This is a genomic window from Tepidimonas fonticaldi (genome assembly GCF_007556755.1).
Classification (GTDB): domain Bacteria; phylum Pseudomonadota; class Gammaproteobacteria; order Burkholderiales; family Burkholderiaceae_C; genus Tepidimonas; species Tepidimonas fonticaldi.
Genome location: NZ_VJOO01000021.1, coordinates 1 through 55,704, shown reverse-complemented (window position 1 = coordinate 55,704; position 55,704 = coordinate 1). Strand labels below are relative to the sequence as shown.

Genomic DNA, 55,704 nt, shown 5'->3' with positions numbered 1-55,704 from the left:
AAGAACTCCTGGCGCAGACGATCAACGTGGCGGTGGAAACCGGACTCATCAAGCCGCAGGAACTCAAGCGCGTGGTGGTGGACACCACCGTACAACCCAAGGCGGTGGCCCATCCGACCGACAGCCGCTTGCTCGAGACCGCGCGCACCAAGCTGGTGGAGGCGGCCAAGGCCGCCGGCATCGCCTTGAAGCAGACCTTTGCCAAGGAAGGCAAGGAGCTGGCCCGCAAGGCAGGACGCTATGCGCACGCGCGGCAGTTCGCGCGCATGCACCGCGCCATCAAGCGCCAGCGCACGATCGTGGCCAGACTGCAGCGGGAGATCGAGCGCAAGGCCGCTCGCCTGGGGCAGGCCATCCAGAACACCTTGGCCGACGCGTTGAGCAAGGCTGCCCGCCTCGTGGCGCAGACGGCCAACCGCAAGACCGCCGACGGGACTCGAAAGCTCTACGCCTGGCACGCCCCGGAGGTGGAGTGCATCAACAAGGGCAAGGCCCGATGCCCTTACGAGTTCGGCGTCAAGGTCGGCATTGCCAGCACCCTGAAGCACAGCCTGATCGTCGGCGCCCGGGCCTTCCATGGCAACCCCTACGACGGGCACACGCTGCGGGCGCAGCTGGAGCAGGCCACGATCCTGATGCAGGACAGCGGCATCAAGCCCAGCACGGCCTATGCCGACTTGGGCTACCGCGGGGTGGAGGCCGACATTGCGGATGTGCGCCTGGTGCACCGCGGCAAGATCAAGCGCCTCACGCAGCAGGAGCGCAAGCTGCTCAAGCGCCGCCAGGCCATCGAGCCGGTCATCGGGCACTTGAAGCAGGATCACCGCATGGACAGGTGCCACCTCAAGGGCGAGCAGGGTGACCGGCTGCACGCGGTGCTGTGCGCGGCGGGCTACAACATCCGCTGGCTGCTGCGCATGATCGCCAACAAGGGCGTGCCCTTCTTGAGGCGAGCTTTTTTGCGCCTCATTGCGGCCGTGCGCCTCATCGGCCGGTGGCTCGCCCAGCGGCGGCCAACCGAGTCCAGTGGCGCCAACCCTGCCCAGCTGCGGCTAAGGGCGGCGTGAAAATGAATTTTTCAGGGACGACTACCTCACCATCCACAGCGCCATCCACGCGGCACGCCACGATGCGCAGTGCGTGCTGCATACGCACACGCTCAACGGCGTGGCGGTTTCGGCGCAAAAACAGGGGGTGCTGCCGCTGCCGCAGCAGTCGATCTTCGTGTTGGCCAGTCTGGCCTGCCGCGACTACGAAGGCGTGGCGCTGCGCGAAGACGAAAAGGCCCGGCAGGTGACGCGCGGCCAGGGCGCGGGGGCGCTGACGTGGCCGGGCTTGTTGCGCCGGCTGGATCGGATCAATCCGGGCTATCGGCAATAAGCATATCCTCGCTGCGCCCCGCCGCAGCCACCACCCGCCCGTCCGCCCCCACCAGGCGGCTGAGCCCCCCGTAGCGCGTGTCGCCTTCCGCGCCGCAGGCGTTGGCGTAGGCGATGACCACGCGCGACTCGGCGGCCAAGCGCGGCAGCGTCAGGCACGGCGCGTCGTCGTACGGCAGCATGTTGGCGGTGGGGGCCAGGATTAGCCGCGCGCCCTGCCGTGCCAGCGCCCGCACCGCCGCGGGCTGCTCCACATCAAAGCAGATCAACAGGCCGATGCGCCAGCCGCCCCACTCGAACGGCGCGGCCACGGCCTCGCCCGCCGTGAAGCGCGCCCGGTCCCCCGCGCCGAACAGGTGCACCTTGCGGTGCACGGCCAGCCGCTGGCCATCGGGGCCGATGGCCTGCACGGCGTTGTAGGGCTTGCCACCATCGGCGTGGCGCTCGGGCCAGCCGTAGGCGATCCCCAGGCTATGACGCTGGGCGATGGCGGCCACCGCCTGCGCCAACGGCCCGTCGGCGGGTTCGGCCAGCGCGGCCAGCTGCTCAGGGGCGATCAGGTAGCCGGTCAGCGCCATCTCGGGCGTCACGAGCCACTGCGCACCCTGCGCCGCCGCGTGCGCCGCCGCCTCGTCCAGCCGGCGCAGCGCCGCGGCCACGTCGCAGGCAGCCGGGTGCGGGGTTTGCCAGAGGGCGATGCGCATTGGGCGGCCCTCAATCCGGCAGCGCCACCGGGCCGATGTGGGGGTACCAGTCGCCGGGGCCGGGGTTGTCCGGGTGGCTGGCGCCCCCCAGATGGCGCACGATGCCCCACACGGCGTTGAGCGCCGTCTGCACCGCGCCCTCCACCCACGCCGGGGTGAACGAGATGTCGTCGCCGGCCAGGAAGATGCCGCGCTCGCGCTCCGGCAGCGCGTCCTGCACGAAGTGGCCGTACATGCGGTGGTTGTAGCGGTAGTGGCCCGGCAGCGCGCCCTTGAAGGCGCCGAGGAAGTAGGGGTCGGCCTCCCACGAGATGGTGATCGGGTCGCCGATGATGTGGCTGGCGATGTCCACGTCGGGATAAACCTTGCGCAGCGCGTCCAGCGCCAGTTGCACGCGCTTGGAGGCATCGTAGGGCAGCATCTTGAGCGCGTCGCTCATCCATGCGTAGGACAGGCAGATCACCCCGGGCTGGTCCGGCCCGTTGTCGAACAGGTAGGTGCCGCGCGTGAGGCGGTCGGTCAGCGTCATGCCCATCACCGGCCAGCCGTTGGCGCGCAGGTCGTTCCAAAACGGCCGGTCCACCATCACGAAGGTCTTGGACGACTGCATGTAGCGCGTGCGGTCCAGCGCCATCCACAGTTTTTGCGCGAACAGCGACTCCTCGCAGGCGATCTGCGTCGTGAGCAGCCAGCTCTGGCACGTGACCAAGACCGCGTCGTAGCGGCGCGTCGTGCCCCAGGTGTCGGTCACTTCCAGCTGGCCGTTGCCCCCACGCTGGATGGCGCGCACTCCCGGGCGCGGTGCCCCGTGGTGCAGGCGGGCCAGCGTGGTGCCCTGCGGCCAGTGCTCGATGCGCGCCGGCGCGTGCTGCCAAAGGCCCATGGGCACCTGTTGCACACCGCCGACGATGTAGTGTTGGTTTTCGTCGCAACCGGTGAGCACGACGCGCAGGATTTCGAGCATGGAGTTGGGAAAGTCCGAATCCCACCCCCCAGTGCCAAAGCCCACCTGCCCGAACACCTCGCGGTGGTGAAAGCTCAGGCGCTGGAAGGCGCCGGACTGCGCGACGAAGTCGTAAAACGTGCGGTCGTCCCAGCGCGGCACCAGCGCGTTCCACAGTGCCTTGACGCGCTCGACGTCGCGCTGGCGCATGGCCGTCTGCAGCTCGGTGAAGCCCGCGCCCTCCTCCAGCGCGTCGCTCCAGGCCTGCGCCACCTCGCGGAACAGCGGCGGCAGATCGTCCAGCGTGCGCGCCCAGTGGGTCTGCCCCTCCAGGTCGATGACGGTGCAGTTGGCCGCCGGCGTCAGCGGGTTGGGGAACGGGCGGCTGCGCAGGCCCAGCGTGCGGACGTAGTGGTAAAAGCCCGTGGACGACAGCGGAAAGCGCATGCCGCCCAGTTCCGCAATCGCCCCGCTGCCGCCTTCGAACGGCTGCGAGCGCAGCCGCCCGCCCATGCGCGACGCCTCGTACACCACGGGCTTCAAGCCCAGCTTCATCAGCTCGTAGGCTGCCGTCAGCCCGGCCATGCCGGCCCCGACGATGGCCACCTCGGTGCCGCGGCGGCTGGCGGGCAGCGTGCCGAGCCCCGCCGGGTGCGCCAGCCACTCGTCGTAGGCGAACGGAAAGTCCGGCCCGAACATGGTGATCGGCGCATCGGCGGGGCGACGCGCGGGGGGTGTCAAGGTGGCGGTCATGCGGGTCTCCTGGAACGCTGTGCGAAGGATGGACGGGAACGGGGCTGGAACGGCCCAAGGCTCAGCGCAGCAGGCTGGCGACCAGCGCCGCCGCGGTGCCCCACATCAGCAGCGCCACCAACCCGTCCAGCGCGCGCCAGACGTGCAGCGAGTTCAGCCGCCGACCGAGCCAGAACGCCGCGCCGCCCAGCAGCAGGAACCACAGCACCGAGCCGGCTGCCGCGCCCAGCCCGAACACCGGCTGCTGCGGCCCCCAGGCCAGCGACGCGGTGCCGATCAGCACCGCCGTGTCCAGCCATGCGTGCGGGTTGAGCCACGAGAACGCCAGCGCCTGCAGCACGGCCTGGCGGCGCGTGACCGGCGCCGCAGCCCCCGGCTGCGCGGGCGCCGCGGCCCCGGCCCCGGCCCCGGCCAGCGCGGCGGCCGGCGGCTGCCAGAAACGCCGCGCCGCCTGCCAGCCGTACACCAGCAGGAACAGCACGCCCGCGCCGATCAGCGCGCCATGCAGCTTGTCCGACAGCCCACCGAGCTGGGCGAGCCCCGCCACGCCCAGCGTGATCAGCACGATGTCGGCCAGCGCGCAGGTCAGCACCGTCAGCCACAGGTGCTGGCGCTGCAGGCCGGTGCGGATGACGTGCGCATTCTGCGGGCCGATGGCCATGATGAGCGACAGGCTCATCACCAGACCGGCGGTGAAGCCCGGGGCGGCCAGCCCCGGCAGGGTGGCGGTGAAGGTGGTCATCGTGCGTGTTCCCGATCGTCGTCCATGTTCGTGGTGCCCCGCCGTCACCTGGCGGCCGGGCTGGCATGCACGCAGTGTCGCCGCAGCCGCCGAAGGTTTAAACGGTTTTGACGATAATTCGAGCGCATCAAGTTTGGCTAAACTGGCGCCATGCTGGACGCCCGTCAACTGCAAGCCCTGGCCGCCGTGGTCGAGCACGGCAGCTTCACCGCCGCCGCGCAGGCGCTGGCGCTGACGGTGGCCGCGGTGTCGCTGCGCGTCAAGGCACTGGAGGCGCAGCTCGGCCAGCGGCTGGTGGTGCGCGGCAAGACGGTGCGCGCCACGCCGGCCGGGCAGGCGCTGCTGGCGCACGTCAAGCAGGTGCAGCTGATGGAGGCCGACCTGCTGGAGCGGCTGGCCGGCGGCGCCGGGCAGCGCTGGCAGAGCGTGCCGGTGGCGATCAACGCCGACTCGGCGGCGGCGTGGTTTCTGCCCGGGGTGGCGCCGCTGCTGGCGCGCCAGCGGCTGCTGCTGGACCTGACCATCGACGACCAGGACCACACGCACGAGCTGCTGAAGAACGGCAGCGTGATCGGCTGCGTGACCACGCGCGCCGACGCCATGCGCGGCTGCGTGGCCGAGCCGCTGGGCGTGATGCGCTACCGCTGCGTGGCCACGCCGGCGCTGGCTGCGCGCGCGCGCACGCCGCAGGGGCGCGTGACGCCGCACCGGCTGCTGGCGCTGCCGGCGGTGATCTTCAACCGCAAGGACGCGCTGCAGGACGTCTGGCTGGCGCAGCACTTCGGGCTGCGCGGCGCGCGCTACCCGCGCCACTTCATGCCTGCGGTGGACGCCTTCGAGCGCGCCATCGAGCTGGGGCTGGGCTGGGGCATGGTGCCGGACATGCACCTGCAGGCGCGCGCCGGGCGGACGGAGCTGGCCGAGGTGCTGCCCGGCGCGGTGGTGGACGTGGCGCTGTACTGGCAACACTGGGAGCGCGAGCCGCCCACCGCGCAGCGGCTGACGCGCGCGATCCGCGACGCGGCGCGCGCGGCGCTGCAGCCGATGCCGGCGGCGTAGCAGCGGCGCCGCCGCGTGCAAGCCCCCGACCGCGGCCCGCTGCGGGCCTGCTCGTACGACCCGCTGACCGGCTACTTCCGCGACGGCTGCTGCCACACCGGCCCGCACGACGTCGGCCGCCACGTCGTCTGTGCCAAGGTGACGGCGGAGTTCCTGGCGTTTTCGCTGCAGCGCGGCAACGATCTGGTCACGCCACGGCCGCAGTGGCGCTTCGCGGGCCTGAAGCCCGGCGACCGCTGGTGCCTGTGCGCGCTGCGCTGGAAGGAGGCGCTGGAGGCAGGCGTAGCCCCGCCGGTGATCCTGGAGGCCACGCACGAGGCGGCGCTGCACGTGGTGCGCCTGGCGGACCTGCAGGCGCACGCCTGGCACCCCGCCAGCACCTGACGGTGGCCCCACCGGCGCGCCGGGCGGCGCGGTAGCATCGCGCCGATGGACACCCGCCCCACCCCGCCCGAGGCGCCGCCCGCCGGCGACGGCGCCATCCGCCGTCCGGGCCTGCTCGGCTCCTGGCCGGAGATGACCTACGCCGGCGTGCTGAGCTTCATGCGCCGCACCTACACGAGGGCGCTGGACGGCGCCGACGTCGTCGTCAGCGGCATCCCACTGGATCTGGCCACCACCTACCGGCCCGGGGCGCGGCTCGGGCCGGCGGCGATCCGCGCCGCCAGCGTCCAGCTCGCGGAGCTCAAGCCCTTCCCGTGGGGGTTCGACCCGTTCGAGACGCTGGCGGTGATCGACGCCGGCGACTGCTGGCTGGACGCGCACCGGCCGCACACCATCCCCGGCGCGATCCGCGACCACGCGCGGCGCATCCTGGCCAGCGGCGCGCGCATGCTGACCTTCGGCGGCGACCATTACGTGACCTACCCGCTGCTGCAGGCCCACGCCGAGCGCTTCGGCGCACCGCTGGCGCTGGTCCACTTCGACGCCCACTGCGACACTTGGCCGGACGACGCGCCGGACTCGCTCAACCACGGCACGATGTTCTACAAGGCCGTGCGCGAAGGGCTGATCGACCCGGCGCACTCGGTGCAGATCGGCATCCGCACCTGGAACGACGACTTCATGGGCCTGCACGTGCTGGACGCGCCGACGGTGCATGCGCGCGGCGCCGACTGGGCGCTGCAGCGGATCCTGGCCATCGTCGGGCCGCGGCCGGCCTACGTGACGTTCGACATCGACTGCCTGGACCCGGCCTTCGCGCCCGGCACCGGCACGCCGGTGGCCGGGGGACTCACCAGCGCGCAGGCGCTGCAGATCGTGCGGGGCCTCGTGCCGCTGAACCTGATTGGCATGGACGTGGTGGAGGTCAGCCCCCCGTACGACCACGCCGACCTGACGGCGCTGGCCGCCGCCCACGTGGCCTGCGACCTGCTGTGCGTGCTGGCGGCGCAGCGGGGAGCGCGGCGTTGACGGTATTGACGGTACTGAGGGCGCACCCCGGGATCCTACAATCCCCCCCATGCAAACCGTCAAGACCGAGTTGCTCGGCGCGCTGGCGACCGAGCTGGAGGCGTTGCTCCCCGGCGCATCGGCGCGCGCCGTCTTCGAGCAACCCAAGGCCGCCGCCCATGGCGACCTGGCCATCACGGCCGCCCTGCAACTGGCCAAGCCGCTGGGCACCAACCCGCGCGCCGTCGCGCAGACCCTGGTGGAGCGCCTGCAGGCCCAGCCCGCGTTCGAGCGCTGGGTGGCCGCGCTGGAGATCGCCGGCCCCGGCTTCATCAACCTGCGCCTGAAACCCGCCGCCAAGCAATCGGTGGTGCGCGAGGTGCTCGCGGCGGGCGAGCGCTACGGGCACCGCCCACCCAACGGGCAGCGGCTGATGGTGGAGTTCGTCTCGGCCAACCCGACGGGGCCGCTGCACGTGGGCCACGGCCGGCAGGCCGCCCTGGGCGATGCCATCTGCAACCTGTTCCAGACCCAGGGCTGGCAGGTGCACCGCGAGTTCTACTACAACGATGCCGGGGTGCAGATCGAGACGCTGGCGCGCTCGGTGCAGTTGCGCGCCAAGGGCATCCGCCCCGGCGATCCGCAGTGGCCCGAAGCCGCCTACAACGGCGACTACATTCAAGACATCGCCGACGATTTTCTGGCGCGCAAGACCGTCCAGGCCGACGACCGGGCTTTCACCGCCAGCGGCGACGTGGAAGACCTGGACGGCATCCGCCAGTTTGCGGTCGCCTACCTGCGGCACGAGCAGGACCTGGACCTGCAGGCCTTCCAGGTGCGCTTCGACCAGTACTACCTGGAGTCCAGCCTGTACAGCAGCGGCCGCGTGGCGCAGACCGTGCAGCGCCTGATCGACGCCGGCAAGACCTACGAACGCGACGGCGCGCTGTGGCTGCGCACCACCGACTACGGTGACGACAAGGACCGCGTGATGCGCAAGTCCGACGGCACGTACACCTACTTCGTGCCGGACGTGGCCTACCACATCACCAAGTGGGAGCGCGGCTTCACCAAGGTCATCAACATCCAGGGCACCGACCACCACGGCACCATCGCCCGCGTGCGCGCCGGCCTGCAGGCTGCGGGCGTCGGCATTCCGCCCGGCTACCCCGACTATGTGCTGCACACCATGGTGCGCGTCATGCGCGGCGGGCAGGAGGTCAAGATCAGCAAGCGCGCCGGCAGCTACGTCACGCTGCGCGACCTGATCGAGTGGACCAGCAAGGACGCGGTGCGCTTCTTCCTGCTCAGCCGCAAGCCCGACACCGAGTACACCTTCGACGTCGATCTGGCCATCCAGCAAAACAACGACAACCCGGTGTATTACGTGCAGTACGCCCATGCGCGCATCTGCTCGGTGCTGGCGCAGTGGCGCGGCCAGGGGGGCGACCCGGCCGCACTGGTCGAGGCCGACCTGGCGCCGCTGGACACCCCGGCCGCCCAGGCGCTGATGCTGCAACTGGGCCGCTACCCCGAGGTGCTGACGGCCGCCGCCGCCGACTTCGCACCGCACGACATCACCTTCTACCTGCGCGAGCTGGCCGCCGCCTACCACAGCTACTACGACGCCGAGCGCATCCTGGTCGATGACGAGGCCGTCAAGCGCGCCCGGCTGGCGCTGGTGGCCGCCACGGCGCAGGTGCTGCGCAGCGGGCTGCGCGTGCTGGGCGTGGATGCGCCCGAGTCGATGTAAGCTCGCCGCCCATCCCCTTGGAGTCCGCGCCCATGGCGTCCCTCACCGCTTTCTCGCGCCATCCTTCCGCCGGCCAGCGGGGCGGCACGTTGTTGGGCTTCGTGCTGGGGCTGGTGATCGGTATCGGCATCGCCCTGGCGGTGGCCGTGTACGTCACCAAAGTGCCCATCCCCCTGGTGGACCGCGAAATCCAGCGCAAACCCACCCACCCCGAGACCGAGGCCGAGCGGCTCAAGAGCTGGAACCCGAACGCCGGCCTGTCGTCGGCCAAGCCCTCGGGCCGCGGCGAAGCGGCCGGCACCGCCACCGACGCGCCCCCCGCGGCCGAGGCCCCGCAGGACGAGGCCCCCGGCGGCAATGCCAAGGCCGAAACGGGCAAGGGCGAGGCTGCCAAGGGCGAGTCTGGGCGCGACCCGATCGCGGACCTGATCCGGCAGCGGGCCGGCACGCCCCAGCCGGCGGCGGGCGAGTCTGACGCCACGGCGGCCGCGGCCGATCCCTTCAACTACTTCGTGCAGGCCGGGGCCTTCCGCAACGCGGAGGAGGCCGAGGCCCAGCGCGCGCGCCTGGCGCTGCTCGGTTTCGACGCCAAGGTCAGCGAGCGCGAGCAGGCCGGCCAGCGCATTTACCGCGTGCGGCTGGGGCCGTTTGGCAACAAGGTGGAAGCCGAGGTGATGCAGGAGCGCTTGCGCGCCAAGCAGATCGACACCGCCCTGGTGCGCGTGCAGCGCTGACGCGCCCAGGAACTGCCGCCGCGCGCGCCCATCCAACGGTCATCGCAACACCCGTCACCGTCAGACGCCCATGCAACGCCGTCACTTCCACGCCACCCTGCTCGGCCTTGGTGCCGCCGCCACCCTGCCCGCCGCCTTCGCCCAAGCCCAGGACGGCCTGCGCGAAGGCACCGACTACCGGCGCCTGAACAAGCCGGCCCCGGTGGACACCGGCCCCGGTCAGGTCGAGGTGCTGGAGTTCTTTGCCTACAGCTGCATCCATTGCTTCCGCTTTGAGCCGCTGATGACCGCCTGGATGCGCAAGCTGCCCAAGGAAATCGTCATGCGCCGGGTGCCGGTCGGCTTCAACGCCGCGTTCGAGCCGATGCAGCGGCTGTATTTCACGCTCGAGGCCATGGGCCGCCTGGGCGATCTGCACGAGAAGGCCTTCAAAGCCATCCACGAGGAGCGCGAGCGCTTCAACTCGCTCGACGCCGTGGCGGCCTGGGCCGCCAAACAGGGGCTGGACCGGCAGGCGTTCACACAAACCTACCAGTCCTTTGGCGTGAGCGGCAAGGTCAAGCGCGCCCTGCAGCTGCAAGATGCGTACGAGGTCGAGGCCACCCCGTCGCTGGGCATTGCGGGCCGTTTCATCGTGCCGGGTCAGGCGGCCCGCACGCTGGTCGTGGCCGATGCCTTGATCGCGCGCGTGCGCCAAGCGTAAACCGCCCGCCACCGCGGGGGGCGGGGCCAGTCGTGGCACAATCGGTGCACCGCAAGGAGCAAATTCCGTGCCTGCCGCATCCCCACCGCCGCGCCCCTGGGCTGCCCCTGTCGCCACCCTGATCGCCGCCGCCCTGCTCGGCCTGGGGGCGCCGGTGCATGCCGAGCGCGCCGACCGCAGCGCCCCCATGAACGTGGAGGCGGATGCGCTGCGCTACGACGACGCCCGCCAGGTCAGCGTCTTTACCGGCCGGGTGGTCATCACCAAGGGCACGATCCGCATCCGCGGCCACCAGGTCGAGGTGCGCCAGAACGATCAGGGGCAACAGTTCGGCATCGCGCTGGGCGACGCCTCGCAGCGCGCCTTTTACCGCCAAAAGCGCGACGGGCTGGACGAGTACATCGAAGGCGAGGCCGAGCGCATCGAATACGACGGGCAGGCCGACCGCGTGACCTTCCGCGGCCGTGCCGAGCTGCGCCGCTACCGCGGCGCGGTGCTGAACGACCGCACCAGCGGCGCCGTCATCGTGTACGACAACCGCAACGACACCTTCACCGTGGACGGCGATCGCGGGCAGTCCACCCCCGACAACCCGGGCGGCCGGGTGCGCGCGCTGCTGACGCCGCGCGGCGCCGACCCCGCGACCACCCAGCCCGCACCGGACACCCCCGCCCCCACCCTGACCCCGAGCGACCGCCTGGAGCGCCGCCCGTGACCGCGACGCCCGCCACCTGCCTGCGTGCCGAGGGCCTGCACAAGCGCTACGGCCGCCGCACCGTCGTGCATGACGTGTCGCTGCAGGTGCACAGCGGCGAGGTGGTGGGGCTGCTGGGGCCCAACGGAGCGGGCAAGACGACGTCGTTTTACATGATCGTCGGCCTGGTGCGGGCCGACGCAGGGCGGCTGTGGATCGACGAACAGCGGGTGGAGCACCTGCCCATCCACCGCCGTGCGCGGCTGGGCTTGGGCTATCTGCCGCAGGAAGCGTCGATCTTTCGCAAGCTGACGGTCGAACAGAACATCCGCGCCGTGCTGGAGCTGCAACACGACGAGGCAGGCCGCCCCCTGCCGGAGCCCGTGCTGCGCGCGCGCCTGGACGCCCTGCTGGAAGAACTGCACGTCGATCATCTGCGCGGCGCGCCCGCCCCCGCGCTGTCGGGCGGTGAGCGGCGACGCGTCGAGATCGCGCGCGCCCTGGCCGCGCAACCGCGCTTCATCCTGCTGGACGAGCCCTTTGCCGGCATCGACCCGATCGCGGTCATCGAAATCCAGCGCATCATCGGTTTTCTGAAAGCGCGCGGCATTGGGGTGCTGATCACCGACCACAACGTGCGCGAGACGCTCGGCATTTGCGACCAGGCGTACATCATCAGCGAAGGGCGGGTGCTCGCCCGCGGCACACCCGCCGAGATCGTGGACAACGCCGATGTGCGCCGGGTTTACCTGGGCGAACACTTCCGACTGTAGCGCGCATGAAGCCCGGCCTCGCGCTGCGCGTCTCGCAGCACCTGACCCTGACGCCCCAGTTGCAGCAGTCGATCCGGCTGCTGCAGCTCTCCACCCTGGAGATGGCGCAGGAAGTCGAGCAGATGCTGGCCGACAACCCCTTTCTCGAGCGCGCGGACGACGAGGACGCGACGACCGACGGTGCGGGGGAGCGGGCGGCGCAGGCCGGGGCGGATGGCGACACCGAAGATGGGGCGGACGATCCGGCCCTGACCACCCCCGCCCACGGCGGCGACGAGCCGGCCGTGCCCGACACGGTGGCGTTGCTGGAGAGCGCCACCCCCGCGGCGCCCGACGACTGGCCCACGCCGGCGGACGCGGATGCGGGCACCGGGGGCGCCGACGACGCCTTCGTCCCGGACGACACCGACTGGTCGTGGGACGGACCGGGGGTCGATCGGGATGGCCGCCAGGCGGACGAGGAACACGGCAGCGCCGCCGAGCTGGCGCGCAGCACCGAGCGCCTGCAAGACCACCTGCACCGGCAGGCCCTCGCCCTGCATCTGGACGACGACGAGCGCGCGGCGCTGTATTTTTTGATCGAGTCGCTGGACGACGACGGCTACCTGAGCGACTCGCTCGAGGACCTGACGGCGGCGCTGTGGCGGCATGTGCAGGCGGCCGACCCGACGGCCGGCGAAGCACGGCAGGAGGAAGTCGCCTCGCTGATGCGGCGCGCGCTCGGCTGGTTGCAGGCGATGGAACCCGCAGGCGTGGGCGCGCGCCATCTGGCCGAATGCCTGCGCCTGCAGATCCTGGAGCAGCCCAACACGCCCGAGGCGCGCGCCGCGCTGGCCCTGTGCGAGCAGCCCATCGAATGGATCGCCCGGCGCGACATGCGTCGGCTGGCCCAGGCGACGGGCTTGGACGACGCGGCCCTGCGCGCGGGATTGGCGCTGCTGACCCGCCTGGAGCCCAAGCCCGGCCGGCGCTTCGCCGACGCGGAGCGACAAATCATCGTGCCCGACGTCATCGTCACCGTGCAGGGGGCGCAGTTCGACGTGCAGCTCAACCCCGCCGTGCTGCCACGGCTGCGCGTGTCGGACCTGTATGCGCAGGCCTTGCGGGGCCTGCGCGGCGGCGACCTGCAACAGCGGCTGCAGGAGGCCCGCTGGTTCATCAAAAACCTGCAGCAGCGCTTCGACACCATCTTGCGCGTGGCACGCGCCATCGTCGAGCGGCAGCGCAGCTTCTTCCTGCACGGCGAGGTGGGCATGCGGCCGCTGGTGCTGCGCGACATTGCCGACGAACTCGGCCTGCACGAGTCCACCATCAGCCGCGTCACCACGGCCAAGTACATGGCCACCCCATTTGGCACCTTCGAGCTGAAGTACTTTTTCGGCTCCAGCCTGGGCACGGACGCCGGCGGCAACGCGTCCAGCACGGCCGTGCGTGCCCTCATCAAGCAAATGATCGCCGCCGAGGATCCGCGCAAGCCGCTGAGCGACAGCCAGCTCGCGGATTTGCTCAAGGAGCAGGGCATCGAGTGCGCGCGGCGCACCGTCGCCAAATACCGCGAGGCCCTGCGCATCCCCACCGCCAGCCTGCGCAAAACCCTGTAACCCCATGCCCGTATTCGATCTGTTTCTGCCCTGCGCCGGCGGCAGCGCTCCGTTCTTGGCCGACGAGGTCGCCCGCTTGACCGGCCAGGCCACCGACGCCCTGCACGTGGGCCGCACGGGCGTCGGCCTGCGCGGCGACTGGGACACGGTGCTGCGCCTCAACCTGCACAGCCGCATCGCCCAGCGCGTGCTGGTGCGCCTGTGGGAGGGCCCCTACCGCCACGAGGACGACCTGTACGCCGCCGCTTCCGACGTGCCGTGGGAGGCGTGGTTCACCCCCGCGCGCACCATCAAAGTCGAGGTGACCGCCCAGCGCAGCCCGCTGCGCAGCCTCAACTTCGCCGCCTTGCGCGTCAAGGACGCCGTCTGCGACCGGCTGCGCGCGCGCTGCGGTGCGCGGCCCAGCGTGGACACCGCGCACCCGGATGTGCGTCTGTACGCCCACCTGACCGCCGATCGGCTGACCCTGGCGCTGGACACCAGCGGCGAGCCGTTGTTCAAACGCGGCTGGCGCACCGACAAAGGCGACGCCCCCCTCAAGGAAACGCTGGCCGCGGCCATGATTGCCGCCACCGGCTGGACCGGCGCCGACGCCAACGGCGAGCCGGTGCCGCTGTTCGACCCCTGTTGCGGCAGCGGCACGCTGGTCATCGAGGCCGCGCAGATCGCGCTGCGGCAGGCCCCGGGGCGGCAACGGCGCTTTGCGTTCGAGCGGCTGCTGCCCCACGATGCCGCCCGCTGGGCGGCGCTGCGCGAGCAGGCGCGCGCACACGAGCGCCCCTGGCCCGCCGGTCATCCGCCGCTGGCCTACGGCAGCGATGTGGCGTTTCGCATGGTCGATTTTGCGCGCCGCAACGCCGAGCGCGCCGGCGTCGGGGCGGCGGTGGAGTTCCGCGGGGGCGACGCTCTGCAGCGCCTGCCACCCACGGCCCGCCCCGGGGTGCTGCTGCTCAACCCGCCGTATGGCGAACGCATCGAGGCCGCGGGGGTCGCGGGCGGGCTGGGTGCCGACGTGTTCTACGAGCGGCTGGCCGCCCATTGGAAAACGCATTTTGGCGGCTGGACCGCCTGGGTGCTGACCCCCGACCGGGACCTGCCCCGCCGCCTACGGCTGCAGGCCAGCCGGCGCGTGCCGCTCTTCAACGGCCCCATCGAATGCCGGCTGCTGCGCTTCGAGCTCCAAACCAGAAATGACAACAGTGATAGTTAGTCCACCCGTCGGCTTTCGAGTGGCTTTTTTACGACTTTGTGTTGGATTCGCTGTCAGCTTGTGGTAAATTTCGTCTTGAGCCGTTCGCGCGGCTCCCCGCTTTTCCTCCCTGAGCGGGTGCCTTTGTGTGTGACAGCAAAAGGCTTGCAACCCCGGCCCTTTAGGTCGGGGTTCTTTTTTTGCGGGCGCCGCGCCCCGCCGCTCAGACCCGCTCCAGCACCAGCGCGATGCCCTGCCCGACGCCGATGCACATCGTGCACAGCGCGTAGCGCCCGCCGCTGCGGTGCAGCTGGTTGACGGCGGTCGTCACCAGCCGCGCGCCGCTGGCGCCGAGCGGATGGCCGAGCGCAATCGCGCCGCCGTTGGGGTTGACGCGCGCGTCGTCGTCCGGCAGGCCCAGCAGCCGCAGCACCGCCAGCGCCTGGGCGGCGAACGCCTCGTTCAACTCGATCACGTCCATCTGCTCGAGCGCAAGGCCCGCGCGCGCCAGCACCTTGCGCGTGGCCGGCGCCGGGCCGATGCCCATGATGCGCGGCGGCACGCCCGCCACCGCCATGCCGACCACGCGCGCGCGCGGGGTCAGGCCGTGGCGCGCCGCGGCGGCTTCGCTGGCCACGATCAGCGCGCAGGCGCCGTCGTTGACGCCGCTGGCGTTGCCGGCGGTGACGGTGCCGTCGAGCCGCACCACGCCCTTGAGCTTGGCCAGCGCCTCCAGCGTCGTCTCGCGCGGGTGCTCGTCGTGCGCCACCACGGTCGGCTCGCCCTTGCGGGAAGGGATCGTCACCGGCACGATCTCCTGCGCCAGCACGCCGGCCTGTTGCGCCGCCAGCGCTTTGCGCTGCGACGCCAGCGCAAAGCGGTCCTGGTCCTCGCGCGCGATGCCGAACTCCGCGGCGACGTTCTCCGCCGTCTCCGGCATCGAGTCGGTGCCGTGCAGCGCCTGCATGCGCGGGTTGACGAAGCGCCAGCCGATCGTCGTGTCATAGACCGCGTTGGTGCGGGCGAACGCCGTTTCGGCCTTCGGCATCACGAACGGCGCACGGCTCATGCTCTCGACGCCGCCGGCGATCATCAGCTCGGCCTCGCCGGCGCGGATGGCGCGCGCGGCGCTGCCGACCGCATCCAGCCCGGAGCCGCACAGCCGGTTGACGGTGGCGCCGGGCACCTCCACCGGCAGCCCGGCGAGCAGCGCGGCCATGCGCGCGACGTTGCGGTTGTCCTCGCCAGCCTGGTTGGCGCAGCCGAGGATCACGTCGTCCAGCGCGCCCCAGTCCGCGTGCGGGTGGCGCGCCATCAGCGCCTCGATCGGCTTGGCGGCCAGGTCGTCAGTGCGCACGCTGGACAGGGCGCCGCCGTAGCGGCCGATGGGGGTGCGGATGGCGTCGCAGATGAAGGCGTGGGTCATGGCGAGGGTCCGGAGAGGGGTTCGGGGAGGGAAACGGGGCGGGGCGCGCCTCTTGGCGCACGCCCGCAGTAGAAGAGGCTCAGGCGCGCTTGGCCACCAGCGTCAGGATCTCGTAGCTGGCCACCAGCTCGCCGTGCTGGTTGGTGACCTCCACGTCCCACGCCACCACGCCCTGGCCGCGGCCCTGGGCGTCGGTCTTGGCGCGGTCGATCTTGCGCTTGCAGGTCAGGCGCGCCTGAATGGTGTCGCCGATGGCCACCGGCTTGACGAAGCGCAGCGTCTCCAGCCCGTAGTTGGCCAGCACCGGCCCCGGCGCGGGCGACACGAACAGGCCCGCCGCCGCCGACAGCACGAAGTAGCCGTGCGCGATGCGACGGCCGAAGGGCGAGTCCTTGGCGGCGATCTCGTCGAAGTGCATGTAGAAGTAGTCGCCGGAGATGCCGCCGAAGGCGACGATGTCGGCCTCGGTGACGGTGCGGCGGTGCGTCAGCAGGCTCTCGCCGATGCGCAGATCCTCGAAGTGGCGGCGGAACGGGTGCACCTCGGTCTCGAGGCGCGCGCCGCCGCGCACGTATTCGCCGGTGACGGCCGTCAGCATGGTCGGCGAACCCTGCACCGCGGCGCGCTGCAGGTAGTGCTTGACGGCGCGCAGGCCGCCCAGCTCCTCGCCGCCACCGGCGCGGCCCGGGCCGCCGTGCTTCAGCGGCGGCAACGGCGAGCCGTGGCCGGTGGATTCGGCCGCCGCCTCGCGGTCCAGCACCAGCAGCCGGCCGTGCCACGCGGCCGCCACCGGAATCGCGCGCGCGGCCACCTGCGGGTCGCGCGTCACGAGCGTGGCCACCAGGCTGCCGCGCCCGCGCGCGGCCAGGGCCAGCGCCTCGTCCAGGTCGTCGTACGGCAGCAGGGTGCTGACCGGGCCGAACGCCTCCACCTCGTGCACGGCGGCGTGGCCGTGCGGGTCGCGCGCCAGCAGCAGCGTCGGCGCGCAGAACGCCCCTTGCGCGGTGCCGTCGCCCAGCGGCGCGAAGTCCGGCCCGCCGTCCCACACCACCTCGGCGCCGGCGCGCAGCAGCGCCACGCGCTCGGCCACGTCGCGCTGCTGCGCGTGCGAGGCGAGCGCCCCCATCCGCACGCCCTCCAGCGCCGGGTCACCCACCACCACCTTGGCCAGCCGCGCGCGCAGCCGCTCGGCCACCGCGTCCAGGTGGCGGCGCGGCACCATCGCGCGGCGGATCGCGGTGCACTTCTGGCCGGCCTTGACGGTCATCTCGCGCACCACCTCCTTGACGTAGAGGTCGAACTCCTCGTCGTCCGGCGTGACGTCGGGGGCGAGGATGGCGCTGTTGAGTGAGTCGGCCTCGGCGTTGAACGGGATCGACTGGCGCACGAGGTTGGGGTGCGCGCGCAGCTTGGCCGCGGTGTCGGCGCTGCCGGTGAAGGTGACCACGTCCTGCCCCTCCAGCCGGTCCAGCAGGTCGCCGGTGCCGCCGATGACGAGCTGCAGGCTGCCATCGGGCAGCAGGTTGCTCTCGACGATCAGGCGCACCAGCGCCTCGGTCAGGTAGCTGGTGGCGGTGGCGGGCTTGCCGATGCACGGCAGGCCGGCCAGGAAGGTCGGCGCGAACTTCTCCAGCAGCCCCCAGACGGGGAAGTTGAAGGCGTTGATGTGCACCGCGACGCCCGCGCGCGGCACCAGGATGTGCGTACCGGCAAAGTGCCCCTGCTTGCCGAGCGGCACCACCGGCCCCTCGTGCAGCAGGTTGCCGCTCGGCAGTTCGTTGCTGCCGAGGCTGGCGTAGGCGAACAGCGTGCCGATGCCGCCCTCGATGTCGATCCAGCCGTCCTGGCGCGTGGCGCCGGTGTGGGCGGAGACGGCGTACAGCGCCTCCTTGCGCTCCATCAAGTACTTGGCCAGCGCCTTCAGGCGCGCGGCGCGCTGTTGGAAGTCCAGCCGCAGCAGCGCCGCCTGCGCCCGGCGCGCGTGCGCCAGCGCCTCGGCAAAGTCGATCGGCTCGGCGTGCGTGGCCGCCACCGGGCGTCCGTTGACGGCACTGCGCAGCGTCTGCGCAGGGGTCTGGCCAAACCAGCGGCCGGCGATGTAGCTCTGCAGGGCGGGAATGTCGTTCATCGGGATCGTGCTCTCACTCGAAAACAGAAAGATTCGGGGCAGCGCGCCACACCGGGCCCGGCACGGGGGCAGCGGGCCGGACGTCAGGCGGCGGCGGTGGACGGGGTAGCCGGCTCGGCAGCCCGGTGGCCGCCCAGCCCCAGGTAGGTGTCGATGATGCGGCGGTCGTGCAGCAGATCTTCGGCCGATCCGTGCAACGCAATGGCACCCATCTCCAACACGTAGCCGCGGTCGGCGATCTGCAGCGCGGCGCGCGCGTTTTGCTCGATCAGCAGCACCGACACGCCGACCTCTCGCAGCCGCGCCACGGTCTGCAGCACCTCGCGCACGATCAGCGGCGCCAGGCCCAGCGACGGCTCGTCCAGCATCAGCAGGCGCGGCTTGGCCATCAGCGCGCGGCCGATCGCCAGCATCTGGCGCTCGCCGCCGGACAAGGTGGCCGCCATCTGCGTGCGGCGCTCGCGCAGGCGCGGGAAGATGGCGTACACCTCCTCCATGCGCTCGCGCTGCGTGCGGTCGCCACGCCGCCAGCGCGCAAAGCCGCCCAGCAGCAGGTTGTCCTCCACCGACATCTCGCCAAACAGCTCGCGCTTTTCGGGCACCAGGGCCACCTGGCGTGCCACCATGCGCTCCACGCTCGGCCGGGGCACCACCTCGCCCGCCACCGCCAGCGTACCGCGCGAGGGCAGCAGACCCATCGCGGCGTTGAGCAGCGTGGTCTTGCCCGCGCCATTGGGGCCGATGACGGTGACGATTTCGCCTTCGTGCACGTCCAGATCGACCTGGTGCAGCGCCTCCACCGCACCGTAGGCGACGCTGAAGCCGCGCAGTTGCAGCAGTGGGACCGCGGCGCTCATGCGGCACCTCCCGAGCCCAGATCGTCACCCAGGTAGGCCTGTAGCACGCGCGGGTCGCGTTGCACTTCGGCCGGCGTGCCGTGCGCGATCACGGTGCCGAAGTCCAGCACCGTGATGCGGTCGGCCAGGTTCATCACGAATTCCATGTCGTGCTCCACGATCAGGATGCCCAGCCCCTCGCGGCGCAGCTGGTCGAGCAGCGCCGCGAGCGCCTGCTTTTCGCGGTGGCGCAGGCCTGCCGCCGGCTCATCGAGCAGCAGCAGCGCCGGATGTGCGGCCAGCGCACGGGCAATCTCGACGATGCGCTGCTGCCCCAGCGCCAGCGCGCCCGCCGGGCTGTGGGCGTGCTCGACCAGGCCGCAGCGCTCGATTTGGCGCAGGGCGTCGGCCTGCAGCGCCGCTTCCTCGTGGCGCTCCAGGCGCAGCATGCTGGCCAGCCAGCCCCCGCGCCCACGCAGGTGCGCGCCCAGCATCACGTTGTCCAGCACGCTGCGTTGCGCAAGCAGTCGCACGTGCTGGAAGGTACGGCCCAGGCCGCGCGCGGCAAAGTCGCGCGCCGGGCGGCCGGTCATGGGCTCGCCCAACAGTCGCACCTCGCCCTCGGTGGGGTCGTCCACGCCCGAGACCATATTGAAAAAGGTGCTCTTGCCGGCGCCATTGGGACCGATAAGCGCATGCACCTCGCCAGCGCGCACCTGCAGCGACACCTGGGCATTGGCCACCAGACCGCCAAAGCGCTTGGTGACGTCGCGCGCCTCGAGCAGCACGGTGCCGGGTGGCGGCAGCGGGCGCTGCGGCAGGGGCGCGGGTGCCGGCAGCGTGCGCGGCGTCGACACCACCCCGGCGCGGCGCGCCCAGCCTGCCAGCGTCGGCCACAGCCCATCGGCGTAGCGCTGCAGCACCCACATCATCAGCAGGCCAAAGACGATGATCTCGAAGTTGCCGCTCATGCCGAACAGCTTGGGCAGCCAGTCCTGCAGCTGCTCCTTCAGCAGCGCGATCAGGGTCGCGCCCAGCACCGCCCCCCACAGGTGGCCCGCCCCCCCCACCACCGCCATGAACAGGTATTCGATGCCGATGTTGATGTTGAACGGCGTGGGGTTGACGAAACGCTGCAGGTGTGCGTACAGCCAGCCCGACAGCGCCGCCAGCAGCGCGGCCAGCACGAACACGCGGGTGCGCTGCTGTGCCGTATCTACCCCCATCGACTCCGCCATCACGCGGCCGCTTTTCAGGGCACGGATGGCACGGCCCTGGCGCGAGTCGAGCAGGTTGTGCAGCGCCCACAGTGCCAGCAACAGCACAGCCCAGATGAGCAGGCCGAGCGCGCGCGGGTCGGACAGCGTCCAGCCCAGCAGCGACAGCGGCGGCACGCCGGTCAGGCCAGTGTGGCCGCCCAGGAACGACAGGTTGCCGAACAAAAAGTACAGGCTCAAGCCCCAGGCGATGGTAGCCAGCGGCAGGTAATGCCCGCCCAGGCGCAGCGTGACCGCGCCCAGCCCCCACGCCACCAAAAAGGTGATGGCCAGGCCCAACACCAACCCCGCCCAAGGCAGCAGCGCCGGGGGCAGGCCCTGCAGCGCGGCGGCGACCTCGGGCGCGGTACACACCCAGGCCGTGGCATAGGCACCCAGCCCCACGAACGCCGCCTGCCCAAATGAGGTCATACCGCCGATGCCGGTCATCAGCACCAGCCCCAGCGCCACCAGCGCATGCAACCCAATGTAGTTGAGCAGCGTCACCGTGAAGTCCGGCAGCCACCCCCAGGCCAGGGCCAGCAGCGCCACCGCCGCCAGCGTCAACTGCCGGTGCGTCAGGCGCGCGCGCGTCGGCGGCGCGCTGGTGTTGGCCGCCGCAGCCGCGTTGCGCATCGGCTCACTCATTCCTCGTCCTCCACGTGGTGGCTGCGCAGCGAGCGCCACAGCAGCACGGGGATGATCAACGTAAACACCAGCACCTCCTTGAAGGCACTGGCCCAGAAGGACGCAAACGCCTCCAGCTGCCCCACCAGCAGCGCGCCCAGCAGCGCCACCGGGTAGCTGGACAGCCCGCCGATGATGGCGGCCACGAAGCCTTTGAGGCCGATCAGAAAGCCCGTGTCATAGTAGATTGTGGTGATGGGCGCGATCAGCAGGCCGCAGACGGCGCCGATGAACGCCGCCAGTGCAAAACTGACGTCGCCGGAGAGCTCGGTGGGGATGCCCATCAGCCGCGCACCGACACGGTTGATGGCGGTGGCGCGCAGCGCCTTGCCCAGCACGGTGCGCTCGAAAAAGGCGAACATGGCCAGCACCAGTACCCCGGTGGCCGCCAGCACCACCAGCGACTGGCCGCTCACCGGCAACCCGCCCCAGTCGAAGCGCGCCTCGGAAAACGGCGGGGTGCGCGCGCCCTCGGCACCAAAGAACCACAGGCCCAGCCCCATCAGCACGCCGTGCAGCGCCACCGAGACGATCAGCAGCACCAGCACGGTGGCGTGCGACAACGGGCGAAACGCCAGCCGGTAGATCAGCGGCCCCAGCGGCGTGACCACCAGCACCACCACCAGCGCCTGCGCCAGCAGGTCTTGCGGCTGCCACCACACGGCCAACGCGGCCAGCGCGGGCGCGGCCACGCACCACAGCGCGGTCGACCACCAATCGACCAGGCCGCCGCGCAGCTGGCGCCAGCCTTCCAGCGCCAACGTCGCCACCGCCAGCGCCAACAGCAGCCACAGCGTAGCCGGCACGCCCCCGGCTTGCAGCACGGCCATGGTCAGCGCACCGTACGCCACCAGCTCGCCTTGCGGCACGAAGATCACGCGCGTCACCGAGAACACCAACACCAGCGCCAGCGCCATCAGCGCGTAGATGGCGCCGTTGATCAGGCCATCCTGCGCCAGAAACAGTGCGATTTGCCCATCCATGCGAAACCCTTGGGCGGCGCCGACGGCCGCCGGGTGAGGAACCGGCACGCCGCCACGTCGGCGGCGCTGCCAGCAACCGAAGTCACGACCAGCACGCGGAGTTCACCCGCGTGCACGGTGTCATGGCGCGTACTTCCAGGTGCCGTTTTCGATCTTGACCATCACGCGCGCGCGCTGGTCCAGTCCCAGGTGGTCGGTGGGCGACATGTTGAAGATGCCATGCGCGCCCGCCACGTTCTTCACGTTTTCCAGCGCATCGCGCAGGGCGACGCGAAATTCGACGGTGCCCGGCTTGGCCTTCTTCAGCGCCTCGGGCGCCGCGGCCGCCAGCAGCATGCCCGCATCCCAAGCGTGGCCGCCGAAGGTGGCCACCGACCCCTTGCCGTGTGCCGCCTCGTACGCTTGTACATAGGCCAGAGCGGATTTCTTCACCGGGTGGTTGTTGGGTAGCTGCTCGGCCACCAGCATCGGCCCGGCGGGCAGGAAGGTGCCCTCGCAATCACGCCCGCACACGCGCAGGAAGTCGTTGTTGGCCACACCGTGCGTTTGGTAGATCTTGCCGGTGTAGCCGCGCTCTTTCAGCGTCTTTTGCGGCAGCGCCGCCGGCGTGCCGGAGCCCGCGATCAGCACCGCGTCGGGGCGTGCCGAGACGATCTTGAGCACCTGCCCGGTGACCGAGGTGTCGGTGCGGTTGTAGCGTTCGTTGGCCACGATCTGCAGCCGCTTCAGGCCAGCGGCCTTGGTGAATTCCTGGAACCAGCCCTCGCCGTAGGCGTCGGCAAAGCCGATGAAGGCGACGTTGCGTACCCCGTTGTCGGCCATGTGGGTGGCGATCGCCAGCGCCATCATGATGTCGTCCTGGGGCGTCTTGAACACCCAGCGCTTCTTGGCATCCACCGGCTCGACGATGCGCGCCGAGGCGGCCATGGAGATCATGGGCACCTGTGCCTGGACCACGACGTCGATCATGGCCAGCGAGTTGGGCGTGGTGGTGGAGCCGATGACGATGTCGACCTTGTTTTCGCTGATCAGCTTGCGCGTGTTGGTGACGGCCGCGGTGGTGTCGCTGGCGTCGTCGAGCACGATGTAGTTGACCTTCTCGCCGCCGATGGTCTTGGGCATGAGGGCGATGGTGTTCTTCTCCGGGATGCCGAGCGAGGCCGCGGGTCCGGTGGCCGAGACGGTGACGCCGACCGTGATGTCGGCCCAGGCGGCGCCGGTCAGGCCGGCGACGGCGACCAAAGCGAGCAAGCGTTTGCGCAGGGTCATGAAAAGTCTCCTCGGGTGGGTGGGGAAATTGGCCGGCGGTGCGGGCCTGTCAGCGGTTGCTCGTTGTAACATGCACTATCGTGCATGTCAACGCTCGTCGAAACTCAGCACCAGGCGCTCGGTCACCGGGTGCGATTGGCAGGTGAGCACGAAGCCGCGTGCCACCTCGTCGTCGGTCAGGCCAAAGTTGCGCTCCATCGTCACGCGGCCTTCCAGCACCTTGGCGCGGCAGGTGCTGCACACCCCGCCCTTGCAGGAGTAGGGCAGGTCCAACCCAGCCTCCAGCGCCGCATCCAGCACCGCTTCGCCGGCGCCGATGGGCACCTCGTGCTGCTTGCCGTCCAGCACCACGATGGCCTGGGCGGCGGCCTGCGCCGGCCGGCGCTCGCCCGCGGCATCGACGTCGGCCTGTACTTTGGCAGCCTGCGCGGCACCGGTGGTGAAGCGCTCGGTGCGGATGCGCTGAGCGGGCACGCCCGCGGCCAGCAGCGCCTGCTCGGTGGCCTGGATCATGGCCTCCGGCCCGCAGATGAACACCTCGTCCATGCTGGCCGGCGGCAGCAGCGCGTCCATGATGGCGCGCACCTTGGCCTCGTCCAGCCGGCCCTGCAGCAGGTCCACCTCCTGCGCCTGGCGCGACAGCACATGGATCATGGTGAAGCGGTCCGGGTAGCGGTCTTTGAGGTCTTGCAGCGCCTCGTTGAACATGATGGTCGCCGTGCGCCGGTTGCCGTAGACCAGGGTGAACTTGGACTCGGGCTGCTCCTCGAGCGTGCTGGCGGCGATGGACAGGATGGGCGTGATGCCCGAGCCGGCGGCAAAGCCCACGCGGTGCAGGGCGCGCGGGCGCTGGACCGTGAAGCGCCCTTCGGGCGGCATCACCTCCAGCCGCTGGCCGGGCCGCAGCGCGGTGGACGCCCAGTTGGAAAAGCGCCCGCCCTGGACGGGCCGGATGCCGATCTCCAGCTCGCCCTGGCACTCCAGGCGCGAGCGCGGGCTGCAGATGGAGTAGTTGCGGCGCAGCTCCTGCCCGTCCAGGCGGGTGCGCAGGGTCAGGTACTGCCCGGGCTCGAAGCGGAAGGTGTCGCGCAGCGGGCCCGGGATGTCGAAGGTGACGGCCACGGAGCCGGCGGCCTCGGGGCTGACGCGCTTGACGGTGAGTTCGTGGAAATGGGGAACGCTCATGGAACCCTCGACGGTCGGTGGGTGATCAATGGGGCTTGAAGTGGTCGAACGGCTCGCGGCAGTCCAGGCACTGCCACAGCGCTTTGCAGGCGGTGGAGCCGAAGTGCGACACCTCGCGGGTGTGGGTGGAGCCGCAGCGCGGGCAGGCGACCGGCTCGGGCGCGCGCGGCACGAAGCGCACGATGCGCTCGCCGGGGCCGGTGCCCTCGGCGCTGCAGCGGCCCGGCGGGGCGATGCCGTAGGCGCGCAGCTTGTCGCGCGCCGCCTCGGTCATCCAGTCCGTGGTCCAGGCGGGGGCGAGCTGCGTGGTCACGCGGACCGGCACGCCCAGCCGCTGCAGGGTGGCGCGCACGTCGTCCTCGATCTGCCCCATGGCCGGGCAGCCGCTGTAGGTGGGCGTGATGACCACCTCGACCAGCGCCGGATCGTCGGTGGCCGGGCGCACATCGCGCAGGATGCCCATCTCCGCCAGGGTGACGACGGGGATTTCCGGGTCCGTCAGGCCGTCGAGGGCGGCGCGCACGCGCGCAATCGACTCGGCGGTCACGGGCAGGGCGGCGGCGGTGGACATGGCCGGGGCCGGACTCACCAAACCGCGCCGGGGTGGGCCCGCGCGACCGACTGCATCTCGCCGAGCAGGTAGCTCAGGTGCTCGGAGTGCAGGCCGTTCTTGCCCTGGGGCACATACCCCTGATCGGACGGGACGCGCAGCGTGGCCTCTTGCAGGGTGGCAGAGACCGTGGCGCGCCAGACGTCGCGCAGACCGGCCACGTCCACGCCGATGCCGGCCTCCACCGCCGCGCGCTCGAAGTCGCTTGCCGTCCAGAACTCCTGCGTGTACGGCATCAGGTGGTCGAAGGCGGCTTGCATGCGCGCGTGCGAGGTGTCGGTGCCGTCGCCCAGCCGCACCACCCAGTCGCTGGCATGGCGCAGGTGGTAGCGCGCCTCCTTGAGCGACTTGGCGGCTATCGCGGCCAGCGGCTCGTGGCGGCTGCCCTGCAGCGCGTCCCACAGCGGCACCATCAGCGCGCTGTACAGGAAGTTGCGCGCCAGCGTCACGCCCCAGTCCATGTCGCCCTGCGCATAGCCGACGCGCGCCAGGCTGGCCGGCAGCTCCAGCAGCACGTAGTTGCGGAACTGGTGCGCGTCGCGGAAGTAGGCCAGCGTGTCCTCGGTGACATCGCCCCCCTGCAGGCGGGCGACCTCCTGGTACAGCAGGCGGGCCTGGCCGATCAGGTCCAGCGTCTGGTTGGCCAGCGCCAGATCCTCCTCCAGCACCGGCCCGACGCCGCACCACTGGCTGTTGCGTTGGCCCAGCACCAGGGCGTTGTCGCCCAGGTGCAGCAGATAGTCGACCAGCACGGTCGTGTCGGTGGCCACGGCGTCCATCACATGTGCCCCACTTCTTCGGGGATCTCGTAGAAGGTCGGGTGGCGGTAGATCTTGTCGGCCGAGGGCTCGAAGAACTCGCCCTTGTCCGAGGGCCGGCTGGCGACGATCGCCGCCGAGGGCACGACCCAGATGCTGACGCCTTCCTGGCGGCGGGTGTAGATGTCGCGCGCCATCTGCAGCGCGTGCTCGGCGTCGGCGGCGTGCAGGCTGCCGCAGTGCTTGTGCTCCAGGCCTTGCTTGCTGCGCACGAAGACTTCCCACAGCGGCCAGTCTTTGAGGGCCGGGGTGGCTTTGGCGGACGCGTCCGCGCCCGCGGGGGTGACGGATTGGCTCATCGGGGGACTCCTTGTGTCGCTCGGGTCGATGACGGGCTGGCGGCGCTCAGGCGGCGGCCTTCAGATCGCGCTCGCGGCGCTTGCGGGCGTGGGCCAGGGCGCCTTCGCGCACCCAGGCACCGTCCTCGTGCGCCTTGACGCGGGTGGCCAGGCGCTCCTTGTTGCAGGGGCCGTGGCCGTTGACGGTCTGCCAGAACTCTTCCCAGTCGATCTCGCCGAAGTCGTAGTGGCCGCGCTCGGGGTTCCACTTCAGCTTCGGGTCGGGCAACGTCACGCCCAGCACCTCGGCCTGCGGCACGGTAGCGTCGACGAACTTCTGGCGCAGCTCGTCGTTGCTGATGCGCTTGATGCCCCAGCGCATGCTCTGCTCGCTGTGCACGCTGGCGCTGTCGGGCGGGCCGAACATCGCCAGGCACTTCCACCACCAGCGGTCGACGGCGTCCTGCACCATGCGGCGCTGCGCCTCGGTGCCGCGCATCATGGTCAGCAGCAGCTCGTAGCCCTGGCGCTGGTGGAAGCTTTCTTCCTTACAGATGCGGATCATCGCGCGCGCGTACGGCCCGTAGCTGCAGCGGCACAGCGGGATCTGGTTCATGATCGCCGCGCCGTCCACCAGCCAGCCGATGACGCCGACGTCGGCCCAGTTCAGCGTCGGGTAGTTGAAGATGGAGCTGTACTTGGCGCGGCCCGTGAGCAGCTGCTCGATCAGCTCGGCGCGGCTGACGCCCAGCGTCTCGGCCGCCGAGTACAGGTACAGGCCGTGGCCGCCCTCGTCCTGCACCTTGGCCAGCAGGATGGCCTTGCGCTTGAGGCTGGGCGCGCGGGTGATCCAGTTGCCCTCCGGCAGCATGCCGACCACCTCGCTGTGCGCGTGCTGGCTGATCTGGCGCACCAGGGTCTTGCGGTAGGCCTCGGGCATCCAGTCCTGCGGCTCGATGCGGCCGTCGGCGTCGATGCGCGCCTGGAAGGCGTCCAGCTTGTCGGCCGGCTCGTCCGGCTGGATCGGCTGGACCTTGCCGGCGGGGTCGGGGATGCTCAGCGCTTGGGTGTACATGGTGGGTCTCCGGTGGCTCGGAAGGGGCGGTGGCGTCAGGCGGTGCGGGGGCGGTCGTCCTGCACCCGCTTGGCCTTGCCGGTCTGGGTGCGCGGCAGCGCGTCGGCGTCCAGCACCGTGACGCGGGTGCTGACGCCGATGAAGGTCTTGATGCGGTGCTGCAGCTCGCGGCCGATCGCGGCGCGCTCGGCGTCGGACAGGCGCCCGCTCAGGTGGCGCTGCAGCTCGCAGCGCACCTCCAGCTGATCCAGATGGCCGTCGCGCGTGAGCACCAGCAGGTAGTTGCCCGACAGCTGCGCGACGCGCAGGATCTGCTCCTCGATCTGCGTCGGAAACACGTTGACCCCGCGCAGGATCAGCATGTCGTCGGTGCGGCCGGTGATGCGGCCCATGCGGCGGAAGGCCCGCGACGTGGGCGGCAGCAGCCGCGTGCGGTCGCGCGTGCGGTAGCGGATGATGGGCATCGCCTCCTTGGACAGCGAGGTGAAGACCAGCTCGCCCTCCTCGCCGTCGGGCAGGACTTCGCCGGTGTCGGGGTCGATGATCTCGGGGTAGAAGTGGTCCTCCCAGATCACTGGGCCGTCCTTTGTCTCGATGCACTCGTTGGCCACGCCCGGCCCCATCACCTCGGACAGGCCGTAGATGTCCACCGCATCCAGCCCCAGCTTGCGCTCGATTTCGGCGCGCATGCCCTCGCCCCACGGCTCGGCGCCAAAGATGCCGACCTTCAGCGGAATCTGATCCGGCGCGATGCCCAGCCGCTCGAACTCCTCGGCGATCACCAGGGAGTACGACGGCGTGACCATGATGATGTCGGGCTTGAAGTCCATGATGAGCTGGACTTGACGCTCGGTTTGCCCGCCGGACATCGGAATCACGGTGCAGCCCAGGCGCTCGGCGCCGTAGTGGGCGCCCAGCCCGCCGGTGAACAGCCCGTAGCCGTAGGCCACGTGCACGATGTCGCCGGCACGGCCGCCGGCGGCGCGGATGGAGCGCGCCACCAGATTGGCCCAGGTGTCGATGTCGCGCTGGGTGTAGCCCACCACGGTGGGCTTGCCCGTGGTGCCCGACGAGGCATGCACACGCGCCACGCGCTCGCGCGGCACGGCAAACATCCCGAACGGGTAGTTGTCGCGCAGGTCGGCCTTGGTGGTGAACGGAAACTTGGCCAGGTCCGCCAGCGTCTTCAGGTCGTCCGGGTGCACCCCGGCGGAGTCGAACTTGGCGCGGTAGTGCGGCACGTTGTCGTAGGCGTGGCGCACGCTCCACTTCAGGCGCTCGAGCTGCAGCGCCGCCACCTCGTCACGGCTGGCGGTCTCGATCGGCTCCAGATCGCCGGGGCGCGGGGCTTTGACGGGCATCGGGGTCTCCAGGGGGGGAAATCTCGGGAAAAGGCCGCGCCGCATCAGCGCGATCGGGATGCGGCACCGTCGGCCGCCTGGGCCAGCCCGGCGATCACCTCGCCGCTGAGCCGGTAGCTTTTGCCGCGGAACAGGGCCACGGTGCGCCCGCCCCGCACGCGCACGGTGATGTCGTACACCCCCGTGCGGCCCGCCAGCGAGCGTTCGACGGCCTCGGCCTCCAGCACGTCGCCCTCGCGCGCCGGCGCCAGAAAGTCGATGTGGCAGGCCGACGCCACCGTGTTGTGGTTGTAGCTGTTGCAGGCGTAGGCAAAGGCGCTGTCGGCCAGCGTGAAGATCAGGCCGCCGTGGCAGATGGCGTGGCCGTTGACCATGTCGCGCCGCACGGGCATGGACAGCACGGCCCGCCCCGGCGCGATGGCGTCCAGGCGCATGCCCAGCGCCTGGGTGGCGTGGTCGCGGGACCACATGGCGGCCCCGACCGCTTCGGCCAGGGCCTGCGGGTCGGTGGGGGGAGGGGCGGCGTCGGCGGTCATCGTGATACAAAAATCGTAATGCGCGTTTGCGATTCAGTATCAATGAAAGCCGGCCCGATGCGCATCAGGGTTTACCCGAAACCCTGCGGCCCTCAAAACCCTGCGGCGCTCACCGCAGTGGGGTCACGCCCTCAGGCCAGACGCGGCGTGCCCAGGGAGCACTCGTCATCCATGGGCTCGAAGCGCTGCCACAGCCAGTTGGCCGCGCCCGGCACGTGGCCGTCGGCCAGGTGCAGCCGCTCGTCCAGGTGCTGCTCGGCCGGGGCGAGCAGCAGCCGGTACAGGCGCCGGCAGACGTGGCGCGCGCGCTCGCCCGGCCAGTCGCGCGGCAGCAGTTCCTCGGGCAACTGCGGGTCGCGCAGCAGCAGGCGCCGCCAGTCGTGGATGAGCAGCGTGCGCCCCAGAAACGCCGGCGCGGGCGCGGGGGGGCCGTGCGCCTCCAGCTCCGCCACCAGCGGGGCATACCGCGCCACGAAGGCCGCATAGTCGCCCGCCAGCGCCTCCAGATTCCACGCCTGCCGCACCAGGTCGCGGTCGGGGGCGGTGCCGCGCAGCGGCAGGCGCTCGGCGCGCAGGGGCAACAGGTCGGCGCGGCGTTCGCCCAGCCCGTCGGCCTGCAAGGCCTCGAAGGTCGCGCCCACGTCCGCACTGGGGTGGACGAAGATGCCCCCCGGCAGCTCGCCATAGCCCTGCCAGAACAGCGACCGGCGCAGGCGCTCGCGGTCGCGCGGCGACAGCGCACCCGTGACCAGCAACAGCCGCCAGTGCAGATCCCAGCGCGGGGCGCGCGCGGCATAGATCTGGCGCGAGGCTTCCTCGAAGCGGGCGCGCCCGGCGGCGGTGAGCATGTAGTCGGTGCGCCGGCCGCAGGCCTGGTTGACCAGCCAGCCGTCCTGCACCAGCCGGTAGACGGCCGTGCGCACCAGGCGCTCGTTGATGCCCAGCGGCTCCAGCAATTGGATCAGGCTGCCCAGCCACAAGCGCGCGCCGCGCGGCAGCACCGCGTCGCCAAAGACCGAGATGATCAGCGAGCCCGCGTGAACGCGGTCCAGGCGGGCGAAGGACTCGATGCGCGCCTGCAGCGCATCGGGGACGGGCAAAGCGGGCGCGGCCGGCGCCGCCGCGGAACGGGAGCGGGACATGCCCGCGATGGTAGCGCCGGCCCGCGGGCGTCAGGCGTCGACGCGCAGCGCCCCTTCGGCGCGGCCCTTGCCGGCACGCGCCGGCGGCTTGCACAGGCCGCACACATAGTGGCGGGCGTTGACGTAGGGGTCGGCGACGAAGTGCCCGCCGCAGCAGGTGCAGCGCGTGCGCACCAGCATGCCCGCGTCCATGAACCGGCTCAGCCGCCAGGCGCGGGTGAAGCTCAGCAGCGGCTCGATGCCGCAGACCTGCATCTGCTCCTCGTACAGGCGGTAGGCCTTCATGATGGCGTCGATGTCCTCCAGCGCCACGGTCTTGAGCAGCGACTGGCGGATGTTCTCGAACAGCGAGGCGTGGATGTTGGGCTGCCAGGCCAAAAACCAGTCCGTGGAAAACGGCAGCTGCCCCTTGCTCGGCGAGCGGCCGGTGACCTCCTTGTACAGCCGCAGCAGCTTCTCGTACGACAGGTTGGTCTCGCTCTCCAGCACCTGCAGGCGCGCGCCCAGACCGATGAGGGCGACGGCGCGCTCGATGTCGCGGCTTTCGTGGACGATGCTGCGGGCGGGCGACTTGCGGACGGCGGTGGTCATGGCGGGACTCCGGACGGGCAAGGGGGTCAAGGGCGTGAGCGGGCGGCGGTCAGACGTTGGCGAGGCGGCCGGCCATCAGGATGCTGGCGTGCAGGCGCTGTGCGGCCTCGCCCACCGAGCGCTGGGGGGCGTGGCTGCTGGTCAGCAGCTTCCAGACCATGTCGTCGTCCGCCTGGAAGCGGCACAGCAGCGTGTTGTGGCTGGCCAGCTTGACGATCTGCGCCGGCGACAGGGCGGCGAGCAGATCAGCCGATTCCTCGCTCAAGCCCAGGCGGAAGGTGGCCTCGGCCTTGTCGGCGCGGATCAGGCGCTGCGCGAGCATCAGGTAGGTCAGATTGGCCTCGCGGATCTCAGCCAGCAGTTGCTCGCGGTCGGTCTCGTTCAGGGCGGCGGTGGCGGTCATGGCAGCACTCCTTTTCGTCGGTTGGCGCGCCCCGGGCCAGGGGGTTTAACACAGCCCGAAAAGCGTCGGTTCGTTGAAAAGGATTGTGAAAACCGGCCACCTTTGCTTGAATCGGAAGGTGTCTGTTCGGCGTGTCGGCCTCCGTCAGGCCCCTTGTCGGAAAAATTCCGACACGCGCCCATCCGCCGACGGGCATGGGGCGCTTGACACCCCGGGGATTGGCTCTATGGTTTCGACACTGTAACTTTGCAGGAACATGCCATGGTGGAAGCGGTGCTATCGATCAAGGCTTGGGGACACAGCCTGGGCGTGCGGCTGCCGGCAGCGGTGGCGCGGGCGGCGCGGCTGCACGTCGACCAGCGCGTGCGCGTGGCGGTGGAACAGGGGCGGGTGGTCATCGAACCGTTGCCGGCGGAGCCAACGCTGGAAGAGCGACTGGCGCGCTACGACCCGGCGCGGCACGGCGGCGAGGCGATGGCGGCGCCCCCGCTGGGGGCCGAGCGGTGGTGACGACGCCCCGCCGCTGGGTGCCGCAGCGGCAGGACGTCATCTGGATCGACTGCAACCCGTAGGCCGAGCGCGAAATACGCATCCGGCACCCGTTTCTGGTGCTGTCACCCGCGGCGTTCAATGACCGCACGTCGCTCTGCTGGCGTGAGCACGATCCGTCAGCCCGGCTCCCCGCGCTGCATGCGCTCGCTCTTCCAGTACACGTCGTCGCCCCCATGCATGCGGTTGAGCACCCGCGCCAACACGAACATCAGGTCGCTCAGGCGGTTGAGGTACTGCCGCGGCGCGTCGTGGATGGCCTCCTCCTGCCCCAGGGCGACCACGCTGCGCTCGGCGCGGCGGGCGACGGTGCGGCACACATGCGCCTGCGCGGCGGCGCGGGTCCCCGCGGGCAGGATGAACTCCTGCAGCCGCGGCAGTTGGGCGTTGTAGCGCTCCAGCGCCTCGTCCAGGGCGAGCACCGCCTCGGGCTTGAGCAGCTCGAAGCCCGGCACGCTCAGCTCGCCGCCCAGGTTGAAGAGCTGGTGCTGGATCTCCACCAGCACCGCGCGCACATCGGCCGGCATGTCCTCGCACAGCAGCAGGCCGATGTGGGAGTTGAGCTCGTCCACATCCCCCATGGCGTGCACGCGCAGGCTGTTTTTGCTGACGCGCTGATTGTTGCCCAGCCCCGTGGTGCCCCCGTCGCCGGTGCGGGTGGCGATTTGCGTGAGTCGATTGCCCATGGTTGTTGCCCCTTCGTGCACGGTCCAAGCCGATAATCCCGGCATTATCGGAAACCCGCCCGGTGCCATCCGACCGCCTCTGGAGAGCCCATGAACGCCCCCTTGTCCGCCCCCCTGCTGCCCGACGTGCAGCCGCGGCCGCTGCCGGCCGACGCCCTGGCCGCCCTGCAGGCCCGGTTTCAGGCGCGCTGCTCGACGGCGCTGGCCGTGCGCGAGCAGCACGGCCGCGACGAGTCGGCCTACACCCACATCCCGCCGCCGGCCGCGGTGGTGTTTGCCGAATCGACGGCCGACGTGGCCGATGCCCTGCGCATCGCCGCGCAGTGGCGCGTGCCGGTGATTCCGTTTGGCGTCGGCTCGTCGCTGGAGGGGCATCTGCTGGCCGTGCAGGGCGGCATCAGCCTGGACGTCAGCCGCATGAACCAGGTGCTGGCCGTGCGCCCGGAGGACCTGATCGCCACCGTGCAGCCCGGGGTGACGCGCAAGCAGCTCAACGAGGCCATCAAACACCTGGGCCTGTTCTTCCCCATCGATCCGGGCGCGGATGCCTCCATCGGCGGCATGGCCGCCACGCGCGCCAGCGGCACCAACGCCGTGCGCTACGGCACCATGCGCGAGAACGTGCTGGCCCTGGAGGTGGTGACCGCCGGCGGCGAGGTGCTGCGCACGGGCACGCACGCGCGCAAGAGCAGCGCCGGCTACGACCTGACGCGCCTGTTCGTGGGCAGCGAAGGCACGCTGGGCGTGATGACCGAAATCACCGTGCGCCTGTACCCGCTGCCGGAGGCGATTTCGGCCGCCATTTGCTCCTTCCCCAGCGTGGAGGCGGCGGTGCGCACCACCATCGCCGTCATCCAGATGGGCATCCCCATCGCGCGCTGCGAGCTGCTGGATGCGCGCACCGTGCGTGCCGTCAACGCCCACAGCAAGCTGGGCCTGCGCGAGGAGCCCATGCTGCTGATGGAGTTCCACGGCTCGCCCAGCGGCGTGCAGGAGCAGGCCGAGATGGTGCAGGCCATCGCCGACGAGCACGGCGGCCAGGCCTTCGAGTGGGCCACCACGCCCGAGGAGCGCACGCGCCTGTGGACGGCGCGCCACAACGCCTACTTTGCCGGCGTGCAAAGCCGCCCGGGCTGCCGCGCCATCACCACCGACGCCTGTGTGCCGATCAGCCGGCTGGCCGACAATGTGCTGGCCGCCGTGGCCGAAGCGGACGCGGCGGGCATCCCCTATTTCATGGTCGGGCATGTGGGGGACGGCAACTTCCACATGGGCTATCTGATCGACCCGGACGACATGGCCGAGCGCGCCGCCGCCGAGCGGCTGAACCAGGCGCTGGTCGAGCGCGCCCTGGCCAGCGGCGGCACCTGCACGGGCGAGCATGGCGTCGGCCTGCACAAGATGGACTTCCTGCGGGCCGAGGCCGGCGACGGCGCGCTGGCGCTGATGCGCGCGATCAAGGCGGCGCTGGACCCGCACGACATCCTCAACCCCGGCAAGATCGTCGCGCGCTGACCGCACGCGCTTTGCCATGCGGCCCCCGCCCTCCCCCGCGTCCGATGGCACCGTGCGCCGGCAGCGGCTGGCGCTGTGGGTGGTGGCGCTGTACGCGACGCTGTCAGCCCTGTGGATCACGCTGTCGGACACGCTGCTGTCGTGGTGGATTCCGGACACCGAAACCCTGGCGCGGGCCAGTCTGCTCAAGGGGTGGGCGTTCGTCGCGCTGACCTCGGTGGCCCTGTATGCGCTGCTGTACCGCTGGTCCACCGCCAGCGCCGACGGTGCGCCGAACGGCGGGCCGCTGGCGGGCGTCATCCCCCGCTGGGGCGTTGGGCTGCTGATCGGCACGGTGCTCGGGGTCACCGGCATCACGCTGGCGCAGCGCTACCAGCAGGCCCAGCACCATGCCGCCATCCACCTGGGGCTGATGCTGCAGGCCAAGCAGGCGCAGTTGACCGATTGGCACGAGGAACGCCTGAACGACGCGCGGCTGCTGTCGCAGCGCCGGGGGCTGCGGGAGGGCTGGGACGCCTGGCGCGAAGCCCCGGATGCCCCCCCGCCCCCGGCGATGCGGCATGCCCTCGAGCAAGCGCTGGAGCTGGGCCGCTACCGCGCCGCGGGGATCGTCGACGGACAGGGCCACGCCTTCTGGGTCGGTGCCGTCCCGCCCGATCCGCAGGGTCTCATCCCCCAGGCCGCCACGCGTGTGCTCGACACCACCTCGACGGCGCGCGCCTGGATCGATGCAGACAGTCGCTGGCAGTGGATCTTCGTGGCCAACTTACCGGGCATGGCCTATCCAGCCGCGCTGGTGCTGGCCCTCGACGATGTCAGCACCCTGCCCGCCCTGCAGCCGTGGCATGCCGCCCCGACCGGCGACATCGCCACCGCCCTGGCGCGGCGCGATGGCGACCGCGTGCTGGTGCTGGACGTGACCCAGCCCAAGGCCAGCGCCGTCGTCCCGCTGGAGGCGGCCGACCACCCCGCCGTGCGCATGGTGCTGCGCACGGCGCCGCCCGAGCGGCCGCTGCCCGCCCGGGACCCGGCCGCAGGCGAGGTGGCGGTCGTCGGGCAACCCGTGCTGGACGGCACGTGGCAGCTGCTGATCTGGCAACCCGTGGCGCAGATCCGCGCCGCGGCGCTGCAGGGGGCCGAGACGACGCTGCTGGCCGCGCTGCTGGCCATCTTTGGCACCGTGGTGGGCGTGCGCCTGTTCGACGAGCGCGCGCGGCTGGCCCAGGTGCAGGCCCATGCCGCGGCGCTGCGCGAGGTGGGCGACCGGCTGGCCGACAGCGAGCGGCGCTACCGCCTGCTGGCCGAACACAGCGCCGACGTGGTGTGGCTCTATGACCTGCAGCAGGATCGCTTTCTGTACGTCAGCCCCTCGGTGCAGCGGCTCATCGGCCACGGCGCCCAGGACATCGTCGGCCGCTCGTTCGACACCGTGCTGACATCGGTGTCCCTGGCCCAGGTGCGCGAACGCTTGCCCCAGCGGCTGGACGAACTGGCCCGCGGACAGACCTCGGCCCTGACCGAGACCACCGAGCTGGACCTGCTGCACCTGGACGGCCGCACGGTCCACACCGAGACGGTGTCGACCCTGATCACCGGGCCGGATGGCCGCGTGGTGCAATTGCAGGGCGTCACGCGCGACCTGACGGCGCGGCGCGAGGCCGAAACCCACATCCGCCTGCTGTCGCAGGCCGTCGAGCAAAGCCCGGCCGCGGTGCTGATCACCGACGCGCAGGCGCGCATCGAATACGTCAACCCGGCGTTCGAGCGCATCAGCGGCTACACGCTGGCCCAGGTGCGGGGACACAACCCGCGCCTGTTGTCGTCGGGGCGCATGCCGGCCGAGACGTGGCAGCAGGCCTGGCGCGCACTGCGCGACGGCCGCCCCTGGACGGGCGAGGTGGTCAACCGCCGCCCCGACGGCAGCGAATACCTGCAGGCGGTCACCATCGCCCCCGTGGTCGATCCGCACCGCCACATCACCCACTACGTCTCGGTGCAACTGGACATCTCCGCCCAGCGCGACGCCGAGACCAAGGCCCACCAGCTCGCGTGGTTCGACCCGCTGACGGGCCTGCCCAACCGCGCCCGCACGCTTGACCGGCTGGAGCAGGTGTTGGCCGGGGATCGCCGGCACCGCCGGCATCGCGCCCTGCTGCTGCTCAACATCGACCGCTTCAAGACCTTCAACGAGGCCCTGGGCCACGCCAGCGGCGACGTGCTGCTGCAGCAACTGGCCCAGCGGCTGCGGGCGGCGGCCCCGCGCGCCGATCTGCTGGCCCGCTTGGGCGGGGACGAGTTCGCCCTGCTCACCCCGGGCATGGAGGGCGGGCCGCTGGCGGCATCGCGCGCCGCGCAGGATGTTTCGGAGCACATCCACGCCGCGCTGCAGGACGCCTTCGTCCTGGACGGCGCGCAGGCCGGGGGCGGTACGGGGCCCGACGGCGGCGACGCGCCGGTCAACATCACGCTGAGCATCGGGATCGCCGTGCTGCCCACCGATGGCGACGACACCCCGCTGGATGTGCTGCGGCGCGCCGACACGGCCCTGCGCCGGGCCAAGGAACGCGGCGGCCATCAGAGCGTGTTTTTCGACGACGCCATGGGGGCGGCGGTGGCGCGGCGCTTCACCATCGAGCAAGAGCTGCGCCGCGCCCTGGCTGCCGACGAGCTGCGGCTGTACCTGCAGCCGCAGGCCGATGCCCAGGGCCACTGGCGCGCGGCCGAAGCCCTGGTGCGCTGGCAGCACCCGGTGCGCGGGCTGGTGCCGCCGGCCGAGTTCGTGCCCGTGGCCGAAGGCTGCGACCTGATCGAGCCGCTGGGCCATTGGGTGCTGCAGGCCGCCTGCGCGCACTTGGGCCAACTGGCCCGCGCCGGCACCCGCCTGCCCATCGCCGTCAACGTCAGCCCGCGCCAGTTCCACCGCCCGCACTTCGTGCAGGAGGTGCTGGACGCGCTGCGCACCCACGGGGCCGCGGCGGCCGATCTGGTGCTGGAGGTGACCGAGGGCGTGGTCGTGGAGGACATCGACGCCGTCATCGAGCGCATGCTGGCCCTCACGCGGGAAGGGGTGCGCTTCTCGATCGACGACTTCGGTACCGGCTATTCGTCACTGTCCTACCTGAAGCGGCTGCCCATCCAGGAAATCAAAATCGACCGCAGCTTCGTGCGCGACGCCCCGACCGATCCGGACGACGCCGCGCTGGTCGAGGCCATCATCGCCGTGGCCGAGCGGCTGCGGCTGCGGGTGGTGGCCGAGGGGGTGGAAACGGCCGAGCAGGCCGCATTCTTTGGCCGCTGGCCCCACGTCCTGCAGCAGGGCTATCTGCACGGCCGGCCCGACGCGGCCGAGGTGGTGTTGGCGCGCTGGCGCGCGTCTCAGACAGGCGAACCGGCCGCCGGCGCGGGGGGCATGGCGTAGCCCCAGACCGGTCGCCCGTCCGGGCAGCGCCAGCACACGGCCGGGGTCCAGCCCGGCACGTCGAACTCCAGACTCACCAGCCAGGCGCCAGGCTTCAACTCGGCCAGGGCCTTGGCGGCGGCCCGCGGCATGGTCTCGGGGCGCTGGAACAGGTACACCATGTCGTAGGCCGACCAGTCCGCCGCCCAAAAGTCGCCATGGCGCACCTGCGCGGCCGGGCAGCGCACGCCCGCCAGCAGGCGCAGCACCCAGGCGCGCTCGATGCCGGTTAGCCGCGCGTCCGGGTAGGCACGCTCCAGCGCCAGCAGGCCGTCGCCCAAGCCGCAGCCCGCGTCCAGGATACGGGCGCGCGGGGGCAGCCAGATGGCCTCGCGCAGCCCGTCCAAGGCCCCTGGCGGGGTCGGGTACAGGGGCGCATCGCGCCACGCCCGCCAGGGGTAGAGCGCCAGTGCCGCCAGCAGCAGCAATGCCCACACCCAGGCCGGCGGCAGCGGCAGCACGCCGGCCGACAGCACCCACGACAGCGGAAACCCCAGCGCCATGACCATGCGCCGCATGGGGGTGCCCCCATGCCGCACCGCCCACAGCATAGCCAGCAGGGCGGCGATGCCGAAGGCTTCGGCCACGGGGCGCTGCAAGCCCACGCGCAGGGCGGCAAAACCAGCCCAGGCCGCCAGCCACAGCACCAGTGCCGGCAAGGGCCAGCGGTCGGGCGCGGGCGTGGCGCGGCGCGGTTTCACCCGTGCAGCCCGCGCAGTCGCTCGATCAGGCCATTGAGCTCGTCGAGCGAGCCAAAGGCAATCGCCAGCTCGCCCTGCTCCTGCACGCGGCCGCCGCGCTTGACGCGCTTTTTCACCCGGACCTCGACCTCGGCGGCGAGCAGTTCGGACAGCTCCTCCTCCACCCGGCGCACGTCGCGCGATTTCTCGGCCTTGGGGCGCGGGGGCGTCAGCGCAAACTCCGCCGCCAGGCGCTTGACCAGCGACTCGGCCTCGCGCACCGACAGGCCCTTGGCGGCGATCTGGTGCGCTGCCGTGATCTGCGTCGCGCGGTCCAGGCTCAGAAGGGCGCGCGCATGGCCCATGTCCAGATCCCCGGCCATCAGCATGGTCTGCACCGGCTCGGTCAACTGCAGCAGGCGCAGCAGGTTGGTGGCCGCGCTGCGCGAGCGGCCGACGGCCTGCGCCGCCTGCTCGTGCGTCAGGCCAAACTCCTTGATCAGGCGCTGCAGGCCCTGTGCCTCTTCCAGCGGATTGAGATCCTCGCGCTGGATGTTTTCGATGAGCGCCATCGCCGCGGCAGCCTCGTCGGGCACCTCGCGCACCAGAACGGGCACCTCCTCCAGCCCCGCCAGCCGCGCGGCCCGAAAGCGCCGCTCGCCGGCGATGATCTCGTACACCGGCCGCGCGCCGCGCGTGCCGTCCTCCGCGAAGGGCTGCCCGGCCGCGCTGGCGTGCCACGCCGCCAGCCGCTGCGCCCCCACGTCGTCGGCAAGTCGGCGCACCAGCACCGGCTGCATCACGCCCTGGGCGCGGATGCTTTCGGCCAGTTCGTACAGTGCGCCCTCGTCCATGCGCGTGCGGGGCTGGTACGCGCCAGGCACCAGATCGCTCAGGCGCAATTGGCGGGGCGTGTCGGCGCCCGGGGCCTCGGCCTCGACCGTGGGGCCGAGCAGTGCCTCCAGGCCGCGACCCAGTCCTTTGGGTTTTTTGTTCACCATGGTTCTCGTGTCCGTGTCGTGCAGGGTGTCAGACCCCGGGCGCGGCATCGCGCCACGGGGCAATCCAGTCCAGGGCCTCGGGCCAGTCGCCCAGACCGGATTCGGCGTTCAGGTGGCCACGCGCGCCGGCGTCGATGAAGCGGCTGCCCCAGTCCGCGGCCAGCGCCTGCGCACGCGCGAAGCGGCAGTAGGGATCGTCGCGGCTGGCCACCAGGACGCTGGAAAACGGCAACGCGCGACGTACGATCGGCGCCCAGCCCGGCAGGTGCGCGGCCAAATCGGGCTGCTCCACATCCCCGGGCGCCACCAGCAGCGCGCCGCGAACGCGGCCGGCGTGGCGCGAATGCACCGCCCACGCCGCCGTCAGGATGCAGCCCAGACTGTGCGCCACCAGCACCACCGGCCCAGCGGCATCGCCCACCACATCCTCCAAGCGCGCCATCCAGTCGCCGCGCCGGGGCGTCAGCCAGTCGTGCTGCTCCACCCGCACAAAGCCGTATCGCTGCTCCCAGCGGGTCTGCCAGTGTTGCGGGCCGCTGCTCAGCCAGCCCGGCAAGGTCAGCACCTGCACCGCCATATTCGCCCCCCGGTCAGAACCGCTCGACCCGCGCCACCATCTCGCGCGCAAAGTCGACGAAGGCCTTGGAGCCGCGGGCCGACGGGTCGAACACCACGCCGGGCAGTCCGTAGCTCGGCGCCTCGGCCAACCGCACATTGCGCGGGATGACGGTGTCGAACACCTTGTCGCCAAAGTGCCCCTTGAGCTGTTCGCTGACCTGCTGCTGCAGCGTGATACGCGCATCGAACATCACCCGCAGCAGACCGATCAGCTTGAGGTCGCGGTTCAGGTTGGCATGCACCTGCTTGATGCTGTTGACCAGATCGGACAGCCCCTCCAGCGCGAAGTATTCGCACTGCATGGGCACGATGACGCCGTGCGCCGCGCACAGGCCGTTGAGGGTAAGCAGGCTCAGCGACGGCGGGCAATCGATGAGCACGAAGTCGTAGTCGCCTTGCACCGCCGCCAGGGCGTCGCGCAGGCGGTGCTCGCGCTGCTCCAGCGCCACCAGCTCGACCTCGGCGCCGGCCAGTTCGCGGTTGGCGCCCAGCACGTCGTAGCCGGCCGCCTCGCTGCGGCGCGCGGCCTCGCGCACGGCGGCGGTGCCCAGCAGCACCTCGTACACGGTCGGGACCAGGGTGCGTTTGTCCACGCCCGAACCCATGGTGGCGTTGCCCTGCGGGTCCAAATCCACCATCAGCACCCGCTGGCCCACTTGGGCCAGCCCCGCCGCCAGATTGACCGTGGTCGTCGTTTTGCCCACCCCGCCTTTCTGGTTGGCAATACAGAACACACGCGCCATGCTCAGCCCTCCTCCCCCATCCGTTCGTGGCTCATTTGGACAGCGCCAGCTTCAAACCAAAGCCCACGAGCAGCGTGCCCGCCACCCGATTGAGCCACGTGGTCAGCCGCGGGCTGGCGCGCAGCCGTTCGGCCAGCCGGTGCGTCAAACCGACCACGACCACGCCATAGGCAAAGGTCAGCGCCGCGATGGTGGCCGCCATGACGCCAAAGGTCACCAGCCCCTGGTGCCGCGCCGGATCGACGAACAGCGGAAAAAAGGCCATGTAGAACACGATTGCCTTGGGGTTGAGCAGGGTGATCATCAGGCTTTGCCGAAAGTACTGCCCGGCGCGCAGATGCAGCACCGGCGCCGCACCCGGGCGCGCCCGCAGCATGCGCACCCCCAGCCAGGCCAGATAGGCCGCCCCCAGCCACTGCACGGCCGCAAACGCCGCCGGGTAGGCCAGCAGCAGCGCCGCCACCCCCGCCACGGCCAGCCACATGAGCACCTGGTCCCCGGCGATGACGCCAAGGGTGGCGGCCAGCCCGCCACGAACGCCCCCTTTGCCGGTGGCGGTGACGAGCGCCAGATTGCCGGGCCCCGGGATGGCCAGAAACACCAAAATGGCGACGACGAAGGCACCGTAATCGGCAATACCGAACATGGCTGATCCCGCAGGCTGAACAGGAAAGGCAGCGGCACCACACGCACCGCGCCGGAGGGTCGGAGTTTACGGGGATTCCGTGCGCACGGGCCGCATCCAGACCAGACAACGCTCGGCATCCAGCCCCGGCACGGTCAGCGGTTCCACGTGAAACACTTCGACATCGGGGGGCAGAGCCGCCATCTCGTCGCGGGGGACGCGCCCCTTCATCGCCATCCACACCCCATGCGGGGCCAGCGCCGCGCGCGACCAGGTCGCAAAATCGGCCAACGACGCAAACGCGCGCGAGCAGATCAGGTCGAACGGCCCCACCAACGACTCGACGCGGGCATGTACCCCGTGCAGCTGGGGCAGGCGCAAGCTGGCCGCCACCTGACCGACGAATGCCGCCTTCTTGGCCACGGCGTCCACACAGGTCACCTGCAGATCGGGGCAGGCGATGGCCAGCACGACGCCCGGCAGCCCGCCGCCCGAGCCGACGTCCAGCACGCGAACCGGCGCCGCCGACGATCCCCCGGGCGCCTGGGCGGGCACCGGCGGCAGGCCCAGATGGCGACGCAACGGCGCGACCACCGCCAAGCTGTCCAACAGGTGGTGGGTCAGCATCTCGGCCGGCGCACGCACGGCGGTCAGGTTGTACACCCGGTTCCACCGCTCCAGGGCCGCCATATAGTCCAGCAACTGGCGCACGGCCGCGTCCGGCAGGGCCAGATCCAATGCCGCCAACCCCTGCCGCAGGGCGGTCTCCAGCGCGTCCGTCGTCATGCGGCGCGCGCCTCGCCGGGTGCTGCCTCGGGGACGTCCTGCCCCCCGGCGATCGCCCCCTCAAAACCCTTGAAGCGGCCGCGCTTCAAATGGATCAACAGCAGCGAAATCGCCGCCGGCGTAATGCCCGAAATGCGCGCCGCCTGCCCCAGGGTCTCCGGCCGATGCTTCTGCAGCTTTTGCCGCACCTCGATGCTCAGCGCCGCCACCTGCATATAGTCCAGGTCGGCCGGCAGCTTCAGATGCTCGTAGGCGGCGGCGCGCTGCACCTCGTCGCGCTGGCGCTCGATGTAGCCGGCGTACTTGGCACCGATCTCCACCTGCTCCACCACTGGGGCATACAGCTCGGCCAGCGTTTCACGTGAAACACCGCCATCGGCAAACCGCCCGCCCTCCAACGACATCAGCGCGGCGTAACTCACCCCCGGTCGGCGCAGCAGGTCGAACAGGTTGTACTCGTGATCGATACCCTTACCCAACACGCGCTCGGCCTCCGCCACGGAGACGATGCGCGGGTTGACCCAGGTGGACTTCAGCCGCTCGGTTTCACGTGAAACCGCATCGCGCTTGCGGCAAAAAGCGTCCCACCGCGCATCGTCCACCAGCCCCAGGCGGCGCCCCGTCTCGGTCAGGCGCAGGTCGGCATTGTCCTCGCGCAGTTGCAGCCGGAACTCGGCCCGGCTGGTGAACATGCGGTACGGCTCGGTCACGCCCTTGGTGATCAGGTCGTCCACCAGCACACCCAGGTAGGCCTCGTCGCGCCCGGGCACCCATGGGTCGCGGTCCTGCACCTGCAGCGCGGCGTTCACGCCGGCAAACAGACCCTGCGCGGCGGCCTCCTCGTAACCGGTGGTGCCGTTGATCTGCCCGGCAAAAAACAACCCCCGGATGGCCTTGGTCTCGAAGGTCGAGCGCAGCGCGCGCGGATCGAAATAGTCGTACTCGATCGCGTAGCCGGGGCGCAGGATGTGCGCGTTCTCCAGCCCCGCGATGGAGCGCACGAGCGCATACTGAATGTCGAACGGCAGACTGGTGGAAATGCCGTTGGGGTACACCTCGTGCGTGTCCAGCCCCTCCGGCTCCAGAAAGATCTGGTGGCTGTCCTTGTCCGCAAAGCGGTTGATCTTGTCCTCCACGCTGGGGCAGTAGCGCGGCCCGACGCCCTCGATCTTGCCGGTGAACATCGGGCTGCGGTCAAAGCCGCTGCGAATGATCTCGTGCGTGCGCGCATTGGTGTGCGTCACCCAGCACGGCACCTGCGCGGGGTGCATCTCGGGCCGGCCCAGGAAGCTGAACACCGGCACCGGTTGGCCCTCGGTGTCGGAACCCGGCATGCCGTCGCCGGGCTGCACCGTGCAGCGCGACCAATCGATGGTGCGGCCATCCAGCCGCGGCGGCGTGCCCGTCTTGAGCCGCCCCTGGGGCAGTTGCAGCTCCTTGAGGCGCGCGGACAGACTGATGGCCGGCGGATCGCCCGCGCGGCCCGCGCTGTAGTGCTGCAGGCCGATGTGAATCTTGCCATCCAAAAAGGTGCCGGCGGTCAACACGACGGCGCGGGCGCGAAAGCGCAACCCGATCTGCGTTACCGCCCCGACCACGCGGTCGCCTTCCACCATCAGGTCGTCCACGGCCTGCTGGAACAGCCACAGATTGGGCTGGTTTTCCAGCCGGCGGCGGATCGCGGCCTTGTACAGCTTGCGGTCGGCCTGCGCGCGCGTGGCGCGCACCGCCGGCCCCTTGCTCGCGTTGAGGATGCGAAACTGGATCCCCCCTTCGTCGGTCGCGATGGCCATCGCGCCGCCCAGGGCGTCCACCTCCTTGACCAAGTGCCCCTTGCCGATGCCGCCGATGCTGGGGTTGCAGCTCATCTGGCCCAGCGTCTCGATGTTGTGGGTCAGCAGCAGCGTGCGACAGCCCATGCGTGCCGCGGCCAGCGCGGCCTCGGTCCCGGCGTGGCCGCCGCCGACGACGATGACATCGAACTCTTGGGGATACAGCATGGACCGAAGGCTCCAGCGACAGCGGGCCGCGACCCACCACAGGCCCGGCCCCTAGAATCGGCAAAGGCCCGGATTGTCCCACGTTCGGCCCAACCCTGCGAACGCCATGCACAACGTCGCCACGTTGGGCTGCAGCAGCGCCAAACTGTACTCCCCCTCTGGACGGGGGACGACTTACCAACCAGCGGGTTTGGCAATCGGTTGCCCATCTGGGCCCCAGACGGGGTCCGGAAACTGCGACGCCCGCAAGTGCGACGCCCGCAAGTGCGACGGACGAATGTGCCGCTGATGCGTTGCGACCCGAACGAGGGGACTCGCAGCGCCGAATTTTCCAGGCGGCGTGAGGAGATAGACAGACTTGCCAAGCTCCTGAGCAACGATGCGAATGGGCTCGACCAAGTCTGTATCGTTCGATACCACGACAGCCGCATCGAATCGCCCGGCCCACGCATCATTCACCAAGTGGACTGCAAGGTTGACGTCGGAACCCTTTTCTTCCATCGTGAAAACCTGTGCCTTCACCGCGTCTGGCAGCGCAGCCGGTCTCCCGCCCGCGCTTCCTTTTCCGTAGCGGCCAACAGGCAGCCGTTCTGGACGGCTGGTCGCCAACCCGGCGTCAACATCCACAACCAAATTGCCAGGCACAAACGTCGCTCGGCTACCCGCAGTATCCGTGAGCGCGCGATGGGCGACCGGAAGCAGCATCACGGGACGCCAGTTCGACTTGGCCAAGAACGTTCCCAGGTGAATCTGGACTTCAGGCACAGTCGCCAGCGCCTTGAAAAATATCTGCTGGCGGCCTGGTGCACCGGCATCGACCGCACCCGAAACACGCGCGGTGAAATACCGGACCTTCTCAATCCGAGCCGATGGCACCACTTGCTCTGTCATACGCTTGGGGTCGAGCCACTTGCAGCCCATATCCTTGATCGCGTAATAGAGATTGAAGCCGTCTATGTAAACATAGGTCTTCACGCCCTTGCCTCCCCCGGAAAGAGCAAAGGCCACACGAGGTGGCCTTTGAGCCGACAGCACGCTGCCGGCGGATACATAGAACCAGTTTAACATTTTTAGGGACAGGCCGATGTCGCGTGACGACGACAATACAGCGACCAGCCATGGACTCGGCACGACACCTGCCCGCCCCGATACCATGCCGCCCCGGCTGCGGCGCCTGCTGCATCGCCCCGTCGATCAGCAGCCCGATGCCGGGCCTTCCCGACGGAAAGCCGGCGGGTATGGCCTGCCCAAATCTCGACGAGGCACTGCGTTGCCGTCTGTTTGGTCGCCCCGAGCGACCCGCCGTATGCTCCTCGCTGACACCCAGCGTCGCGATGTGTGGCGACACGCGCGAGCATGCGATGGTCTACCTGGAGCGGCTGGAGCAGGCGACCCTGCCCGTGCCGGTTCGTGGTGCATCGGGGCCTGACGCAACTGAGCTGCGCTAGAGATACACCCACCGGCCATCCACCACCCGTACTCGACCCAATGCCACCAGGGTGTCCAGCAGCGTGGGCAGACGGTCGCGCCATCGGCCCCGGCCTTGAAAGTGCGCGGCCACGCCGTCATGGTCCAAACCACGTCCCGCAGCCGCCAACACCTCGGCCACCGCCCTGATTTGTTCGGTCAACCCCGTGGGCCATGGGCGCTGCGCCACAGCCGCCTTGGTCGGCTTCGCCTCGGCGGTCGCGTCCTCGCCCTCGTCGTCCGCAGAGGCGTCCATTTCCACCTGCTGGCCTTGTCCTGACTGCTGGAAGTCCGGCCGCAACCAGCGCACGGTGCCCGCCGCTTCCTCGGCGGCACGCTGGGCGTTGAGCGCCACCAGGCGGTGCAGCAAGGTATCAACCGCCGCCGCGTGTTCGGCACTGCCCGGAGCAGCGGCCAGTCCTGCCGCCAGGTCGGCCCATCCGTAGGCTTGCAGCACCGCGACGTCCAGCTCGTCGTGCAGGCTCTTGAGCACGCCCACCAGGCCGTGTTCGTGGATGACCTTCTCCTTGGCGGTCAGCGCCTCGCCGCTGCGCAGCTTCTCCAGCACATTGTACGTGGCCGTGATCGTGGCATCCGGGTGGGCCGCGAGCCGGGCTTTGCGGTGAGCGTCGATCCGCTCGGCCAGCGTGCGGATGCGCTGGGCAAGCGCTCCCGCCCGGTCCAATTCTGGGAACGGGAAGGGTTCAAAGCATGTCGTGGTGTTGTAAACCGGCCTGTCCTCAAGCGTTCCACCCGTGGCAAGCGCCCAGCGGACATGGGCTTGACTAGAAAGTACGCCAAGAACCCAAGCGTCGTCGCTGGCAATGGCCCGAACCTTCTGGTCCGGCAGAACATCGCCGTCGATGAAAACGAAGGTACGATGTTTGGCAGTCTCGGCCGTCCCGATGTAGCGGCGCAGCCCTCGGACCGCCTCACGGAACTTGGGCACCGATTCCCCCCAGAGCCACCAGTTGCGACGGCGCGACGGTCGCTTGTCCTGGTCGCGTTTCGGCTTCACCTCGTCATGCAGCCACTGCCAGGCCGCTGGGAATCGCTCTCGCAGCTGGGCCTCGGTTAGCCCATAGAAGTCCAGCGCCAGAATCCCGCGCGGAGTGCCTGTCAGGTCCTTGCCGTTCACGTACCGGCGCACATGTTGTTCAAGGCCGGGCACGGTCCCCAGACCAAGGGCCTCTGCCCGTTGCTGGTCGACCCAGAAGCCCGCACCGAGAGGAATCATCCCCATGTACGACAACCTGGAGTTCGCCGCCAACTTCACGCAGCGCGTGAGGTTGGCACCGACCCTCAGGTCGGAGTGAATCATTCCCTGCCTTGTCGCGAACTCGACGTCCACCTCGCCGCCTTCAGCCTCCCGCTCCTGGGTGACCGTCTGCAGCCTGCCCTCCGCGGTGCCGCGCACGCCCACGGACATGGCAATGCGCACCGCCGCGCCGTCGGTGCTGTCCACCCAGGGGTGGTCGGGCACGGCGTAGGCCAGGCTCAGCGGCGGGGTGGCGGTCTGGTGCGCCTCAATCACCCGCCTGTTGAAAATCATCGTCAGGCTGTTGGTGGTGATGAGGCCGAATCGCTCGGCCTCGCCCCTGCGCACCGTCTCGGCGGCCTTGTGCCACCAGTACATGACGAAGTCGGCGCTCTCGGGCACCTCGGGCCAGGCGGCGCGCAGGGCGTCGACGTAGCCATCACCCAGGGCCACCCGCATGCGCTTGTTGCCGATGAAGGGCGGATTGCCGACGATGAAGTCGGCCTGGGGCCATTCGGCCTGCCGGGGGTTGACGTAGCGCCACCGCACCACCTGGGCGGCCTCGTCGGGCACAGGTTGGCCCGTCACGGGATGCGGCTTGAAGGTCTCGCCGTCCCAGCGGGTCAGCGCCTTGCCGGTGGCGTCTAGCATCGGCTCCTGGCGGTCGTAGGCCAGCACGGCGTCCCGGTGTTCGATGTTGCCGTAGTCGTGCACGACGGGCTCGGCCACGTTGGCGCGTCCTTGGGTGCGGATGTGCCACTGCAGGTAGCCAATCCACAGCACCAGTTCGGCCAGGGCGGCGGCGCGTTCGTTGAGCTCGATGCCGCGAAGCTGCTGCAGGGTCACGGTCTCGCCGGCCAGGTCCAGCGCGTCTTGGGTGTCGCCCAAGGCGCTGAGCTGGTTCAGCACCTCGCCCTCCAGACGCTTGAGGTGCTCCAGCGTCACGTACAGGAAGTTGGCACTGCCACACGCCGGGTCCAGCACCCGAACCGAGCAGAGACGGTGTAGGAACTCCTTGACGTGCCGCCGCGCCTCGTCCCACTTGGCGCGCACGGCTGCGTGGTGCCGGTCCAACGCGGCAAAGTCCTTCTTGGTTTTCACCTCGGGCGGGTGGGCCTCCAGCTCGGCGGCCTCGTGCGCCAGCAGCAGCGCGGCGGCCTGGGCGTTGGCCCACTCGGCGCGCAAGGGCTCGATGACGGTGGGAAGCACCAGCCGTTCCACATAGGCGCGCGGGGTGTAGTGGGCGCCCAAGGCGTGGCGCTCGTTGGGATCGAGCGCGCGTTCCAGCAGGGTACCGAAGATGGCGGGCTCCACCTCGCGCCAGTTGGCGCGGGCGGCCTGCACCAGAAGGTCGATTTGTGCCGGGGTGAGCAGCAGGCTGTAGTCGTCCGCCGCGGCGCCCTTGAACAGCTTGCCATTGAACTTGAGCACCGATTTGGCCAGCGCGGCCGAAAACCCACCACGGTCCATGTCGGACCAGAGGCTGCGCAGCATCATTTGCAGTGTCGCCGGGTCATCCCGATACTGCTGTAACAGGGTTTGGAAGGAACCCTTCGGGAGCAGCTCAACGTCCTCCGCAAACATGCTGAACAGGCAGCGTGAGAGGTAGGCTGCCACCGTCTGGGGTGGGTGCCCGGCCTGCTCCAGCGAGCGGGCCAGACGCGCCAGTTGGTCCGAGACCTCTCGCGTAACCTTGGCGGATGCGAGCGCAGGGTTCAGCTCGTCGGGCCGGGTCCATATCTTACGCAGCCGGTCCAAAACCTCGGGCCGGGCCAGGTCAGCCAGCAAAATCCGGTGGCTGCGCGGGTCGGGAAATGGTGTGTAGGTGCCGCCGCTGCGGCTGAATTCGGCGTAGACCTCGATAACGGTGCCGACATCCACCACCAGCACAAAGGGGGGACGGCCCTCCTCGGGCGGTAGCGCGCGGGCGTAGCTTTCACCCTGGCTGCGGGCACGCAGCAGACCATCGTCAAAGCCCTTGGTATGGGCGCCGGCCTTGAGCTTCTTGGCCTCGAGCACGAAGTGTCCGCGCTTGTAGCAATCGATGCGCCCGGCACTGCTGGACCCATCGCCATGCGTGAAGGTCACGGGGCGCTCAAACATGTAGTCCTGTGCGGGGGTGGGATACGGCTTGGGCACGCCCAGCAGTTCGCACAGGTCCATGACAAAGGTTTGCGCGGTGGCCAGTTCGCTGGCCGTCACCCCCTGCCATCGTTCAATGAACGCATGGACAGATGTTGTTCTTGTGTCCATGTGCCCATGATAAGCAGGGAAACGGCGGTTCGACCGTCCCTGCAACCGCCACCCGGGCTTTTGAATCCGCGCTTACTGCTTGACCGCCTCGACCTGGATCACCAGCCGAACGGCCTTGGGGAAACCCCAGTCCACGCCGTAGTGGATGCCGTAGGCGGTGCGGTCGATGGTGGTTTCGAAATCACCGCCGCAGACCTCGCGCTTGACGATGGGGTTGTCGTAGCAGTTGAACTGCGTGGCCTTGAGGGTGACCGGCAGCGTCTTGCCCATGAGGGTGAGCTGGCCGGTCACTTCCGCTACCTTGTCGCCGTTGAAGACGAAGCGATCTGACACGAAGCGGGCCTTGGGATGCTGGGCGACGTTGAACAGGTCCGCGCTCTGCAGATGCTTGTCGAAGGCGGCGGTGCCGGTGTTGACGGAAGCGACGTCGATGGTGATGTCGACCTTGCCGGTCCGGGCCGCGCGGTCGAACTGAACCGAGCCCTCCTTGCGGTCGAAGCGGCCGCGGTTGGTGGAGGTGGCGAAGTGACCGATCTCGAACGTCACGAAGGTGTGGGTCGGATCGATGGCATAGTCGGCGGCGTGGGCGGTGCCGACCAGCAGGGCGGCAGCGGTCAGGGCGGTGAGGGGGTGACGCATGAGATTCATCTCCTGGAGTGGGGTGGGGTGAAGCAAAGGGTTACAGCTTGCCGACGCCGGTGAGCGCAAGGCGGAAGCGGACCTGGACCTCGTTGGCAACCATCGAGGTGTCGGCCCATTCGTTTTCGCCGACCTTGAAGGTCAGGCGCTGGATCGGGAACTGACCGGTGGCCACGGTCACGCCGCCCGGGCCTTGTGGCTGGCTCAACCGCACCGGCACCACCACGTCGCTGGCCACGCCCTTGATCGTGAGGCGGCCGGCCACCTCGTACTGCGCGGGGCCGGTGGCGCGGATGGCCGTGGACTGGAAAGTGGCCTGTGGGAACCGCGCGGCGTGAAACCACACGGGCTTGGGCAGCTCGGCGTCGGTCTCGCGCACGCCGAGGGTCGCGCTGCCGACGTCGATGGCGAAGGCCACCTGCCCCGCGGCGGGCCGGGCCGGATCGAAGGCGATCTGCGCATCAAACTGGCGAAAGCGCCCCTCCACCGGCACACCCATCTGGCGACTGACAAAGACGATTTCGCTCTGGGCGGGCACCAGCTTGGGCTGAGCCTGGGTGGCGCCGGCCCAGCCCAAGCCGAGCAGAGCCAACGCGGCGAACAGGGGACGGGGTTTCACGTGGAACGCTCCGAAAAAGTCAGGGGGATTCAGTCGGTCGATGCGCGTCACGCCATGCGACCCAGCAGCCCATCGCGATCGACGAGGGCGTGTTTGAGCGCCCCCGCGACGTGCAGCGCGATCAAGGCGGCCAGGGCATAGGCGCTCCAGCGGTGCCACGGTTTGAGCGCCTGGGCCAACGCGGGATCGACGGGCACGAAGTCCGGCAGCGGCAGCACCCCCAGCCAGACCACCGGAAACCCCGCAGCCGAGCTGTAGGCCCACCCCAGCAGCGGAACGGCAAAGAACAGGCCATACAGCCCGGCATGCACCGCTCGGTGCGCCGCGCGCTGCCAGGCGGGCATGGCACCCGCCATGGCCGCCGGCAGGGGTGGCGGCCGGTGCGTCAACCGCCACAGCCAGCGCAGCACCGACAGCGCCAGCACCGCGATGGCGATCCATTTGTGCCAGTTGTACAGCTTCAGGCGCAGCGGGGAAAACGGCAGACCGGTCATGACCACGCCCATGACCAACAGACCGATGAGCGCCACGGCCAGCAGCCAGTGCAGGCCGACCGCGACCGGGTGGTAGGTCTGGGCAGGGGTGGACAGGGGCGACGACATGGGGGGCAGTGTAGGCGCCGGGCCCTCGCCCATTCAGCAAAAACAATGAACCCGATATTCAAGGATTTTGACCGTTGCACGACCGCCCCACGCCCCGCTTGCCATATGTCAAGATACCGTCGTACAGTCCGGGGTATCGTGGATGGTCTCGGCAATCCCACTGGAGGTTTCACCATGACCCGCAACGTTGGCGGCATTGACCGCGTCCTACGGATCGTGATCGGCCTGGCGCTCATCGCGCTGGCCGCCACCGACACCGTCGGCCTTTGGGGCTGGATCGGCGTGGTGCCGCTGGCCACCGGCTTGATCGGCTGGTGCCCGCCCTACGCCATCTTTGGCATCAACACCTGCAAGACCCGGACCGATTGACGCGGCGGATACGCCGCGAAAACGGGCTCCGCTCTGGCGGATGGCCCGGAGTAAGATCCCGCTCGCCCTCGCCGGGCGGAACTGGGTAGTCGGCGAAGGGGCGCGACCGCTAGGCGCAGGGCCCGTTGACACAGGCGGCACAAATGCTCGACCAGATCATGCAAAGCACGGCACTCGCAACCTGGACTTGGGATCTGCGGCCGGACAAGTTGAACATCAATGAGCACGGGCTCGCGCTCCTGGGCCACAGCCCCGCCAGCCTGCCCACGCTGGACACGACGGGCTGGAACGCATTGCTACACCCGACCGACCGGACGTTGTTCGAACACGCATGGGCACGACATCTTTCCGGTCAGCGGCCGCAGGTGGAATGTGAGCTGCGTCTGCAGCACCGAGCGGGCCATTGGGTGACGGTGCTGCTGCTCGGCCAGGTCGTGGACCGCGACGCGGACGGTATTCCGCTGCGGGCCACGGGCGTCTGGCTCGACGTGAGCGCCCTGCGCCAGCAACAGCAGGCGCAGGCCTTGGCGGAGCTGGTGATCATCCACTCGCACGAGGCGATTCTGATCACGGACCCGCAGAGGCGCATCGTGCGCGTCAACGAGGCCTTCTGCCGTCTGACCGGCTACGCGAGCGACGAGGTACTCGGCCAAACGCCAACGATTCTGGCATCGGGTCGACACGATGCGGCGTTCTTCGCAGCGATGTGGCAGGCGTTGCAGGCAAATGGCTCGTGGAGCGGGGAAATCTGGAACCGCCGCCGTGACGGTTCGCTGATGGCCAACTGGATGATGATCAGCACGGTGCGGGGGTCGGATGGCAGCGTGCAGGCCTACGTGGGCATGTTCCACGACATCACCGCGCACAAGCGCAACGAAGCCGAGTTGCGGCGCGCGGCGCTCTACGACGCCCTGACGGGGGTGGGCAATCGCGTGTTGCTGCAGGATCGGCTAGAACAGGCGCTGGCACGCAGCGAGCGCCATGGCACCTTCGTGGCCGTGGCGATGCTGGACCTGGACGGCTTCAAGGCCATCAATGACACGCACGGCCATGCCACGGGGGACCGGCTGCTGGTCGCGCTGGCGCAGCGGTTGCGAAGGGCCGTGCGCGAAGCGGATACGGTCGTTCGGTTGGGCGGCGACGAGTTCGTGGTGCTGATGGTCGATTTGGCGCAACGAGCGGATGCGGTTGCGCTCGTGCAGCGGCTGCTGGACGCCGCGTCGCGTCCCATCGATGACCCGGTCGGGCCGCTGCAAGTCTCCGCCAGCATCGGGGTCACGTATTACCCTCAGGCAGCACCGGTGGACGGCAACGCCCTGCTGCATCAGGCCGACGAAGCGATGTACACCGCCAAACGCGCCGGGCGCAACCGCTACGCCGAATGGCAGCCCACCGCCCCGGCCGCCGACCCGCCTGCCACCCCGACCGACAACCGGGCGGCCAGCGCATCCGGCGGCAACGCCGGGGCAAACAGCCAGCCCTGATACGCGGGGCAGCGGCAGCGGCGCAGAAAGTCCAGTTGGGCGGGGTTCTCCACGCCTTCGGCGACCACGTCCCGCCGTAGGGTGCGCGCCAGCGCCAGCACGCCGCGCACCAGCACGCCGTCGGTGGTGTCCTCGGGAACGTTCTGCAGGAAGGTGCGGTCGATCTTGAGCCGCTGCACCGACAACTGCTTGAGCACCGCCAGCGACGAGTGTCCGGTGCCGAAATCGTCCAGGGCGATGGTCACCCCTTCGTCGGCCAGCGCGGTGAGCGTGCGGCGCGCCTGTTGAGCATCGATCATGGCCTGGGATTCGGTGATTTCCAGCTCCAGCAGCGCGGGCGCCACCCCGTGCCCCTGCAGCACGTCGCGCACCTGCGCCGCCAGGCCCGGCTGGCGAAACTGCTGCGGCGACAGATTGACCGCCACGCGCAGGTGCAGCCCCTGATCGACCCAGGCGCGCAGTTGGCGGCAGGCCTCGTGCAACACCCAGTCCCCCAGTGGCAGGATCAGGCCGGTGGCTTCGGCCACGGGGATGAAGCGCGCCGGGGGGATCGCGCCCAGCTCGGGATCGGTCCAGCGCAGCAGGGCCTCCACCCCCACCACCGCGCCGTTGCGCACATCCACCTGGGGCTGGTAATGCAGCGCCAGTCCCCCGTAGCGCAGGGCGCGCTGCAGGCGATCCGTCAACCGCGCGCGCTCGTCCATGGCCTGTGACAGCGCCGGCGCATAGCGCGCGGGCTGCTGGCGACCGTCGGCCTTGGCTGCGTAGAGGGCCAGATCGGCGTCGCGCATCAGCGCATCGGCATCGTGGGCGTCCTGGGGGCAGCAGGCCACGCCGATCGACCCGCCGACGGTCAACTGCAAACCGTCGATGCGCATCGGTCGCCCCAGCGCCAGCAGCAGCTTGTCGGCCACGCGCAGGGCATCGGGGGGCGAGTCCACGCGCGGCAGCAGCACGGCAAATTCGTCGCCCCCCAGCCGCGCGACCACGTCGTCGGTGCGCACGGTCTCGCGCAGGCGCTGCGCCACCTGCTGCAGCACGCGGTCGCCCACCGGGTGGCAGTGGGTGTCGTTGATGCCCTTGAAGTCGTCCAGATCCAGCAGCAGCAGCGCCGCCGTGTGGCCGTGGCGCACCGCGGCCGCCGCCGCCTCGCGCAACTGCAGCATCAGGTGCCCGCGGTTGGCCAGCCCGGTCAGCACGTCGTGCGCGGCCAGGTGGCGCAGCCGTTCGGTCAGGCGGCGCGTCTCGGTCACGTCGCGCACGAAGGCCACCACGCACGGTCCGTCGCGCCAGGTGCCCAAGCCCAGCGCGATGTCCACCGGTACCAGACAGCCATCGGCACGGCGCAGGGTCAGGTCATCGATGCGGCCCATGGGCCGCTCGTGGGGATGCGCGAAAAACTGCTGCAGCCGCCGGCCGTGGCTGCCGCGCGCCGACTCCGGCAACAGGATGTCGAGCGGACGCTCCAGCAAGCTGGCCTCGGTATAACCCGTCAGGCGCAGCAGGGCCGGGTTGGCGCCAACGATGATGCCTTGGCGATCGACGACCAGAATGCCATCCGGCGCGGCATCGAACACCGCCCGCTCCAGGGGGCCGAGCTCCTGTCGCAGGGCGTGTTCCGCCTGTTCGATCAAGACCGCGGGGAGCCCGGATCGTGCGCCGAATTCGCATAAGCGGGCATCGACATGGCGCCGCTCCCCGATCAGCCACGGGCGCCGGTGCGCCACACGGACACGGCACCGGCCAGTCGCTCCGCCTGCGCGTGCAGGCTGCGTGCGGCGCCGGAGAGCTCCTCCACCAGCGCGGCATTCTGCTGCGTGCCCTGGTCCAGCATGGCCACGGCTTCGCCGATCTGGCCGACGCCGGCCGACTGCTCGGCGCTCGCGGCCGAAATGTCGTTGATGAGCTGCGTCACTCCCTTGATCTGTTCCACGATGGCGGCGATGCGCGCGCCCGCCTGCTGGGCCTGGGCCACACCGTCGCCCACCTGCTGCACGCTGCCCTGGATGAGGGCCTTGATCTCTTTGGCCGCCTCGGCGCTGCGCTGGGCGAGCGCCCGGACCTCCCCGGCGACCACGGCAAAGCCCCGCCCGGCCTCGCCCGCGCGGGCCGCCTCCACGGCGGCGTTGAGCGCCAGGATGTTGGTCTGGAAGGCGATCGAGTCGATGACCGCCGTGATGTCCGCGATGCGCTGCGAACCGGCCGCAATGCGGTCCATGGTCTGTGCCACGTCGGTCATTTCGCGGCCACCGGCCTCCGCCGCCTCCATGGTGCGGCGCGCCAGGTCGCTGGCCGACCGGGCATGGTCGGCGTTTTGCTGGACGGTGGAGGTGATCTGCTCCATGGAAGCTGCCGTCTCCTCCAGACTGGCGGCGGACTGCTCCGTGCGCCGGGACAGATCGTCGTTGCCCTGGGCAATCTGCTCGCTGGCCGCGCTCACGCCCGCCACCTGGGCCGCGACGTCATCGACCAGGGCGCGCAGGTTCAGGCCCGCTTGGTTGACGGAGCGCGCCAGCAGACCGATGTCGTCCACCCGGTCGAAGGGTGGGGTGGTGTAGAGATTGCCGGCCGCCACCGCCTGAGCGTGGCAGCGGATGGCATGCAGCGGACGCACCATCTGCCACGACAGAAAGACATCGGCCAGCGCGGCACCGGCCACCGCGGCGCCGCCCAGTGCCCACGCCGGCCAGCCGCCCGCGCCCAGGGCCGCCCAGGCTGCGGCACCCCCCGCGGGCAGCAGCGCCGCGCCCCAGACCGCCAGCCGCATGCGGGTGGCCGTGCTGGCGCATTGCAACAGGCGGCGCCCCGCAGACAGCCAACCGGTGCGCACCACCAGCCCGCGGTGGAAGGCCCAGCCCCGCGCGCGCCCCTCACGGAAGGCGGCGTACAGGCGCTCGGCAGCGTCGATCTCGGCCCGCTCGGGCGCGGTGCGCACCGACAGATAGCCCACCAGTTGTCCGTCGCGCACCATGGGCGCGGCGTTGGCCCGCACCCAGTAGTGGTCGCCATTTTTGCGGCGGTTTTTGACCAACGCCGTCCAGGACACCCCCGACTGGATGGTCTTCCACATGTCGGCAAAGGCCTCGGGCGGCATGTCCGGATGGCGCACGATGTTGTGCGGCTGGCCCTGCAGCTCCTCGGCCGTGAAACCACTGACCGCCACGAACGCGCTGTTGGCGTAGGTGATGCGGCCCTTCGGGTCGGTGGTGGACAGCAGGGTCTGACGGCCGTCGAAGCTGTATTCACGTTGGGTGACAGGCAGATTTTGGCGCATGGAACCCCCCCGGTTTGAAATACCCAAATATATAACATGTAATAGCTCTAGAAAAAGTGGGGGGGGGGGGGGGGGA

At 70.3% G+C, this 55,704-nt stretch carries 50 protein-coding genes and 2 pseudogenes; 18 read left to right on the top strand and 34 right to left on the bottom strand.

Translation table 11 applies throughout. The annotated features are described in order from the left end of the window. Nucleotides 1-1,067 (top strand): IS5 family transposase (locus Tfont_RS10620; RefSeq protein WP_260682361.1); only part of this gene is annotated, 1,067 nt, incomplete at its 5' end. A 31-nt stretch (nt 1,068-1,098) separates the two neighbouring features. Then, a pseudogene (locus Tfont_RS10615) lies at nt 1,099-1,380 on the top strand (class II aldolase/adducin family protein); the annotation flags it as partial. On the opposite strand, the gene Tfont_RS10610 reads toward Tfont_RS10615, so the two are convergent. The 3 genes from Tfont_RS10610 to Tfont_RS10600 all read right to left on the bottom strand — a co-directional run bounded on the left by Tfont_RS10610 (nt 1,358) and on the right by Tfont_RS10600 (nt 4,521). Next, nucleotides 1,358-2,083: a nitrilase-related carbon-nitrogen hydrolase gene (locus tag Tfont_RS10610; protein WP_143969408.1), complete on the bottom strand. Its 726-nt coding sequence runs from the start codon at nt 2,081-2,083 to the stop codon at nt 1,358-1,360. The pseudogene Tfont_RS10615 and the gene Tfont_RS10610 sit on opposite strands and share 23 nt — an antisense overlap. Nucleotides 2,084-2,093: 10 nt before the next feature. Then, nucleotides 2,094-3,779, bottom strand: a complete 1,686-nt coding sequence (locus Tfont_RS10605) for a flavin monoamine oxidase family protein (protein WP_143969407.1) — start codon at nt 3,777-3,779, stop codon at nt 2,094-2,096. Nucleotides 3,780-3,840: 61 nt separating this feature from the next. Next, a complete protein-coding gene (locus Tfont_RS10600; RefSeq protein ID WP_143969406.1) occupies nt 3,841-4,521 on the bottom strand; it encodes a LysE/ArgO family amino acid transporter in 681 nt (226 codons plus the stop codon). 150 nt (nt 4,522-4,671) lie between these two features. Between Tfont_RS10600 and argP the strand changes: the two genes are divergently transcribed. From argP to Tfont_RS10550, 10 genes are all read left to right on the top strand, one after another. Further along, nucleotides 4,672-5,580, top strand: a complete 909-nt coding sequence (gene argP / locus Tfont_RS10595; RefSeq protein ID WP_143969404.1) for an HTH-type transcriptional regulator ArgP — start codon at nt 4,672-4,674, stop codon at nt 5,578-5,580. A 15-nt stretch (nt 5,581-5,595) separates the two neighbouring features. Continuing rightward, nucleotides 5,596-5,964, top strand: coding sequence for a DUF2237 family protein (locus Tfont_RS10590; protein ID WP_143969403.1), 369 nt, complete (start codon nt 5,596-5,598; stop codon nt 5,962-5,964). Nucleotides 5,965-6,009: 45 nt separating this feature from the next. Beyond that, entirely contained in the window at nt 6,010-6,993 is a 984-nt protein-coding gene (speB, locus tag Tfont_RS10585; RefSeq protein ID WP_068608121.1) for an agmatinase, read from the top strand. A 49-nt stretch (nt 6,994-7,042) separates the two neighbouring features. Continuing rightward, nucleotides 7,043-8,725, top strand: coding sequence for an arginine--tRNA ligase (gene argS, locus Tfont_RS10580; RefSeq protein ID WP_068608119.1), 1,683 nt, complete (start codon nt 7,043-7,045; stop codon nt 8,723-8,725). A gap of 32 nt (nt 8,726-8,757) precedes the next feature. Further along, nucleotides 8,758-9,459, top strand: a complete 702-nt coding sequence (locus Tfont_RS10575) for an SPOR domain-containing protein (RefSeq protein ID WP_143969401.1) — start codon at nt 8,758-8,760, stop codon at nt 9,457-9,459. Nucleotides 9,460-9,529: 70 nt separating this feature from the next. Beyond that, complete coding sequence (locus Tfont_RS10570) at nt 9,530-10,162, top strand: thiol:disulfide interchange protein DsbA/DsbL (RefSeq protein WP_143969399.1); 633 nt, start codon at nt 9,530-9,532, stop codon at nt 10,160-10,162. A gap of 67 nt (nt 10,163-10,229) precedes the next feature. Further along, entirely contained in the window at nt 10,230-10,877 is a 648-nt protein-coding gene (gene lptA, locus Tfont_RS10565; RefSeq protein WP_231960224.1) for a lipopolysaccharide transport periplasmic protein LptA, read from the top strand. Continuing rightward, a complete protein-coding gene (lptB, locus tag Tfont_RS10560; RefSeq protein ID WP_143969398.1) occupies nt 10,874-11,629 on the top strand; it encodes an LPS export ABC transporter ATP-binding protein in 756 nt (251 codons plus the stop codon). Before lptA ends, lptB begins: the two co-directional genes overlap by 4 nt. A 5-nt stretch (nt 11,630-11,634) precedes the next feature. After that, nucleotides 11,635-13,230 carry an RNA polymerase factor sigma-54 gene (rpoN, locus tag Tfont_RS10555; RefSeq protein ID WP_143969397.1) on the top strand — a complete coding sequence of 532 codons (1,596 nt, stop codon included), beginning with the start codon at nt 11,635-11,637 and terminating at the stop codon, nt 13,228-13,230. Between the two features lie 4 nt (nt 13,231-13,234). After that, nucleotides 13,235-14,440, top strand: a complete 1,206-nt coding sequence (locus tag Tfont_RS10550) for a THUMP domain-containing class I SAM-dependent RNA methyltransferase (RefSeq protein WP_143969396.1) — start codon at nt 13,235-13,237, stop codon at nt 14,438-14,440. 202 nt (nt 14,441-14,642) lie between these two features. Here the strand turns inward: Tfont_RS10550 and pcaF are convergent, their stop codons facing one another. The 16 genes from pcaF to flhD all read right to left on the bottom strand — a co-directional run bounded on the left by pcaF (nt 14,643) and on the right by flhD (nt 31,003). Continuing rightward, the gene (gene pcaF, locus Tfont_RS10545) at nt 14,643-15,845 is read right to left on the bottom strand and encodes a 3-oxoadipyl-CoA thiolase (RefSeq protein WP_143969395.1); all 1,203 of its coding nucleotides are present in this window, start codon (nt 15,843-15,845) and stop codon (nt 14,643-14,645) included. Nucleotides 15,846-15,924: 79 nt separating this feature from the next. Further along, a complete protein-coding gene (gene paaZ, locus Tfont_RS10540; RefSeq protein ID WP_185974519.1) occupies nt 15,925-17,973 on the bottom strand; it encodes a phenylacetic acid degradation bifunctional protein PaaZ in 2,049 nt (682 codons plus the stop codon). Between the two features lie 83 nt (nt 17,974-18,056). Further along, complete coding sequence (locus Tfont_RS10535; protein ID WP_143969393.1) at nt 18,057-18,830, bottom strand: ABC transporter ATP-binding protein; 774 nt, start codon at nt 18,828-18,830, stop codon at nt 18,057-18,059. After that, nucleotides 18,827-20,713, bottom strand: a complete 1,887-nt coding sequence (locus tag Tfont_RS10530; RefSeq protein ID WP_185974518.1) for a branched-chain amino acid ABC transporter ATP-binding protein/permease — start codon at nt 20,711-20,713, stop codon at nt 18,827-18,829. Before Tfont_RS10530 ends, Tfont_RS10535 begins: the two co-directional genes overlap by 4 nt. After that, nucleotides 20,710-21,735 carry a branched-chain amino acid ABC transporter permease gene (locus Tfont_RS10525; protein ID WP_143969392.1) on the bottom strand — a complete coding sequence of 342 codons (1,026 nt, stop codon included), beginning with the start codon at nt 21,733-21,735 and terminating at the stop codon, nt 20,710-20,712. The genes Tfont_RS10530 and Tfont_RS10525 overlap by 4 nt, the downstream gene beginning before the upstream one ends. A gap of 120 nt (nt 21,736-21,855) precedes the next feature. Beyond that, nucleotides 21,856-23,004 (bottom strand): ABC transporter substrate-binding protein, encoded by a 1,149-nt coding sequence (locus Tfont_RS10520; RefSeq protein WP_143969390.1) that lies wholly within the window; start codon nt 23,002-23,004, stop codon nt 21,856-21,858. A gap of 87 nt (nt 23,005-23,091) precedes the next feature. Continuing rightward, the gene (gene paaE / locus Tfont_RS10515) at nt 23,092-24,189 is read right to left on the bottom strand and encodes a 1,2-phenylacetyl-CoA epoxidase subunit PaaE (protein ID WP_143969388.1); all 1,098 of its coding nucleotides are present in this window, start codon (nt 24,187-24,189) and stop codon (nt 23,092-23,094) included. A gap of 25 nt (nt 24,190-24,214) precedes the next feature. Next, nucleotides 24,215-24,760, bottom strand: a complete 546-nt coding sequence (gene paaD / locus Tfont_RS10510) for a 1,2-phenylacetyl-CoA epoxidase subunit PaaD (protein ID WP_143969387.1) — start codon at nt 24,758-24,760, stop codon at nt 24,215-24,217. Between the two features lie 14 nt (nt 24,761-24,774). Continuing rightward, nucleotides 24,775-25,578 (bottom strand): 1,2-phenylacetyl-CoA epoxidase subunit PaaC, encoded by an 804-nt coding sequence (paaC, locus tag Tfont_RS10505; RefSeq protein ID WP_143969385.1) that lies wholly within the window; start codon nt 25,576-25,578, stop codon nt 24,775-24,777. Further along, nucleotides 25,578-25,916 carry a 1,2-phenylacetyl-CoA epoxidase subunit PaaB gene (paaB, locus tag Tfont_RS10500; protein WP_143969384.1) on the bottom strand — a complete coding sequence of 113 codons (339 nt, stop codon included), beginning with the start codon at nt 25,914-25,916 and terminating at the stop codon, nt 25,578-25,580. The genes paaC and paaB overlap by 1 nt, the downstream gene beginning before the upstream one ends. Before the next feature lie 46 nt (nt 25,917-25,962). Further along, nucleotides 25,963-26,970 (bottom strand): 1,2-phenylacetyl-CoA epoxidase subunit PaaA, encoded by a 1,008-nt coding sequence (gene paaA / locus Tfont_RS10495; protein WP_143969383.1) that lies wholly within the window; start codon nt 26,968-26,970, stop codon nt 25,963-25,965. A gap of 35 nt (nt 26,971-27,005) precedes the next feature. After that, complete coding sequence (gene paaK, locus Tfont_RS10490; RefSeq protein ID WP_143969382.1) at nt 27,006-28,331, bottom strand: phenylacetate--CoA ligase PaaK; 1,326 nt, start codon at nt 28,329-28,331, stop codon at nt 27,006-27,008. A 44-nt stretch (nt 28,332-28,375) separates the two neighbouring features. After that, complete coding sequence (paaI, locus tag Tfont_RS10485; RefSeq protein WP_143969380.1) at nt 28,376-28,867, bottom strand: hydroxyphenylacetyl-CoA thioesterase PaaI; 492 nt, start codon at nt 28,865-28,867, stop codon at nt 28,376-28,378. Nucleotides 28,868-28,998: 131 nt separating this feature from the next. Then, a complete protein-coding gene (paaX, locus tag Tfont_RS10480; protein WP_143969379.1) occupies nt 28,999-30,009 on the bottom strand; it encodes a phenylacetic acid degradation operon negative regulatory protein PaaX in 1,011 nt (336 codons plus the stop codon). Nucleotides 30,010-30,039: 30 nt separating this feature from the next. After that, nucleotides 30,040-30,600 (bottom strand): flagellar transcriptional regulator FlhC, encoded by a 561-nt coding sequence (gene flhC / locus Tfont_RS10475; RefSeq protein ID WP_143969377.1) that lies wholly within the window; start codon nt 30,598-30,600, stop codon nt 30,040-30,042. A gap of 49 nt (nt 30,601-30,649) precedes the next feature. After that, nucleotides 30,650-31,003 carry a flagellar transcriptional regulator FlhD gene (flhD, locus tag Tfont_RS10470; RefSeq protein ID WP_068608075.1) on the bottom strand — a complete coding sequence of 118 codons (354 nt, stop codon included), beginning with the start codon at nt 31,001-31,003 and terminating at the stop codon, nt 30,650-30,652. A gap of 261 nt (nt 31,004-31,264) precedes the next feature. Between flhD and Tfont_RS10465 the strand changes: the two genes are divergently transcribed. Next, nucleotides 31,265-31,513 carry an AbrB/MazE/SpoVT family DNA-binding domain-containing protein gene (locus Tfont_RS10465; protein WP_068608305.1) on the top strand — a complete coding sequence of 83 codons (249 nt, stop codon included), beginning with the start codon at nt 31,265-31,267 and terminating at the stop codon, nt 31,511-31,513. A gap of 158 nt (nt 31,514-31,671) precedes the next feature. Here Tfont_RS10465 and Tfont_RS10460 read toward each other — a convergent pair whose 3' ends face one another. Further along, complete coding sequence (locus Tfont_RS10460; protein WP_068608072.1) at nt 31,672-32,238, bottom strand: cob(I)yrinic acid a,c-diamide adenosyltransferase; 567 nt, start codon at nt 32,236-32,238, stop codon at nt 31,672-31,674. A 90-nt stretch (nt 32,239-32,328) separates the two neighbouring features. Between Tfont_RS10460 and Tfont_RS10455 the strand changes: the two genes are divergently transcribed. Continuing rightward, nucleotides 32,329-33,753, top strand: coding sequence for an FAD-binding oxidoreductase (locus Tfont_RS10455; protein ID WP_143969375.1), 1,425 nt, complete (start codon nt 32,329-32,331; stop codon nt 33,751-33,753). A 16-nt stretch (nt 33,754-33,769) separates the two neighbouring features. Beyond that, nucleotides 33,770-37,171 (top strand): putative bifunctional diguanylate cyclase/phosphodiesterase, encoded by a 3,402-nt coding sequence (locus Tfont_RS10450; RefSeq protein WP_143969374.1) that lies wholly within the window; start codon nt 33,770-33,772, stop codon nt 37,169-37,171. Here the strand turns inward: Tfont_RS10450 and Tfont_RS10445 are convergent. The 8 genes from Tfont_RS10445 to Tfont_RS10410 all read right to left on the bottom strand — a co-directional run bounded on the left by Tfont_RS10445 (nt 37,129) and on the right by Tfont_RS10410 (nt 44,638). Continuing rightward, nucleotides 37,129-37,911: a class I SAM-dependent methyltransferase gene (locus tag Tfont_RS10445; protein WP_143969373.1), complete on the bottom strand. Its 783-nt coding sequence runs from the start codon at nt 37,909-37,911 to the stop codon at nt 37,129-37,131. The genes Tfont_RS10450 and Tfont_RS10445 overlap by 43 nt on opposite strands. Continuing rightward, nucleotides 37,908-38,891: a ParB/RepB/Spo0J family partition protein gene (locus Tfont_RS10440; RefSeq protein WP_143969371.1), complete on the bottom strand. Its 984-nt coding sequence runs from the start codon at nt 38,889-38,891 to the stop codon at nt 37,908-37,910. Before Tfont_RS10440 ends, Tfont_RS10445 begins: the two co-directional genes overlap by 4 nt. Before the next feature lie 28 nt (nt 38,892-38,919). Then, the gene (locus Tfont_RS10435; protein WP_143969370.1) at nt 38,920-39,468 is read right to left on the bottom strand and encodes an RBBP9/YdeN family alpha/beta hydrolase; all 549 of its coding nucleotides are present in this window, start codon (nt 39,466-39,468) and stop codon (nt 38,920-38,922) included. Between the two features lie 13 nt (nt 39,469-39,481). Then, the gene (locus Tfont_RS10430) at nt 39,482-40,252 is read right to left on the bottom strand and encodes a ParA family protein (protein WP_143969369.1); all 771 of its coding nucleotides are present in this window, start codon (nt 40,250-40,252) and stop codon (nt 39,482-39,484) included. Between the two features lie 31 nt (nt 40,253-40,283). Further along, a complete protein-coding gene (locus Tfont_RS10425) occupies nt 40,284-40,898 on the bottom strand; it encodes a LysE family transporter (RefSeq protein WP_143969368.1) in 615 nt (204 codons plus the stop codon). A gap of 66 nt (nt 40,899-40,964) precedes the next feature. Next, nucleotides 40,965-41,663, bottom strand: a complete 699-nt coding sequence (gene rsmG / locus Tfont_RS10420) for a 16S rRNA (guanine(527)-N(7))-methyltransferase RsmG (RefSeq protein ID WP_143969367.1) — start codon at nt 41,661-41,663, stop codon at nt 40,965-40,967. Beyond that, on the bottom strand, nt 41,660-43,663 hold the full coding sequence (mnmG, locus tag Tfont_RS10415; protein WP_143969366.1) for a tRNA uridine-5-carboxymethylaminomethyl(34) synthesis enzyme MnmG: 2,004 nt from the start codon (nt 43,661-43,663) through the stop codon (nt 41,660-41,662). The genes rsmG and mnmG overlap by 4 nt, the downstream gene beginning before the upstream one ends. A 174-nt stretch (nt 43,664-43,837) precedes the next feature. Then, a complete protein-coding gene (locus Tfont_RS10410) occupies nt 43,838-44,638 on the bottom strand; it encodes an NYN domain-containing protein (RefSeq protein ID WP_260682359.1) in 801 nt (266 codons plus the stop codon). Between the two features lie 143 nt (nt 44,639-44,781). On the opposite strand from Tfont_RS10410, the pseudogene Tfont_RS15080 reads away from it, so the two are divergent. Continuing rightward, a pseudogene (locus Tfont_RS15080) lies at nt 44,782-44,967 on the top strand (YkgJ family cysteine cluster protein); the annotation flags it as partial. Nucleotides 44,968-45,107: 140 nt separating this feature from the next. On the opposite strand, the gene Tfont_RS10400 reads toward Tfont_RS15080, so the two are convergent. The 4 genes from Tfont_RS10400 to Tfont_RS10385 form a co-directional block, all read right to left on the bottom strand. Continuing rightward, nucleotides 45,108-48,641 carry a class I SAM-dependent DNA methyltransferase gene (locus Tfont_RS10400; protein ID WP_143969409.1) on the bottom strand — a complete coding sequence of 1,178 codons (3,534 nt, stop codon included), beginning with the start codon at nt 48,639-48,641 and terminating at the stop codon, nt 45,108-45,110. 72 nt (nt 48,642-48,713) lie between these two features. Then, nucleotides 48,714-49,280: a YceI family protein gene (locus Tfont_RS10395; protein WP_143969364.1), complete on the bottom strand. Its 567-nt coding sequence runs from the start codon at nt 49,278-49,280 to the stop codon at nt 48,714-48,716. A gap of 40 nt (nt 49,281-49,320) precedes the next feature. Then, nucleotides 49,321-49,899, bottom strand: coding sequence for a YceI family protein (locus tag Tfont_RS10390; protein ID WP_143969363.1), 579 nt, complete (start codon nt 49,897-49,899; stop codon nt 49,321-49,323). A gap of 47 nt (nt 49,900-49,946) precedes the next feature. Continuing rightward, complete coding sequence (locus Tfont_RS10385) at nt 49,947-50,501, bottom strand: cytochrome b (protein WP_143969362.1); 555 nt, start codon at nt 50,499-50,501, stop codon at nt 49,947-49,949. A 174-nt stretch (nt 50,502-50,675) separates the two neighbouring features. Here Tfont_RS10385 and Tfont_RS10380 point away from each other — a divergent pair, with 174 nt between their 5' ends. Together Tfont_RS10380 and Tfont_RS10375 are read left to right on the top strand one after the other, a co-directional pair. After that, entirely contained in the window at nt 50,676-50,870 is a 195-nt protein-coding gene (locus Tfont_RS10380; RefSeq protein ID WP_143969361.1) for a YgaP family membrane protein, read from the top strand. A gap of 143 nt (nt 50,871-51,013) precedes the next feature. Next, the gene (locus tag Tfont_RS10375; RefSeq protein WP_143969360.1) at nt 51,014-52,354 is read left to right on the top strand and encodes a sensor domain-containing diguanylate cyclase; all 1,341 of its coding nucleotides are present in this window, start codon (nt 51,014-51,016) and stop codon (nt 52,352-52,354) included. On the opposite strand, the gene Tfont_RS10370 is transcribed toward Tfont_RS10375, so the two are convergent. After that, entirely contained in the window at nt 52,243-53,988 is a 1,746-nt protein-coding gene (locus tag Tfont_RS10370; RefSeq protein ID WP_143969359.1) for a putative bifunctional diguanylate cyclase/phosphodiesterase, read from the bottom strand. The two genes, Tfont_RS10375 and Tfont_RS10370, sit on opposite strands and share 112 nt — an antisense overlap. Before the next feature lie 68 nt (nt 53,989-54,056). Continuing rightward, complete coding sequence (locus tag Tfont_RS10365) at nt 54,057-55,628, bottom strand: methyl-accepting chemotaxis protein (RefSeq protein WP_143969358.1); 1,572 nt, start codon at nt 55,626-55,628, stop codon at nt 54,057-54,059. Nucleotides 55,629-55,704: the final 76 nt, after the last annotated feature.

Coding starts and splice junctions, on each gene's coding strand:
- Tfont_RS10570 (WP_143969399.1), top strand. CDS start 9,530: ATGCAACGCCGTCACTTCCACGCCACCCTGCTCGGCCTTGGTGCCGCC.
- Tfont_RS10610 (WP_143969408.1), bottom strand. CDS start 2,083: ATGCGCATCGCCCTCTGGCAAACCCCGCACCCGGCTGCCTGCGACGTG.
- argS (WP_068608119.1), top strand. CDS start 7,043: ATGCAAACCGTCAAGACCGAGTTGCTCGGCGCGCTGGCGACCGAGCTG.
- Tfont_RS10365 (WP_143969358.1), bottom strand. CDS start 55,628: ATGCGCCAAAATCTGCCTGTCACCCAACGTGAATACAGCTTCGACGGC.
- Tfont_RS10550 (WP_143969396.1), top strand. CDS start 13,235: ATGCCCGTATTCGATCTGTTTCTGCCCTGCGCCGGCGGCAGCGCTCCG.
- paaC (WP_143969385.1), bottom strand. CDS start 25,578: ATGGACGCCGTGGCCACCGACACGACCGTGCTGGTCGACTATCTGCTG.
- Tfont_RS10520 (WP_143969390.1), bottom strand. CDS start 23,004: ATGACCCTGCGCAAACGCTTGCTCGCTTTGGTCGCCGTCGCCGGCCTG.
- pcaF (WP_143969395.1), bottom strand. CDS start 15,845: ATGACCCACGCCTTCATCTGCGACGCCATCCGCACCCCCATCGGCCGC.
- Tfont_RS10450 (WP_143969374.1), top strand. CDS start 33,770: ATGCGGCCCCCGCCCTCCCCCGCGTCCGATGGCACCGTGCGCCGGCAG.
- argP (WP_143969404.1), top strand. CDS start 4,672: ATGCTGGACGCCCGTCAACTGCAAGCCCTGGCCGCCGTGGTCGAGCAC.
- Tfont_RS10440 (WP_143969371.1), bottom strand. CDS start 38,891: ATGGTGAACAAAAAACCCAAAGGACTGGGTCGCGGCCTGGAGGCACTG.
- flhC (WP_143969377.1), bottom strand. CDS start 30,600: ATGACCACCGCCGTCCGCAAGTCGCCCGCCCGCAGCATCGTCCACGAA.
- paaI (WP_143969380.1), bottom strand. CDS start 28,867: ATGACCGCCGACGCCGCCCCTCCCCCCACCGACCCGCAGGCCCTGGCC.
- speB (WP_068608121.1), top strand. CDS start 6,010: ATGGACACCCGCCCCACCCCGCCCGAGGCGCCGCCCGCCGGCGACGGC.
- paaZ (WP_185974519.1), bottom strand. CDS start 17,973: ATGAACGACATTCCCGCCCTGCAGAGCTACATCGCCGGCCGCTGGTTT.
- Tfont_RS10530 (WP_185974518.1), bottom strand. CDS start 20,713: ATGAGTGAGCCGATGCGCAACGCGGCTGCGGCGGCCAACACCAGCGCG.
- Tfont_RS10380 (WP_143969361.1), top strand. CDS start 50,676: ATGACCCGCAACGTTGGCGGCATTGACCGCGTCCTACGGATCGTGATC.
- Tfont_RS10465 (WP_068608305.1), top strand. CDS start 31,265: ATGGTGGAAGCGGTGCTATCGATCAAGGCTTGGGGACACAGCCTGGGC.
- paaD (WP_143969387.1), bottom strand. CDS start 24,760: ATGTCCACCGCCGCCGCCCTGCCCGTGACCGCCGAGTCGATTGCGCGC.
- paaK (WP_143969382.1), bottom strand. CDS start 28,331: ATGCCCGTCAAAGCCCCGCGCCCCGGCGATCTGGAGCCGATCGAGACC.
- Tfont_RS10455 (WP_143969375.1), top strand. CDS start 32,329: ATGAACGCCCCCTTGTCCGCCCCCCTGCTGCCCGACGTGCAGCCGCGG.
- Tfont_RS10400 (WP_143969409.1), bottom strand. CDS start 48,641: ATGGACACAAGAACAACATCTGTCCATGCGTTCATTGAACGATGGCAG.
- paaE (WP_143969388.1), bottom strand. CDS start 24,189: ATGAGCGTTCCCCATTTCCACGAACTCACCGTCAAGCGCGTCAGCCCC.
- Tfont_RS10460 (WP_068608072.1), bottom strand. CDS start 32,238: ATGGGCAATCGACTCACGCAAATCGCCACCCGCACCGGCGACGGGGGC.
- Tfont_RS10535 (WP_143969393.1), bottom strand. CDS start 18,830: ATGAGCGCCGCGGTCCCACTGCTGCAACTGCGCGGCTTCAGCGTCGCC.
- Tfont_RS10435 (WP_143969370.1), bottom strand. CDS start 39,468: ATGGCGGTGCAGGTGCTGACCTTGCCGGGCTGGCTGAGCAGCGGCCCG.
- paaA (WP_143969383.1), bottom strand. CDS start 26,970: ATGTACACCCAAGCGCTGAGCATCCCCGACCCCGCCGGCAAGGTCCAG.
- Tfont_RS10525 (WP_143969392.1), bottom strand. CDS start 21,735: ATGGATGGGCAAATCGCACTGTTTCTGGCGCAGGATGGCCTGATCAAC.
- rsmG (WP_143969367.1), bottom strand. CDS start 41,663: ATGACGACGGACGCGCTGGAGACCGCCCTGCGGCAGGGGTTGGCGGCA.
- rpoN (WP_143969397.1), top strand. CDS start 11,635: ATGAAGCCCGGCCTCGCGCTGCGCGTCTCGCAGCACCTGACCCTGACG.
- Tfont_RS10385 (WP_143969362.1), bottom strand. CDS start 50,501: ATGTCGTCGCCCCTGTCCACCCCTGCCCAGACCTACCACCCGGTCGCG.
- Tfont_RS10395 (WP_143969364.1), bottom strand. CDS start 49,280: ATGCGTCACCCCCTCACCGCCCTGACCGCTGCCGCCCTGCTGGTCGGC.
- Tfont_RS10605 (WP_143969407.1), bottom strand. CDS start 3,779: ATGACCGCCACCTTGACACCCCCCGCGCGTCGCCCCGCCGATGCGCCG.
- Tfont_RS10430 (WP_143969369.1), bottom strand. CDS start 40,252: ATGGCGCGTGTGTTCTGTATTGCCAACCAGAAAGGCGGGGTGGGCAAA.
- mnmG (WP_143969366.1), bottom strand. CDS start 43,663: ATGCTGTATCCCCAAGAGTTCGATGTCATCGTCGTCGGCGGCGGCCAC.
- paaB (WP_143969384.1), bottom strand. CDS start 25,916: ATGAGCCAATCCGTCACCCCCGCGGGCGCGGACGCGTCCGCCAAAGCC.
- paaX (WP_143969379.1), bottom strand. CDS start 30,009: ATGTCCCGCTCCCGTTCCGCGGCGGCGCCGGCCGCGCCCGCTTTGCCC.
- Tfont_RS10425 (WP_143969368.1), bottom strand. CDS start 40,898: ATGTTCGGTATTGCCGATTACGGTGCCTTCGTCGTCGCCATTTTGGTG.
- Tfont_RS10600 (WP_143969406.1), bottom strand. CDS start 4,521: ATGACCACCTTCACCGCCACCCTGCCGGGGCTGGCCGCCCCGGGCTTC.
- Tfont_RS10575 (WP_143969401.1), top strand. CDS start 8,758: ATGGCGTCCCTCACCGCTTTCTCGCGCCATCCTTCCGCCGGCCAGCGG.
- flhD (WP_068608075.1), bottom strand. CDS start 31,003: ATGACCGCCACCGCCGCCCTGAACGAGACCGACCGCGAGCAACTGCTG.
- Tfont_RS10375 (WP_143969360.1), top strand. CDS start 51,014: ATGCTCGACCAGATCATGCAAAGCACGGCACTCGCAACCTGGACTTGG.